We start from the raw sequence: 56,551 nt of genomic DNA, 5'->3' as shown, positions 1-56,551 counted from the left end.
TGACCGCCGCCGGCTTCGAACTCGACTGGGGCGACGACGGATCCGGACTCTTCATGAAGTATCTGCGCCGCGGATCCGGCTACTACATCGACGTCGGAGCGTGCGATCTGGTCGCCGACGGCAGGATCAAACTGGCGCATGGCCAAGTCGACCGGTTGACCGAAGATTCGGTCGTGCTCGCCGACGGTACGGAACTGCCCGCAGACCTGGTGGTCTATGCGACAGGGTACGGCTCGATGAACGGCTGGGCGGCCGACCTGATCGGACAGGACGTCGCCGACAAGGTCGGCAAGGTGTGGGGCCTTGGCAGCAACACCACCAAAGATCCCGGCCCGTGGGAAGGCGAGCAGCGCAACATGTGGAAGCCGACCCAGCAGGACAACCTGTGGTTTCACGGCGGCAACCTGCACCAGTCGCGGCACTACTCGCTGTACCTGGCGCTGCAACTCAAAGCCCGCCACGAGGGGATCCCGACGCCGGTGTACGGCCTGCAGGAGGTGCACCACCTGAGCTGATCGGGCCGCCCGGCAAGATGGGAGCGTGGAAGACGACCCGTATCTGTGGCTCGAGGACATCACCGGCGACGATGCGCTTGCCTGGGTGCGCAGGCACAACGAGCCGACCGTTGCGGAGCTGACCAGCGAGCGGTTCGAGCAGATGCGCGCCGAGGCGCTGGAGATCCTCGACACCGACACCCGTATCCCGTACGTGCGGCGCCGCGGCGAGTACCTGTACAACTTCTGGCGCGATGCGCGCAACACGCGTGGGCTGTGGCGGCGCACGACGCTGGAGAGCTACCGCACCGAACAGCCGGACTGGGACGTCATCCTCGACATCGACGAACTCGCGCGCGCCGACGGCGAGAACTGGGTGTGGGCGGGCGCCGAGGTCATCGAGCCCGACTACACGCTGGCGCTGATCGAGCTGTCGCGTGGCGGCGCCGACGCCACCGTCGTGCGCGAATTCGACATGGTGAAACGGGAATTCGTGTCCGACGGCTTCCAGCTGCCCGAGGCCAAGTCCGGGCTGTCGTGGGAAGACGAGGACACCGTGCTGGTGGGCACCGACTTCGGTGAGGGCTCGCTGACCGAATCCGGCTATCCGCGCATCGTCAAGCGCTGGCGGCGCGGTCAGCCGCTCGAGGAGGCGCAGACCCTGTTCACCGGTGACCCGTCGGATGTCAGCGTCGGCGGCGGGTACGACCGGACTCCGGGCTTCGAACGGCTGCTGATCACCCGGTCCCTCGACTTCTTCAACCGCGAGCGCTACGAGTTGCGTGGCAACGAGTTGATCCGCATCGGCGTCCCCACCGACGCCAACATCTCGCTGCACCGCGAGTGGTTGCTGATCCGGCCGCGCACCGAGTGGGCGGTGGGCACCACGATCTACCCGGCCGGATGCCTGCTGGCGGCCAACTACGAGGAATTCCTCGCGGGCACAGCAGAATTGAGCGTGGTATTCGAACCCGACGAGCATTCCAGCCTGGAGAACTACGCGTGGACGCGCGACCACCTGATACTGGTCAGCCTGGTCGACGTGGCCAGCAAGGTCGAACTGGTCACCCCTGGGTCGTGGCAGGCCGAACCGATCCCGGGCATCCCGCCGAACACCCACACCGTGCTGGTCGACGTCGACGAGTACGGCGACGAGATGTTTCTCGACTCGAGCGGCTTCGATCTGCCGTCGCGGCTGCTGTGGGGCCACGCGGGCGGCGAGGTGACGGAAATCAAGAGCGCGCCTACGTTCTTCGATGCGTCGGACATCGAGGTGACGCAGAACTTCGTCGCGTCGGCCGACGGCACGATGATCCCGTATTTTGTGGTGGGACACCGCGATTCGACCGGGCCGGGCAAGACGCTGCTGAACGGGTACGGCGGCTTCGAGAGTTCGAGCACGCCGGGCTACGCCGGAGTGCTCGGCCGCCTGTGGCTGTCACGCGGCGGCACCTACGTGCTGGCCAATATCCGCGGCGGCGGCGAGTACGGACCGCGTTGGCACACCCAGGCGATGCGTGAGGGCAGGCACCTGGTGCACGAGGACTTCGCCGCGGTGGCAGCCGATCTGGTGCGGCGCGGCATCACCACCGTCGGGCAATTGGGCGCGCAGGGCGGAAGCAACGGCGGCCTGCTGATGGGCATCATGCTGACCAAGTACCCCGAACTGTTCGGCGCTCTGGTGTGCAGTGTGCCGCTGCTCGACATGCGTCGCTTCCACTTGCTGCTGGCCGGCGCATCGTGGGTGGCCGAGTACGGCGATCCCGACAACCCGGACGACTGGGAGTTCATCTCCAAATACTCGCCGTATCAGAACATTTCGTCGGAGCGACGCTATCCGCCTGTGTTGATCACGACGTCGACGCGCGACGACCGGGTACATCCCGGACACGCCAGGAAAATGACCGCGGCACTCGAGGCGGCGGGCCAGCCGGTGCGGTACTACGAGAACATCGAGGGCGGGCACGCGGGCGCCGCGGACAACTCACAGATCGCGTTCCGGTCGGCGTTGATCTACGAGTTCCTGCATCGGATGCTGAGCGATCAACCCCGCTCACCAGAAACGGCGCTCACGCCGTCGGGATAAATCATCTGCGACGGCGGGCGGGCGGTTCTTCTCGCCCAAAAGTAGTACAGGGCGGCGGTTCCCAGTAAACCGACGATCCAGGAGATGTCGGCGCCTCCGAGGTCGTCCACCAGTGGACCGGTATAGAGCGATTGGGACAAGAACGGCAGTTGTATCAGGATGCCGATCACGTAACTCACCAACGCGGTGAAGTTCATCCGGCCATAACGCCCGTTCGGATCGTACAGAGCGGGGATGTCGACCCGTTCCTTCGAGATCAGGTAGTAGTCAACCAGGTTGACCGCGCTCCACGGGGTGAAGGCCATCAGTATCAACAGCACGAAGTTCCGGAAGTTGTCGAGGAAGTCTTTCGTGGCGATCAGCGCGGTGATCACGGAGATCACAATGAACGCCGCCACGCACGCCGTTCGGATCCATTGGGGCACACGGGCAGTCCTGGTGAAAGCCGTCGCCGTGGTCAGGATGGTCATCAGGCCGCCGTATGCGTTCAGACAGTTGACCGCGAGCTTGCCGGTGACGATCACGACGTATATCGCCGTTGCGACCACCACGCCGCCTGCCAGGTCTCCGATGAAGGTGACCTGGGACGCCAGGAACTCATCGCCGGCCCCCGCGGCAACGATCGCGCCGAGCGTCATCGACCACTGCGACCCGATCACCGAACCGAGGAAAGTGCTCCAGAACGTACTCGATTCGGGCGTCGATCGGGGCAGATAGCGAGAGTAATCCGCAACGTAGGGGCCGAAGGTCAGCTGCCATCCCGCGCCGAGCGACACCGCCAACAAGAACGTAGCGACGTCGAACGGCTTGGCCCCGAGCAATGCGGGCACGTCGTATTCCATCAGCATCCGGATGCCGATGTAGGTGAATCCGACGGCGCAGACGACGGTGGCCAACCGACCCAACCGATGAATCATGCGGTAGCCGATGACGGCGACGATCAGTGTCAGCAATCCGAAGATGACGATGCCTACCGATGGCGCGTCGATGCCGAGGATCTCGTTGATCGCCTGACCAGAGAGCACCGTGCCGGTGGCGGCGAAGCCCAGATACATGAGCACCACCAACACCAACGGAAGACACGCTCCCCACACCCCGAATTGGGCCCGGCTGGAGATCATCTGCGGGATACCCATTTTCGGGCCCTGCGCCGAGTGCAAAGCCATCACGACACCGCCGCAGACGTTGCCGATCAGCAAGCCGATGATTGCCCACAGCGGGTCGGCGCCGAACACCACGGCCAGCGCACCGTCGACGATCGCGGTGATCTGCATGTTGGCGCCGAACCACAGCGTGAACTGGTCGCGTGGCTTCCCGTGCCGCTCGTTGTCGGGAACCACGTCGATGGTTCGGCGTTCCACCTCAACTGCCATGGGAATCCTCGTGGGTTGACCGCCTGGATGCGGTTACAGCCTGCCACTTACTGCAGTCGTTCTGTTGACTTACGAGGTGTGTCGCACAGCGCGACGCCGGCGGGTTCAGACCGCGGATCTGTGCGGCAACGACTTGACGGCGAAGTCGAGCGTCAACTGGTTCAACGTCATCGGCAGAGGCTGGTCCGGCACCAGCCGCGGGTTCGAGGTCAGCTCGAAAGTCAGGGCACGCAGCAGATGCGCGAGCAGGGTGCTGGTCACGAACAGCACGAGATTTCGGCCTGGGCACTCGGCGGGACCCGCGGAGAACGGCACCAACTGCGGATATCGCTGCGCTGTCCCGTCGAGCCAGATGTCGGGGGCGAACGTGTGCGCGAACGGCAGCAGTTGATCATCGCGATGGAACGCCGGCACGACGATCATCAAACCGGCACCCTTGGCGATGCTGCCGTTGCGCCACTGCGTGTCCTCGGTGGTATCGCGCAGGATCGTCGGCGTCGTCGGCCAGAGCCGCACGGATTCGAGTACCACGCTTCGTAAATGGGGCCGCAGCGAAGCCTGTTCCGGGTCGCCGACGTCGTCGAGCGCCATGGACAGCCGATCGGGATGGGTAGCGAGCAGCGCCAGGGCGCGCAGCGACGCCATTCCGGCCGCGTCAAAAGCGAAGAGCCACTGGGGTATCTGGCCCACCGGATCGACCGCCCCGCTGGCCGGCGCGTCGGCCACCGCGGCCGCCAGTGTGCCCGGCTGCGGGTCCTCCAGGTAGGTGTAGAGATGTTCGAAAAACCTCGCACGTGCCCGGTAGTGCGGCATCGACAGAAACGACCAGTTGCCCGCCTTGCGCAGCCGCAACAGCTTGTCGGTGATCGCATCATCGTCACATGCCCGGTCGCCCAACGTGATTCGGCGCACCAGCGACCACCAGGCCCGCATGAAGGTGGCCGAGTCGAGATGGCCCTGCGCCGCCGCACCGGCCACTAGCTCGCGCGCCTCGTCACCGATGACGCCGACGAACGCGCCCGCCAGGCTGTGCAACTCCCAACCCGACTCCAACGCCACATCGTTGAACGCGCGGCGCTGCCGGCGGATCGGGCCTTGGGATATCAACACGCCGTGCGGTTGGAACCATTCGAGCGCCTTGCGCTTCTCGCGATTCGCGGGATGGAACGGCACGGGCGCCTCCGCCAGCACGCGCCCGACGTCCTCGGGGTCGAGCACCACCACCATCCGCCTGCCCGGCACCATTACCTCGACGGGCCCGCGGCCGAACTCGTCGCGCAGTCGTTTCATCCGACTGATCGCCCTGTCGTCGGCCTGCATCTTCTCCAGCGCCCGCACGACCGGACGCCGCCGCGCCAGCACTCCCGCGGCGATCGAAGCGAATCCCAGGTCGGTCAACGTTGTGACGGCCCTGGTTCCGGTGAGGCGATCGGTCATGGTCGCCGAGTTCCCGCAGCCACCTCTGCCAAACTTCACCCATGCCGACACAGTTCGAGACGCTGCTCTACAAAACCGACGGCGCCATCGCCACCATCACGCTGAACCGACCCGAGCACCTCAACACCATCGTTCCGCCGATGCCTGACGAGATCGAGAGCGCGGTCGGACTGGCCGAGCGCGATCCGGCCGTCAAGGTGATCGTGCTGCGCGGTGCGGGCCGAGCCTTCTCCGGCGGGTATGACTTCGGTGGCGGCTTCCAGCACTGGGGCGAGGCGATGAACACGGATGGACGCTGGGATCCCGGCAAGGACTTCGCGATGGTCAGTGCCCGTGAGACGGGCCCGACGCAGAAGTTCATGGCGATCTGGCGCGCGTCGAAACCGGTGATCGCCCAGGTGCATGGCTGGTGTGTCGGTGGCGCGAGCGACTACGCGTTGTGCGCCGACATCGTGATCGCCAGCGACGACGCCGTCATCGGCACGCCGTATGCCCGGATGTGGGGCGCGTATCTGACCGGTATGTGGCTCTACCGGCTGTCACTGGCCAAGGTGAAATGGCACTCGCTGACCGGTGAGCCGCTGACTGGAACCCAAGCTGCCGCAGTCGAACTCATCAACGAGTCGGTGCCGTTCGAGAACCTCGAGGCCCGTGTAGCCGAGATCGCCGCGAAGCTCGCGGGCATCCCGCTGTCCCAACTGCAGGCGCAGAAACTGATCGTCAACCAGGCCTACGAGAACATGGGACTGGCGTCGACGCAGACGCTGGGCGGCATCCTCGACGGGTTGATGCGCAACACCCCGGATGCGCTCGAGTTCATTGACACGGCAGCGAATCAGGGTGTGCGCGCCGCGATCGAACGCCGAGACGGTCCGTGGGGCGACTACAGCCAGGCGCCGCCGGAGCGCAGGCCCGACCCGTCGCACGTCATCGAGCCCTAGTCGCGTCGGCGCAACCCGCCCAGCATCGAGGTCAGCACGCCGAACACCACCAGCGCACCGCCCGCGGCCAGCGTCAGGTTCAGCCACTGATGCATGCTGTCCTCGGCGTGGCTGACCATCGCTTCGGCGACCTGACGAATGTCGCCTGTGGTGCGGTCCAGCGCGCGGTCGACGAATCGGCGCGCCACCTCCAGTCCCGCCCACCCGGCCGCGCCTACGATCAGCGCCGAAACACCCAGCGCGGCAAGGGTTTTGCCGCGCGACCTGGCGGCCGCCAGCGTCAGCAGCGCGAACACCCCGGTCAGCACCGTCGTGCCGATGCTGACCCACGGGCCCCACGTCGACAACGGCCGCAACTGACCCGGCCGCAACCCCGACGATTCAGGCACGGTGATGGGCACGGTGAGCGTGGTGGGCACGTTGAGGTTCAGATTGCCGAGCGTCTCTTTCAGCGACGGGTCGGACAGCATCGGGGCGACGTCGATCAGCCAGCGATCGTCGGTGCCCTCCTGTCGGCGGATCTCGTCGGTGAACATCCAGGTGTGCACGATCCGGTTCGCCTGCGCGAACTGACCGGGAAACCCGGCGTTCTGGGTGTACTGGGTGGTGACTCCGCGGACCAGGCCCGGGTTGAGGTCATAACCCTCTTTCGAACCCAGCGACACGATCTGGGTGGTCAACTCCGAGGCCATCGCCTGCTGCAGGTTCGGATCCTTGGCCGCCGACCGAGCAAACGACGCGTAACCGTTGGCGTCGACGATGTTCTTCTGCGCCCACATGGCGGGCAACGCCGCCGCCAGCGCGACCGTCGTGACGAGCCACAGGAACACGGTCGCCACGAACCGCACGCGTCCTCCTTCTGCGGGGCGGGACGCGGGCGAACTCAGTCAGCCAGGGCGCGTCCCACGATGAGGGGGTCCGGCCTGCCGACCACCTCATGGTCCTTGTTGTCGTAGTCGAACTTACTCAACACGTAGCGCATGGCGTTGACCCGCGCGCGCTTCTTGTCGTTGCTCTTGACCACGGTCCACGGCGCGATTTCGGTGTCCGTCCATGCGAACATGTCCTCCTTCGCGGCGGTGTAGTCGTCCCACTTGTCCAGCGACGCCAGGTCCGTCGGCGAGAGTTTCCACTGCCGTACCGGATCGACCTGCCGGATGGTGAAGCGGGTGCGCTGCTCGGACGGCGACACCGAGAACCACAGCTTGGTCAGGCTGATGCCGTCGTTGACCAGCATCTGTTCGAACAGCGGCACCTGCCGGATGAACTCGGCGTGCTGCTTGGGCGTGCAGAAGCCCATCACCCGTTCGACGCCCGCCCGGTTGTACCAGGACCGGTCGAACAACACGATCTCCCCGTGTGCGGGCAGATGGTGGACATAGCGCTGGAAGTACCACTGGGTGCGCTCGCGGTCGGTCGGCTTCTCCAGTGCGACGACGCGGGCGCCGCGCGGGTTGAGGTGCTCCATGAAGCGCTTGATGGTGCCGCCCTTGCCTGCGGCGTCGCGACCCTCGAACACGATGACGTGGCGATGCCCGTTGGTCTGGCTCCACTTCTGCAGCTTCAGCAGTTCGATCTGCAGTAGCCGCTTCTGCTGCTCGTACTCGTCGCGCGACATGCGCTCGTCATACGGGTAGTTCTCCCGCCACGTGTCGACGGGGATGCCGTGGTCGTCGAGCAGCACCGGGTCGTCATCGTCGTCGTCGTGCACGCGGTAGCTGGCTGAATCCAGGGTCACCGGCAGAAGCTATCGAGGTGGGCGGACGCCCGGGTGACGCGCGAGTGAACGGGTGGTGCTACTTGGCGATGCGGCGAGGGGTAATCAGCGCAAGCTTCGTCATCAGTTTGTTCATCCGCTTCAGCGCCTTCTGCGAATTGTTGTAGTAGTTGCCGCCCGCGCCGACGTTGGTGCGGGGCGCCACCACGGCCTCCTGGCGGCAGAACTTGCGCAACCCCTCGCCACCGCCGAAGCGCGCCCCGATTCCCGAGGTCTTCCAACCACCCATCGGGGCCGTCGTGCACATCAGGTTGGAGATCACGTCGTTGATGTTGACGGCGCCGCAATCGAGTTGCACCGCAACGGCTTTGGCGCGGTCGATGTCTTTGGAGAACACCGAGGCCGACAACCCGTACGGGCTGTCGTTGGCCAACCGGATGGCCTCCTCGACGCTGGCCACCTTCATGATGGGCAGCGTCGGGCCGAACGTCTCCTCGGTCATGCACAGCATCGAGTGATCGACGTCGACCAGCACCGTCGGCGGGTAGAAGCTGCCGAGACCGTCGGGCCGCTTGCCGCCGGTGAGCACCCTGGCGCCCTTGGCTTTGGCGTCGGCGACGTGGCGGTCGGTGACGGCGACCTGGCTGTCGTCGATCTGCGCGCCGAAGTCGTAGCCTTCACCCGCGCCCATCTTCAGGTTGTTGACGTCGCGCACGACCGCCTTGACGAACTGGTCGTTTGCGGATTCGAGCACGTACACCCGCTCGACCGACACACACGTCTGCCCGGCGTTGAAGAATGCGCCCCACACGGCGGCGTGCGCGGCGAGGTCGATATCGGCGTCCTCCAGCACGATCATCGGATCCTTGCCGCCGAGTTCCAGGCTGACCGGGGTGAGCCGACGCGCGGCACGCTCCATCACCTTGGCGCCGGTCGCGCTCGACCCGGTGAACTGGATGTAGTCGGAGTTGTCGACCACCGCTTCGACGGCTTCGCGTGCGCCCTGCACGATGGCCATCACTTCGGGTGCGCCGCAGTCGAGCCAGCCACGCAGCAGCAACTCAGCGGTCAGCGGGGTGCGCTCCGAGGGCTTGAGCAGCACCGCGCATCCGGCGGCCAGGGCAGCGATGCCGTCCATCAGCAGGTTGGCGACGGGGTAGTTCCACGGCGCGATGATGCCGACCACCGGGCGGGGCCGGTAGTGCACCTCGACCTTCTTGATCGCCAGGAACGGCAGCGATGCAGGCCGTGGTTCCGGCGCCAGCGTCTTTTCCATGGTCTTGACGTAGTACGAGGCGATCATGATCAGCAGCGGCACCTCTTGGGCGGCGTCGGTGGCCGACTTGCCGGTCTCCTTGATGAGCAATGCCTCGATCTCGTCGCGGTGCTCGCCCATCCAGACTGCGTAGCGGGCGAGCACCTTGGCGCGGCTCTTGGCGCCGCGCGCTTCCCACTGCCGCTGCGCCTCGCGCAGACCCGCCGCGATGCGTGGCACGTCCGCGGGGTCGGTCCAGCGCACCTTTCCTGCCACCGCGCCGGTTGCGGGGTTGCGGATGGTGCTGGTGTCGGGCACGTCAACGTCAGGAGTCGCCGTCATGGCCTCATGGTAACCATCGGCTGTGACCCAGATCGCAGCGGGGTTGACAGGTGTCAAGTTGGCTGGGCGCGACGTCCCAGGATCAGGGCGGCGGTGCACACGATCGCGGTGCCGAGCAACGCACCGCCGACGGTGTCAGTGAAGTAGTGAAACGTCGCGCCCACCCCCACGACGGCGAGCACTGAATACGTGACAGCCAGCAGCACCGCCCACCACGTGACGGCGGCCACCAGCACGACCACGCCCATCACCGCGACAACCGTCGCCGCGTGCCCGCTCGGGTACGCGTAGGCCGGGCCGCGTTCGCGGCCGAACAGGGGCTTGAGTAGACGGGCCAGCGCCATCGCCAGGAGCGGACACGCCACCGTCGCCGCGGCCAGCCGCCACCGATGGCGGTAGTTCGTGACCGCCAGGGTGGCGAGCACGATCAGCACCAGTAGCCGCTGGTCGGCCAGGTAACGCAAATGGCGTACCGGGCCACTGCCCACGTCGTGAAACCAATCGTCCAACTGCGTAGAGCCGCTGCCCACCGCGAGGCCGAGGAACACCATGGCCACCAGGGCTACTGGTGGCCATGCGCGAACTGCGGTGTGCAGGCTCAGGCGATCCCCCGCACGTACGCCGCCTGGCCGAGGTGCTGTGCTGAGTCGTCGACGATGCTGACCAGGCGGACGCTCGCGGTGACGGGCGGATTCCAGTTGGTGTCGACGACGCGGTTCAACTCTTCCGCGGTCACTGAGGCGATGTATGCGAGCGTCATCTTGTGCACCGCGTGGTAGTAGCCGGCCAGCAGGTCGGCCGACGCGCGCACCTTGCCCACTTCCTCGGGGGTGTGACCGTATCCGTGCGCATCCCGCGGGAGGTCGAGACCGAACCGGTCCACCCAGCCGTCGCGCGTCCACACCTGCTCGATGCCGGCGATATCGCTGAGTTGAGCGTCGTGCTGGCGGGCGCTGTGCCAGAGGAGCCAGGCGATGCTGTTCGCAGTGCCGGTCGGGCGGAAGAACGCGACCTCGTCGGTAAGACCGTCGGTGAGGTCCTCGACGTGCTCGATGAGTCGGGTGAACGCGTCGCGCAGCAGTTCTCGGACCGCGGCCAGATCGGAATCAACCATGCCTCGACGCTACTTGACAGCTCGTATTCCTTGACAGTTATATGAATTAGTGGTGATATTACGCCGTGGATGCTTTCGCGGTGATCGCCGACCCGACCCGCCGCCGCATCCTGGACACGCTGCGCGACGGCGCCGCCGATGTCAGCACTCTCGTTGCGCGGCTTGACATTTCGCAGCCGCTGGCCTCGAAGCACCTCGGGGTGCTGCGTGATGCTGGAGCCGTCGACGTGACGGTCGAGGGCAAGCGCCGCATCTACCGCCTGGCCGAGGACCCGCTGCCGGCGGTGCTGGCCTGGGTGACGCCCTACCACCGCAAATGGTCCGCCGGCTTCGACCGGCTTTCCCAACTCGTCGAACAGGAGCAGAAATGACTCAGCCGTTGGAGGGAACCCTGGAAAACCGCGATGGCGCTTGGGTGTTGACGCTGGTTCGAGATTTCAGTCAGCCGGTCGAGAAGCTCTGGCCGTGGCTCACCGATCCCGACCGGCTGCGCCAGTGGTCACCGGTGGTGCCGGATATGCCCATGGACACCGTTGGACCGCGGGAGGTCCGCGAGAACCCGGACGACGAGCCCGTCGCGGGCGACGTGGTCAGCGTCGATCCGCCACACGAGTTGGTGCACCGGTGGGGCGAGGACTTGGTGCGGTGGCGGCTGTCACCGACCGCGACGGGCTGCCGGTTGACGCTCGAACAGACCATGAGCAGTCGAGACCCCGCTGCGATGAACGCTGCGGGCTGGCACCTCTGCCTGGATGTGCTGGATGACGTGGCAGCCGGCGTCGACCGACCGCGTGTGGTCGGTGAAGACGCCGCCGCCCACGGGTGGGAAGCGTTGCGCGACAAGTACTCCGCCGCGCTGGGAAGCTAGGTTTGCGGCGGCGCGCCGTGGAACACCGCCTCGACGTTGTTGCCGTCGGGATCGCGTACGAACGCGCCGAAATAGCCCGGGTGATACTCCGGCCAGAGCCGCGGTGCGTGTAGCGATTCGGCTCCCAGTTCGAGCGCCGCGTCATAGAAAGCCTTGACCGCATCGGTGTCTGCGGCCTGGAAGGCGACATGATTCTCCCGATTGGGCCCGGACGCGTCGCCCGCACTCATATCGGCGATCCAGAAGTCTGGCTTGCCGTCCTTGCCGTATCCGATGGCGACCTGGAAATCCAGCTGCCGGGTGTAACCCAGCACGCCAAGCACCTTGTCGTAGAACGTCTTCGACTTCTCCCAGTCCGCACAGTTGATTCCAAGGTGGTCGATCATCGGCCCATCCTGACATGGATGACCGTCAGCCGGGATCCCCTTCTTCCTGACGGCCGAGGTGGTAGCCAAGACGCATCTCGTAATCACCGGCCTGGTTCCGTCCCGCAGCCAGCGCGGCCGGGAGTCGTCGCTGCGAACCGGGCCAGCCGAAGGATTCGAAGTAGATGTCGGAGGAGGACTTGATGTCGTCGGCCGACGGCAGCGTGTACCGGTTGATCTGTTGTTTGACGGCCGCGATGGACTCCTTGTCGAAGGACGCGATCCGCCCTGCCAACGTGTCCACCAATCCGTCGAGTTCACCGTCCTCGACGGTGCGGTTGACCCATCCGTAGCGCTCGGCCAGCTCACCGGAGTAGTCGTCGCTGGACAGCGCCACCTCCAGGGCCCGTGCCCGGCCGAGCAGGAGGGGCAGATGCTCGAGGCCACCGCCGCCGGGCAGATTCCCGTTCGCGGTTTCCGGCTGGCCGAACAACGCGAGCCGGCTGGCGAAGCGCATGTCCATCGCCTGGGTGAACTCGTTGCCCACGCCGCGCAGCCTGCCCCGGATCTTGGCGATCGACACCACCGGCATCCGGGACAGGCGCACGTTGATGTCGATGACCAACGGATACCCCGTCACGCCAAGGTCTTTGGGCGTCTCGGCCACCCGTGACGTGTCGTAGTGGTTCAAGAAGTAGTCCGGATTCGCGGACTCGAAGACGACCGCCCGCAATTCGGGCGCCGCCTCCATCCGGTCGATCAGCGCAGGCAAATCGACGAGCATCTCGGGAGTGACCAGATTGATCGGCGGGTTGTCGAACACGACCCGCCACAGTCGATCGCTTTCTTCGACTACCGAGAAATGTGTCCAGTGGCTCACAGCTTATCCTTCCCTCCGCATCCTGGCACGGGGCGCTGTGTGAGTCGTACATTCAGCTCATGGCGTACGACTTCGGAGCCGCGCCGGCGGCGATATACGACCTCTGCATCCGCAACGGCACCATCGTCGACGGCCTCGGCGGGCAACCGTACGTCGGTGATGTGGCGATCTCGGATGGCGTGATAGCGGCGGTCGGCACCGTCGAAGGCGCCGGGACGCGCGAGATCGACGCGACCGGACTGCTGGTCACCCCCGGCTTCGTCGATCTGCACACCCACTACGACGGGCAGGCCATCTGGTCGGACCGCATGACACCGTCGTCGGCGCACGGGGTGACGACGGCGGTGATGGGCAACTGCGGCGTCGGGTTCGCGCCGTGTCGCCGCGAGGACCACGAGGTGCTGGTGGACGTGATGGCCGGCGTCGAAGACATCCCGGGTGTGGTGATGGTCGACGGGCTGCCGTGGGACTGGGAGACGTTCCCGGAGTATCTCGACGCGCTGGATTCGCGCGCCCGCGATATCGACGTCGCGGCGTATCTGCCGCATTCCCCGCTGCGGGTGTATGTGATGGGTCAGCGCGGCGCCGCCCGCGAACCGGCGACCGACGACGACCTCAAACAGATGCGGCTGCTGGCCAAGGAAGCCGTCGAGGTCGGTGCGCTTGGCTTCGCGTCGTCGCGGTTCTCGTTCCACAAGACCGCCAGCGGTGAGCTGATTCCGACCTACAACGCCGCGCAGGCCGAGATCGACGCGATCGCATCGGGCGTGGCCGAGGGTGGTGGCGGGCTGATCCAGTTCGTGCCCGATATCGCGGCCGGTGGTTATGCCAATGTGTTGCAACAGGTTTTCGAGGCCGCGCAGGACAACGGGTTGCCGGTGACGTTCACGCTGGCCACCGGAAACTCGGGAGACCCGATCTGGCCCGACGCGATCACCCTCGTCGAGAAGTACAACTCGGTCGGCGACCCCGAGACCGCGATCACCGCGCAAATGTTCCCGCGCCCAATCGGTTTGGTCATCGGGCTGGAGCTGACCGGCAATCCGTTCGTGTTCTATCCGAGCTACCAGGAGATCGCGGATCTGCCACTGGCGGAGCGCGTCGCCGAGATGCGCAAGCCCGAGGTGCGGGCGCGCATCCTCGCCGACGAGCCCGCGGACGGCGGACATCCGCTGCTGTACCTGGCGCAGGCGTGGAATTGGATCTTCCCGCTGACCGACGACCCGAATTACGAGCCGGATGCGTCGACGTCCATCGCAGCGCGCGCGCAGGTTCGCGGCGTCAGCCCGATGGAGGAGGCGTACGACCGGCTGCTCGACGATGACGGCCACGCGATGCTGTTGGTGGCGATGGCCAATTTCGAGAACAACTCGCTGGACACCGTCGGGGAGTTGATCCGTCGCGATGACGTCGTGCTCGGCCTCGGCGACGGCGGTGCGCACTACGGAATGATCTGCGACGCAAGCTATCCCACGTTTGTACTCGCGCACTGGGCGCGCGACAGAGCGAAGGGCAGGCTGGACGTCGCCGACGCAGTCCGGATGATGACGTCGGTTCCGGCTCGAGTCGCGGGACTGGCCGATCGCGGTCGAATTGCGTTGGGCTACAAGGCGGATCTCAACGTGATCGACCATGCGGCGCTGCGGTTGCACAAGCCGGTGATCACCCACGACCTGCCCGCAGGCGGGCGACGGCTGGACCAGACCGCCGACGGTTATGTCGCGACAGTCGTTTCCGGTCAGGTGATCGCGGAGAACGGCGTGCCGACCGAGGCCCGGCCCGGCCGACTGGTGCGGGGTCGTCAGGCTGCGCCGGCGCGATGAGCGTCAAGGTCGACGTCGATCAGCTGGCTGATGCGCTGGCCGACTACACGTTCGCGTATTTGATCACGGTCGGCGACGATTTCCGCGCACACACCGTCGCAGTGCAACCGCGGCTGGTGGACGGCGTCCTCGACGTCGGCTCTATCGGCAACAGCACACGCAAGAACGTCGGAAGGCACGACGGCGTGACGCTCGTCTGGCCACCAAGTGAGCCGGGCGGCTACACGCTGATTGTCGACGGCCAGGGCCAGCCGGCCGAGGACGCACTGCACGTCGTACCGACCCGCGCGGTGTTGCATCGGCCCGCCACCCCGGACACTCCCGCGACGAACCCTGGCTGCCTACACGATTGCGTGCCACTCGACGGGTGAGCACAGGTCCCCTCGGTGGTCGAACGGGTGCCAACCACCAAGGGGCCCTGCCTCATCAGTGACTTATCGGGCAGTTCTAGTGCCCTTTACCGTGGTGCGAGTGGTCTGGCCCACGACCGTTGCCGTTGTTGGGATGGTTTGAGCCCTGGCCGTGGTTGCCTTGGTCCGATCCCTGACCGTTGCCGCCCTGGTTCGAGCCCTGGCCGTGGTTGCCGTGATCCGATCCCTGACCGTTGCCCGGTTGGGTGGGTTCCGACGGAGGTACCACCGGACCAGGCGCGTGGGGGCCCGTCACAACCGGGCCCGTCGTCGGCGGCACCGGCACGTCAGAACCCGCCGGAATCACCGGACCAGGCGCGTGAGGACCCGTCACAACCGGGCCCGTCGTCGGCGGCACCGGCACGTCAGAACCCGCCGGAATCACCGGACCAGGCGCCTGCGGACCCGTCAAAACCGGCCCCGTCGTCGGCGACCCCACCGGAATCACTGGCCCCGGCGCCTGCGGCCCCGTCACAACCGGCCCCGTCGTCGGCGGCACCGGCACGTCAGAACCCGCCGGAATCACCGGACCGGGCGCCTGCAGTCCGACCGTCTGCGGCCCAGTCACCTGTGGCACGTACGACCCCGGCGGAATCGCAGGCCCGGGTGCCTGCAGTCCGACCGTCTGCGGCCCGGTCACCTGTGGCACCTGCGGCGCAGACGGAATCTCCGGCCCGGGTGCTTGTGGCCCAGTCACTTGTGGGCCGGTCACCTGCGGCACGTCGCTGCCCGGCTCATCAGCGTGAGCGATGGCAGAGAAGCCAAGAGCGGCGGCAACCGAAGCTGCACCAGTGAATCCCCATAAAACAGCGTGTTTCATATGTCTCCAGATTCCTTCATTTAAACTGTGGATGTGCGTAGGGCTGACTGCACACTCCCTGTCTGCCGACCGCGCACACTGTCTTGGCCGACATGTTGTGTTAACTACTGCCACAACGGATTTCGGCCGCTCTGAGTAAAAGGTCACAAAAGGCGGTCAACAGGTTTAGAAACGAAAAAGGCTTGCGCGCAAACAGATTCGTCACGAGGGTGGTGCCGCCGCAGCAAATGACTTACTAAATCCACTTGGTTCAATTGTCTAGATGCCGCATGCTGGGGTCATGATCGACGCGCAGTACTCGACGGGCGTATCGCGGCAGGGCATCGAGCAAGCGCTCATCACCGCTGGGTTGCGCCTCGACGAGCTCAAGCCTGCTGACCTCGCGCCGCTCGAGGACTTCCACACCATGGGCCGCATCGCCACCCATCAACTGGTAGATCTCCTGGAACTGAACAGCGACCATCATGTGCTCGATGCCGGCAGCGGCGTCGGTGGCACGGCACGCTTCGTCGCCGACACACGCGATGCCCGGGTCACCGCAGTCGATTTGACTGACGAATACTGCGAAATAGCCCGTTGGCTCAATCATCTCGTCGGGTTGGACGATCGTATTTCCGTGCGGCAGGCCGACGTGACGGCGTTGCCCTTCACCGATGCCTCGTTCGACGCCATCTTCAGCCAGCACGTGCAGATGAACATCGCCGACAAGCCCCGACTCTATGCCGAGGCGCGACGGGTCCTGCGTGAAGATGGCCGACTTGCTTTGTGGGACATCACCTCTGGTGACCGCGATGAACTCGACTTCCCGCTGCCCTGGGCGGATCATCCCGCACAAAGCCACCTCGCCCCACCCGACCAGTTGCGCATCTTCATCGAATCTGCGGGCTTCGCGGTCGACCACTGGACAGACCTCACCGAACAGGCTGCCGATTTGATGCAGGCGATCGTGGCGGCACCGCACCATCCGCTCGGCCTGCACGCATTCGTTGCGAACTTCGAAACCAAGGCAGCCAACCTGACAGCCGCCCTCGCCGACGGCCGGCTGCGCGCGATCCAGGGCGTGGCCCGCCGAGTGTGAGGTTGTGCCACGCGAATTACGAAAATGCGTGCGGGTAACCCACGTTCGCCGCAAACGAAAAGGCCCGGGGTGCCGAAGCACACCCGGGCCTTCTCGTGAAGGACTTAGAAGTCCATGCCGCCCATGCCACCGGTCGGGTCGGCCGCACCAGCCGGAGCCTTCTCCGGCTTGTCGGCGACGACCGCCTCGGTGGTCAGGAACAGCGCCGCGATGGACGCCGCGTTCTGCAGCGCCGAACGCGTCACCTTGACCGGGTCAGCGACGCCCGCCTTGAGCAGGTCCTCGTACTCACCGGTGGCGGCGTTCAGGCCGGTGCCGGCAGGCGAGTTCTGCACCTTCTCGGCGACAACGCCGGGCTCGAGCCCACCGTTGAAGGCGATCTGCTTCAGCGGAGCCGACAGCGCGACGCGAACGATGTTCGCACCGGTGGCCTCGTCGCCGGTGAGCTTGAGCTCGTCCAGCGCAGGGGCGGCCTGCAGCAGCGCCACACCACCACCGCTGACGATGCCCTCCTCGACGGCGGCCTTGGCGTTGCGCACCGCGTCCTCGATGCGGTGCTTGCGCTCCTTGAGCTCCACCTCGGTGGCGGCGCCGGCCTTGATCACCGCGACACCGCCGGCCAGCTTGGCCAGGCGCTCCTGCAGCTTCTCGCGGTCGTAGTCGGAATCGCTGTTCTCGATCTCGGCGCGGATCTGCGCAACGCGGCCTGCGATGGCCTCGCTGTCACCGGCACCCTCGACGATGGTCGTCTCGTCCTTGGTGACGACGACCTTGCGGGCGCGGCCCAGCAGCGAGACGTCGGCGTTCTCGAGCGAGAGGCCGACCTCTTCGCTGATGACCTGACCACCGGTGAGGATGGCCATGTCCTGCAGCATCGCCTTACGGCGGTCACCGAAGCCCGGAGCCTTGACGGCGACGGACTTGAAGGTGCCGCGGATCTTGTTGACGACGAGCGTGGACAGGGCCTCGCCCTCGACGTCCTCGGCGATGATCAGCAGCGGCTTGCCCGACTGGATGACCTTCTCCAGCAGCGGAAGCAGATCCTTGACCGTCGACACCTTCGAGCTGACCAGCAGGATGTACGGATCCTCGAGGACCGCTTCCTGACGCTCGGCGTCGGTGACGAAGTAGCCCGAGATGTAGCCCTTGTCGAAGCGCATGCCCTCGGTCAGCTCCAGCTGCAGGCCGAAGGTGTTGCTCTCCTCGACGGTGATGACGCCCTCGTTGCCGACCTTGTCCATGGCCTCGGCGATCAGCTCGCCGATCTGGGTGTCAGCGGCGGAGATGGCGGCGGTCGCAGCGATCTGCTCCTTGGTCTCGACCTCCTTGGCCGACTTCAGCAGCGTCTCGGTGACCTTCTCGACGGCCTTCTCGATGCCGCGCTTGAGCGCCATCGGGTTGGCACCGGCCGCGACGTTGCGCAGACCCTCACGCACGAGCGCTTGGGCCAGCACGGTGGCGGTGGTGGTGCCGTCGCCTGCGACGTCGTCGGTCTTCTTGGCGACTTCCTTGACCAGCTCAGCGCCGATCTTCTCGTACGGGTCCTCCAGCTCGATCTCCTTGGCGATGGACACACCATCGTTGGTGATCGTGGGGGCGCCCCACTTCTTCTCCAGGACGACGTTGCGACCCTTGGGTCCCAACGTCACCTTTACGGCGTCGGCGAGGCTGTTCAGGCCCCGCTCGAGGCCCCGACGGGCCTCTTCGTCATACGCAATTGTCTTGGCCATTGCGAAGTGTTTCCTCCGGATTGGGGATGCACGTCTTGTTGGTCGGGCGCAGTGCCCGCGACGGACGGCTGGGGATGTGCCCCGCATGCGCGGCCCCGGCCTCACCGTCCCGACCTAGCACTCACCGGTCGCGAGTGCCAACTGCATTCTTAGCACTCGACCAGGGCGAGTGCAAGGTCACTCTGGCTGTTCGGAGGACCCACTCGTCGATTCAGCGCTCACCGGATCCCTGCGCCGTTCGGCACGCCGGTCCGTGCTCCTCGTCGTCGGCTGGTGCAGGCGGCGATCTTCCCGGTCGCGCACACGCTTTCGCCGCTTCGGAGCGTCGGCCGCCTTCTTCGAGACAGACGCTGCCGCGCCGTCGCGGGCCTGCTGCTGGGCCTGCACATTGCGATGGATTCCGCCGTTGGCGAGATATGGCCGGGTGTCCCCCGGTTTGTCGTGGCGACGATATCCGGCGTCGACGATCGGACGAAGGATTCGATCGGCCTGGTCGACGATCTTGTCCGGGACACCGATGAGGCGGAATACCTGGGTCAGCGGCAGCTTCGGGGTCGGGACGAAGTGCGTCACCACCGTCCCGCCCGCGCTGTTCGTCGTGGTCGTCGTGTTCGCCTTTGGCACGTTCGCCGGATCGGCGGCCGCGATCGGCGGCCCGTGCACGAAGGCCATGCCCATCACCGCATTGGCGAGGGAGATCAGGTTCCACGGCCGATCGGGCGGATCGGCCCAGAAGTCGTATTCACCGATCACGATCGTCGTGTGATACGGCGACTCAGGAACCCGGCTGACCCGGTAGTTCAACAGCGGGATGAAGGTGCCGACCTTGAACCACTTGGCGACGCCCGCCTCGGGCGGAGCGATCAACACGAACCTGATGTCGTCCTTCGACGGCGGCTCGGCGCTGTTCGCGAGCGTTCTCGCGAGTCTGGACGCGACCATGCTGCCCATCGATTCGCCGATCACGACCACGGGGCCGTCGATCTCGTCGACGACGCGTGCTGCCCGCGCGACCCCGTTACGCAGTGCGCGGTCCGAGGCCAGCGCATTCTGCGAGTAGTCGACCAATTGCGGGTGGTCGTCGTCGTGGAAGTTGATGCCGATGATCGGATACGTCTGCGCGATCAAGGGGTACAGCGGGTTGATCTCCTTGAAGACGGTCGCACCCGGGATCAGCACCGCTTCCTCGGCGTGGCCGACGGCGCCCGATGCGGTGACACCACCCAGCGCGAGAAACGCAACGGCGACCGCGGAGAGTATCCGCTTCATCCAACTGGCCATGTCGACCCTCCAGTGACGCCAGCGTCAATATGAAGGGCAACCCCGCCGGTTCCCCTTGCGCGGCGTTACGCCCGCAAGCCGTCCAGGACCACTTCGGTCAGCCGCTCGGCCACCTCGGCGTTGTAGCTTTGGATCGCCTGCGCGCCCACCATCAGCGCCTTCACATCGCGTGCGTCGAGATCACCCCGCACGGTGCCCGCCTTCTGCCCGGCCCGCAGCAAATCTCCGAGCAGTTCGAGAAAGGCTTCTTCCGCATCGGGCACCGCAGATTTCACGTCGACGCCGAGTCCGGCGAGCGCCTCGGCGAGGCCGCGGTCGGTCGCCCCCCACTGCAGCACCATCGACCGAAGGAAGGCGTACAGCGCCTCGCCGGGGTCCGAGGACACCAGCAGCTCACGCCCGTCGGCAACGATGCGTACGATACGGTCCTCGATCACCGCCCGGTACAGGTCCTCCTTGGTCGGAAAGTGCCGGTAGACGGTGCCCGCGCCGACGCCGGCACGACGCGCGATCTCGTCGATCGGCACGCCGAGCCCCTCGGCGGCGAAGGTGTCGTAGGCGACCTGGAGCACGCGCGCGCGGTTGCGTGCCGCGTCGGCGCGCATCGGGCGGGCGGTTTCAGTCATGTCACCTCGGGAATAGATAAGCGGGGCGTGCGTTCCGTATATTCGACATCAAACGGAGCCAGCGCCCCGTTTGCCTACATTTTAGGAGATCGCCATGAGCAAGTGGACCACTAACGACATTCCCGACCAGACGGGCCGCGTCGCCGTCGTCACCGGCGCCAACACCGGGCTAGGGTACGAGACCGCGACCGCGCTCGCCGCCAAGGGTGCGCACGTGGTGATCGCCGTCCGCAATCTCGAGAAGGGCAAGGCCGCCGCCGACCTGATCGCGCGGGCCAACCCCGGAGCCAGCGTCGCCATCCAGGAACTCGACCTGTCCTCTCTCGACTCAGTGCGCTCGGCCGCTGACCAACTGCGCGCGGACCACTCGTCGATCGATCTGCTGATCAACAATGCCGGGGTGATGATGCCGCCGAAGTCGACCACCAAGGACGGCTTCGAATTGCAGTTCGGCACCAACCATCTGGGCCACTTCGCGCTGACCAATCTGCTGCTCGATCGCCTGATCAGCACGCCTGGCTCGCGCGTGGTGACCGTCAGCAGCGTCGGGCACCGCTTCGCCGGGACCGGTATCGACTTCGACGATCTGCAATCCGACCGCGAGTACAGCCGGACGCGCGCCTACGGTCAGTCCAAGCTGGCCAATCTGATGTTCACCTACGAACTGCAGCGGCGCCTGCAGGGCACCAACACCATTGCCGTCGCGGCGCATCCGGGCGGCTCGAGAACGGAACTGGTCCGCAACCTGCCGCCGCTCGTTGCGGCGGCCACCAGGCTCCTCGAGCCGGTGATGCAGGGCGCCGACATGGGTGCGCTGCCGACGCTGCGTGCAGCGACCGACCCCGGGGTGATCGGGGGTCAGTACTTCGGACCGGACGGTTTCTTGGAGCAGCGCGGTTACCCGAAGGTCGTGGCGTCCAGCAGGGTGTCGCACGACACCGATGCGCAGCGCAGGCTGTGGACGGTGTCGGAAGAACTCACCTCGGTGGTGGCGCCGGTCGGCTGAGCTGGACTGAGACACAGCCGATTCCCAGCCCGGCGCGCCACAGTGAGGCGGTGAGCGTTCCGGGATTGGGTCCGTTGCCGCTGTCGGGTTTCGACGACCCGGCGTGGCTACTGCTTCTGCTCGCTCCCGCGGCGCTCCTGGGACTGTATGTCGCCACCCAGGCGCGCCGCAGGCGGCGCCTGCGCCGGTTCGCCACGGCGGGCGCCACCGCGCCGTCGTCGCCGTGGCGACACCTGCCGATGGCTGTGTTGCTGCTCGCGCTCGTCCCGCTGAGTGTCGCACTGGCACAGCCCACCCACGATGTCCGCGTGCCACGCGATCGCGCCGTCATCATGCTCGTCATCGACGTGTCGCGGTCGATGATGGCCACGGATGTGGCGCCGACGCGGTTGGTGGCCGCCGAGCACGCCGCACAACAGTTCGCCAAGCAGGTCACACCGGGGGTGAATCTGGGCCTGATCGCGTTCGCCGGAACCCCCAACGTGCTGGTGGCGCCAAGCCCCGATCATCAGCTCACCATCGACGCCCTCGACAAGCTGCAGCCCGCCGACAGCACCGCCACCGGTGAAGCGATTTTCTCTGCGCTGCAGTCGATCACGACGGTCAACGCGGTGCTCAAGGGGCCCGACGACAAACCGGCGCCTGCCACCATCGTGCTGCTGTCCGACGGCAAGGAGAACAAGCCCGACAATCCCAACAACCCCGAAGGCGCCTACACCGCGGCGCGCGCCGCCAGCCAGCAGGGCGTCCCGATCTCCACGATCGCGTTCGGCACGCAGACCGGGCATGTGGAGCTCGAGAACGACACTGTGGACGTGCCGGTCGATGACGACATGATGAAGATGATCGCCCACCTCTCGGGCGGCCAGAACTCTTCTGCCGCAACGATCGACCAGCTCAACTCCAGGTTCCGCGCCGCCGAGGACCAACTCGGCTACCAGATCGAGCGCGGACCGGCCACCGCCGGATGGCTGCGACTGGCGGTCGTCCTGCTCAGCATCGGCACGGTCCTCGGCCTCGTGCTCAACCGCAGGCTGCCGACCTGACCGGACTTCAGTCGGGCAGGCGCCTGTTGAGCAGCGCGGCCGCAGCCAACGCCGCGATCAACAGCAACGCGCCCAGTCGAATCCACCCGGCACTCGCATCGCCTGCGACCACCTGATAGCCGATGATCTGCTGCAGCGACGAGTAGACGCTGTTCAGCTTGTCCAGGCTGTCGGCGTGAAACGTCTCACCGCCTGAGATCTCGCTGATCTTCTGCAGCGTCGAGTCGTCGACCGGCACCGGAATGTCCTGGTCATCGAGTTTGACTGTGCCATCGGGTGTTCCGAAGGAGATGGTCGAGATGCCGACGCCCTGTTCCTTGGCGGCGTGCGCGGCCGTGAACGCCCCGCGGGGCGCGTCGGGCTCACTCGGCACGGTCTCCTTGCCGTCGGACTCCAGCACGATGCGTGCCGGAGGCGGACCGTCGCCGCCGCCGAGCACCGCCGAGGTGGCCGCGATCGCCTGCAGCGCAGTGAAAATGCCCTCCCCCGTCGCGGTGCGTTCGGCGGCCTTGAGCGTGTCGATGGCGGCCTTGACCGCAGCGCGGTCCGTCGTCGGCGCCATCAAAAGCGTTGCGGTACCCGCATACTCGACAAGCCCGAGATTGATGCCTGGTGTCAGCTCATCGGCGAACCGCTTGCCCGCCTCTTTGGCTGCGGTCAACCGGTCGGGTGCGACGTCGGTGGCGACCATCGACTCGGAGACGTCGATGACGAGCATCACCACCGCGCGGTTGCGCGGGACGCGGATGTCGTGCGTCGGCCCCGCCATCGCGGTGGTCAGCAGGGCCAGCGAAGCCACCAGCAGCGCGGCGGGCAGATGCCGCCACCGACGCTGCCGCCGCGGCGCCACCGACTGCAGCAACTCGAGGTTGGCGAACCGCAGCACACGCCGGCGCCGCACCCTTTGTGCCACAAGGTATCCCACGACCAGAGCGGCGATCACGACGAAGAACAACAGGAACCACTCGTTGGCAAATCCTGACACCGCCAGCGTGCCAAGCAGCGGCACGGTCATGCCCGCCCCAGCCGGTCGCGCAGTTGGGGATCGTTCTGCCACCACAGGCCCGACGGCTCGTCGGCGATCTCGAGTTGCGCGTCGACTTCCGCATCGACGATGGCCGCCCGCTTCTCCTCGTCCGCCGAGAAGAATCGCATCAACACGATGATGAACACGACTCCGAGCGCGTCACCGACGAGCCAGAGAATGCCCGCGCCGATCGACTGATCGACGTGGGTGCTCGGCCCCCACTGCCGCTGCGCGTAATAGTTTGCGGCGACCACCGGGCCCAACCACAGCACGATCCCGAGCAGGCCGTCGCCGATCGACTCCACGATGCTGATCACCAGCGAGATCAGCTGAGAGTACCTGCGCGGCACCGGATCGGTCTGCAACCGCGTGTAGTAATAGCCAAAACCGACCAGCACCAACAACACTCGGGTGGCCGCGGCGAGCACCTGGTTGTGCAGCGTGGCCGGATACCACCGGGTCAGATACAGCAGCCACGGCGTGGCCAGCATCGCCACCGACGTGGTCGCGGGATGAAAGACCACACGTGCCGCGGGCGTCGCGACCGCTCGGTCCAACCGCCACACCGTGACCGGCCTGCCCATCGCCACGAAGAACGGCACGACGAACAGCAACAGCAATACCTGCAGCGCCCGCACCCAGAACAGCGTGCGGTCGTAGACGCCGATGAAGCTCATCGTGGCCACTGCGATCAGCACCAGGCCGACGGCGAAACACCACGCACTCCTGGCAGGCACCGCGGTGCGACGCCGCGCCCACCCGTAACCGACACCTGCCGCGGCGATCAGCACCACCGCACCGCTGTCCCATTGCCAACTGGTCAGGGCCGAGGACCACGTCAACGGCGCCGGTTCCATAGCACGCCACTATGCGTGTGCGACCTGTATGACTGCTGTGTCGGTGGTGCGCAGTTGCCGAAAGCGCTCGCTAGTGTGGACGGCGATGTCTCTGATCGTGCCGCCGTACCCGCCAGCGCGCTACACCAAAGACCGACCTGAAGTCAGTGCGTGGCTGCGTAGAGCGGATGAACCGCCCGACTACGAGTCCTTCGGGCTGGTGAAGTACCACTATCTGGCCAACCAGCAGGCGACCGACGGAGACTATGGGCTGTACCGGGTGGACATCGCGCCCAACGGCGGCGGACCGGGCCCGCACTTCCACCGCGCGATGTCCGAGGCGTTCTTCGTGCTGTCGGGGACGGTCCGGCTGTACGACGGCCGCGACTGGACCGACGGGCGTACCAACGATTTCCTCTATGTTCCGCCCGGCGGTATCCATGGCTTCCGCAACGAGGCCGACGAGCCGACGTCGCTGCTGATGCTGTTTGCTCCCGGCGCGCCGCGTGAGCACTACTTCGAAGGGATCGCCCAGCTCGGCGAGATGTCCGACGAAGAGCGCCGGGAGTGGTTCATCGCCAACGACAACTTCTTCGTCGAGTGACACGCCGACGACACGCTACCGAACGTGCGCGGCCGTAAACCCCTGCGCTAGGCTGCTGTCCGATCAGTGAGGAGTCTTGGGTGCGGGCATACGCTGCGCCCGACACCCAGGCTTTGCGGGGCTGGCAGCGTCGGGCATTGGTGCGCTATCTGGGCGCCAGGCCGCGCGATTTCCTCGCCGTCGCCACGCCTGGCGCGGGCAAGACGACGTTTGCCTTGCGGATCGCCGGCGAGCTGCTGGCCGACGGCACCGTCGAGCGGGTCACCGTCGTCGTACCCACCGAACATCTCAAGACGCAGTGGGCCCAGGCCGCCGCGAGGGTCGGCATCGCGCTCGACCCGAAGTTCTCCAACTCGTCGGCCCAGACGTCGTCGGAGTATCACGGTGTCGTCGTCACCTACGCACAGGTGGCCAGCCACCCGACCCGGCACCGGGTCCGCACTGAGAACTACCGCACGCTCGTGATCTTCGACGAGATCCACCACGGCGGGGATGCGAAGAGTTGGGGCGACGCCATCCGCGAGGCCTACGCCGACGCGACCCGCCGCCTTGCGCTGACCGGGACGCCGTTCCGCAGCGACGACAGCCCCATCCCGTTCGTCACCTATGAACCCGACGGCGACGGCCTGATGCGCTCGCGCGCCGACCACACCTACGGCTACGCCGAGGCGCTTGCCGACGGGGTGGTCCGGCCGGTCGTGTTCCTGGCGTACTCGGGTGAGGCGCGGTGGCGCGACAGCGCGGGCGAGGAGCACGCCGCGCGCCTCGGCGAACCGCTGACCGCCGAGCAGACCGCGCGGGCATGGCGGACGGCGCTGAATCCGGCCGGCGAATGGATCCCCGCGGTGCTGCAGGCCGCCAACACCCGGCTGACGCAGCTCCGTGAGGGCGGCATGCCCGACGCGGGCGCGATGGTGATCGCCTCGGATCAGACGGCTGCCCGCGCGTACGCGGCGGCGCTGACGAAGCTGACGAGCCAGACGCCGACCGTGGTGCTATCCGACGATCCCGGGTCGTCCGCGCGCATCGCGGAGTATTCGGCCGGAACCAGCCCGTGGCTGGTGGCCGTGCGAATGGTGTCCGAGGGTGTCGACGTGCCCCGGCTGGCCGTCGGGGTATATGCCACCAGCGCGTCGACGCCGCTGTTCTTCGCCCAGGCGATCGGCCGGTTCGTCCGGTCGCGGCGGCCCGGCGAGACAGCCAGCATCTTCCTGCCGTCGGTACCCAACCTGCTGCTGCTGGCCAGTGAGATGGAGGCCCAGCGCAACCACGTGCTGGGCAAGCCGCACCGCGAGTCCGAAGGCGACGAAGAGTACGTCGAGCGGCGCAAGTCCGAGCCGAGCGAACTGGACAACGGTTTCGAATCGTTGGGCGCCGACGCCGAACTGGATCAGGTGATCTTCGATGGCTCGTCGTTCGGCACCGCCACCCCGGCGGGCAGTGAGGAGGAGGCCGACTATCTCGGCATCCCCGGGCTACTCGATGCCGACCAGATGCGGGATCTGTTGCGGCGCAGGCAAGATGAGCAACTGTCGAAGCGCACCGCAACGGGCGAGGTGCCGCGTCCGTCGACGCACGGGCAGCTGCGTGAGTTGCGGCGCGAACTCAACACGCTGGTGTCCATCGCGCATCACCGCACCGGCAAGCCGCACGGCTGGATCCACAACGAGCTGCGCCGACTGTGCGGCGGCCCACCGATCGCGGCCGCGACGACCGATCAGCTCAAGGCGCGCATCGAGGCGGTGCGCACACTGCAGGCCTAGAAGAAGCTGTCGTCGGTGCTTACTTCGCCGCCTGCGCCTCCGCCGACCTCTCCCGTAGCGCCAGGGCCATAGTCCGGTGCTGCCGGACCGTCCTCTCCTACCGGATTCAGCGAGTAATTGGGGTCGGCACCGGGACCGTACGCGCTGACCCCGGATCCCGCCGCCTCTTCTGCGGCCGAACCGCCGTAATCCGATGTGCCCCAATATCCATCGGCACCGGCGTACTGCGCCTGTTCCCCGGCTGTCTGGTCAGGCTCCTCTTCTTGCGCCGGACCGATGTCGACGACGATCGGATTCGGGTTCTCGATCTGCGCCGGACCGATGTCGACCTGGTAGTCGTCTTGCATCGAGTTCTCGCCGAGGCTGTAGGTTTCCGGCCCGGTCACCTCGCCGAGCGTCCCGGCATCATTGAAGACGTCTGCGGAAGTACCGTCGCCGTACTCGCCACCCGCGCCGTAGCCTTCCGCCTGCTCACCCGCCGTCGGCGCTATCCCGTCGGCGAATGGATCGGGATGAATGATGCCCGACGATGGCGAATCCATGCTCGGCTGCGGTTGCTCCGTGGGACCGTTGGTGTCCCAGTTCTCCTTGTCGTCCAAGATGATTCCGGCAGCCGACTTGAGGTCGGGCCCGGCGACACCGTGTTCGCTGGCGTAGGAGCCGAGGTCGAAGTTGGGGTCCGTGAAATCGCCTGCCGCCCCGCTATCGGGATGGGAGGCGACGGTCTCGATGATGGACCCATCGGGGTTCACCGTGCTGGTGCTGCCGTCGGCGAACGTCGTGGTCCTGGTGCCGTCCGCGAAGACGGCGCTGCTGCTGCCATCGGCGAATTCGGTGGCACGCGAACCGTCGTCGTACATCGTGTCGGTGTGTCCGTCGGGGAAGGTCTGCCTCACCGAGTTCGCGTCCGGCATGGTCGGACTGACCACCGACTGCGCCATGTCGTTCAGCGTCTCCTTTGCCTCGTGCACGGTTTCCCGCACGCTGTCCGGGGCCAAATCGGCCATGGCCTTGCCCGCCGCGCCGAACGGATCGTTGATGAAATCACCTATGGACATTCGCGCTCTCCTCTCACGATGGTTATGTCAGTCATCCGACGGCCACCACCGCGGGTGCTGCTTGGGGTGATGCCGGGCTCTTGGCCGCGGCACCGGGCGACAACTTCGATATGTGCTCGGAAACGGCGCGGAGAATCTTGAGTTGTCGCTCGAGTTCCTTTACCCGCGTGTTGCTTTCGACCTCTTTCAACCGGGCCGAGGCGATGGTCGCCTGCAGCGATTCGTTCAACGACCGGTTGGCCTGGTTGGCGATCTCGCGGTAGTGGTCACGTAGCTGACGCTGGACCACCTTCAGTCGGTCGCGCGACTCCTTGTTCACCACGAACGAGACGTCATCGATGAATCTGCGCATGTTCACCTTCGCCTCGCCGCGGGCCCGGTTCAGCCGGTTCTCCTGGTCCTCCTTGTAGGCCTTCCGGCCGAGCAGCAAGCCGGCCCCGACCGCAAGCGGGTTCATCATCGGCAGCCCTGCGAGCGATGTCAGCATGCCGAACATCATCATTCCGCCGTACGAGCCTCGGACGCCGGTGATCACCTTGTGTCCCTTGCCAATGGGCTTGGCTTCGAGCTTGCCGACCGCCTTCACACCCCCGAAGCTCGCGCCGATGTCGCCGGCGTTGATCAAGGGCGCGTCCACCGACTCGATGCCCGCCTCGGCGAACGTCACGCCGACTTCGTCGGCCAGTGCCTGTGCGCGCTGGTATGCCCAGACGAAGTTGTCACCGACCGCGGTGGCGACCGCGTCTTCCAGTTCTGTCGCGAGTTGAACCCAGCAGACGGTCGGATCGCAACCGTCGATGACTTTCTCCGTGTGCTGGGTGATGGCGCGGAAGCGGCTTCTCAGATCATGGTCGACATCGCCGGTGAGGTCGGCGATTCCGTCGTTGAGCACCTGCTGCCACAACGCGGTCTGCGTCAAGGCGTCCTGCGCTTCTCGCTTACGCCGTTCGAGATCTTCGGTCAACTTCTGGCGCGCCTCCGGATCGTTGATCGCCTCGAGCTCCGGGCTCAACGACAACGTGAGATGCTCTGCGGTCGCGGATATTTCGGCAAGAACCTGGTCGCGAATACGGTCATTCTGCCGGGACAGCACGGAATCGGCGAGGAACCGAACGATGGCAGGGAAGTTCGACTCCTCGTTCAACTCGTTGTCGTTGGTCGCGCAGGCGTGTGACCGCAGGATCGACGAAACCGGAATCAGCGGGGTGGCGATGCGGGCCCGCTGCAGATGTGTGGTGTTGGCGTAGACGATGTCGCGCCAGTGTGGATAGATGTCGGTCTTCGTCGCGATGATGGCTGCGACAGGACACATCTCGAAGGCCTGGCGCATGAACGTCATCTCGGGCTCGGTGAACTCCTGGCTCAGGTCGCTGACCATCAGCACGGCGTCGGCGTCGGGCAGCAGACCCAGGGTTGCCGCCAGATGCGGCTGCCCGTATCCGCCGACCCCGGGAGTGTCGACGAGAGCCAACCCGCTCTTCAACATCGGGCTCGGCGCACCCACCTCGACCCGGATCACCTCTCGGCCACCCGCCTGGGGCGCGCGGCGGAGATCGCTGCCGAGCTCGTTGGTCGGAATTTCGATGATCTCCGGTTCGGCTCCGTCCGGTTGCGCCACAACCAAACGTGCCCAGGGCTTTTCGGAATAGCCGACCACGGTCGCAACCGCCGTGGACTCGTCATCACCGACCTTGCAAACATTGAGATTCAGCAAGGAGTTGACCAGCTGGCTCTTACCCTGTTTGAGCTGTCCGGCGACGATCACCCGGATTCGCGGATCGCTGATCCGGGCCCGCGCCCTGGCGAGGCGTTCGGAGAGATCGCCGCGATCGTTGAGGTCGGCGATCTTCGTGGTGTGGTCGATGAGCTCAACGATCAGCTTGACGTTGCGCGGATCGCTCGCCTGCTGGGTCATCGGCGTGTTGTCAGGTCCACCGGCCGATCAGATGAGGCCGACATCCGCTTCGACTGTGGTCGACACGTTGGGATTGTGCTGGCTGTTGTCGTCGTGGCTATCGACGTTGTGTCCGGTGGAGTAGTCGTTTTCGCTGTTGTCGACCGAGTTGTTGTCGTGGTGGCTGGTGTCCAGATCGCCACCGATGGAACCGATGTCGCCGCCGATCGACGTGTTGTTCTCGTCGCCGTAAACGGTGTGGCTGTTGTCGAGACCGAGGCTGCCGCCGCCGGTGTCCACCCCGTTGAGGACGGGTCCGTCGTTGCCGGTGATCATGTCGCCGCCGGCCTTCATCGATGTGGCGTCGGTGTCATTGCCGTCGCCGAACGTGATGGGCGAGCCGTCGCCCGCGTCGATGTTGCCGTTGACGACCGTGTTGCCGTCACCGAGTACCGCACCGTCGCCGCTGACGATGCTGCCAGAGTTGTCGCCGCTCATCGCCACGGCGCCGTCGCCTGACGCGACGTTCTTGTCGCCGAGGGTGACGTCGCCGACGTCCACACCGAGGTTGAAGCCGCTGCCGCTCTGCTGCACGCCGTCCATGGTCGGGCTCATGTAATCGCCCATGCTGTTGTGGCTGTCGATGTTGGTTTCGTGGTTCGACAAGTCGTTGGCCTGAGGCGCGTACGTGGTGTGCGTGACGTCACCCTGGCTGGATCCGGACAGCCCCGACGGGCCGGAGGTATGCGTGATCGGCGCGGCGACGTTGCCCTGCTGCGTGTGCTCGACGGTCTGCGGGGCGGGCGCGGGCATGCCGTGATGGCTGGCGACCGCTTGTTGGAGGCCGCTCATGCCCTGACCGGTGGGCATGGCAGCACCTGCCGGTGCGGCCATCGCGGCGACGGCCTGGATCTGCTCGGGTGTGACATTGCCGAGGCCGATCGAGGCCAACGCTGCCTGAGGGTTGTCGACAAAGGATTCCGCTTTGCCCGGGTCCTTGAACAGATCCATGATGTAGTCGACGAGATTGGCCATGATGACGCCTTTCATCGGATAGCGAAATTGCGCGCCGGCGCTACCCGGCCCCCTTCTGCGCACGCTATGACCGCGAACGGCACCGAAGAAATAAGGTATTTACCTTCAATTCTGGCTACGCCATCCCCTTTGAGCTGCCGCGGGTGCACACTTGGCGCCGCCAGCGGGTGCGGCAAGGGGGGTTCGATGAGCAATTCGTTGGGATTGTCGGTCGGCATGACGAATCTGGCGGCGGTGCCATCGGCCGGGCCACCCGTGCTGCGGCGCTCGATTCTCACCCTTTTTCACGGCCGCCCACCGGAAGTCGGGGCGCCCGACCAGAGGGCTTCCGGCGAACATGGCATGGTGCTCGCGGGCTTCGTGGAGCGGGTGGGCGACCCGATTCCGTTGGTGGCCGCCGACGGTTCGACGCATCGCCCCGGCCGCCTGCTGGTCGAGGCGCTCAACAGCCTGGCCCATCTCACCGGCAACGGCCGCCCTCCTGAGAACGTCGCGATTTCCGTTCCCGCACATTGGGATTCGCGGGTGACGTCAGCGTTTTACGCCGATGTGTCCACGAACGGCCGGCTCTGCGAGGCCGGCGCCTCGGCACAGCTGATCTCCGACGCGACTGCCGCGCTGTCGGCGGTCCACGACAATCCAGGGTTGCCGTCGCGAGGCGTCGTCGCGCTGCTCGATCTGGGCGGCACCGGAACGAACATCACGCTTTCCGACGCCGCATCGGGCTGGGCGCCGATCGTCGCTACCGTCCGTGACACCGATTTCGCCGGGCAGCAGATCGACCAGGCCGTGCTCGCGCGAGTGCTCGCCGGCGTCACAGAGGCGGCGAACATCGATCCTGACAGCACCGGCGCGGTGCTGTCGCTGAGCCGGCTACGCGATCAGTGCCGCAACGCGAAGGAGACGTTGTCGGCGCAGACCGTCGCCACGCTGACCGCAGAACTGCCGGGCTTCCGATCCAACGTCAGGCTGACCCGCACCGAACTCGAAGATGTGCTTGCAGAGCCGCTCCGCGGCCTGCTCACGGCACTGGAAGATACGTTGGACCGCAACAGGATTCCGGTGGCCGAGATGGTTGCCATCGCAACCGTGGGCGGCGGCGCCAATATCCCACTGGTCACCCAGCGCCTATCGCAGCACTTCCGGATCCCGGTGGTGACATGTCCGCGCCCGGAACTCGCCGCGGCGGCGGGTGCGGCGCTGATCACCGCTCGCGGACCGGCCGCTCCTGCGACCACGTTGACACCGGCCGCGGCACTGGCGGCCGCGAGTGCGGCCACAGACGACAAGAACCCTGCGAGCCAAACCTTCCGAGCGCTGGCCTGGTCGGAGGACGTCAGGCCGGACGACGGCGCGCCGTATGCGGGTCAAGCCGACGACGGCGCTGGTGACGACCCACGACCTCAACTCAAGTACCTCCGCGACGAGGACAGCGCCGCAGAGGAAACCCCGCTCGCGTGGTACCGGCGGCCGACGTTGCTGTTCGGGGCGGCCGCCGCGGCGGTGTTGCTTGCCGGCGGGGGCCTGACGTACACGTTGACGAGCAGCAGCGGCCAGACCAGCCCTGCGCCCGCACCCGCGCCCGCGACATCTGTAGTGCCCGTTGCGGTCCCGCCCCAGGCGCCGCCCGCAGCACCCGCCCCCGGCGTGGTGCAGGGGCCCGCGCCGGTGATCGTCCGCCAAGCACCAGCACCGCCGCGGCGGGTGCAGCAGCGACCCGCGGCTCCCCAGGCACCGAAGCCTGCGGTGCAGCCACCACCACCGGAGGCGACGAGCACAGCCGCGCCCACCGCCACGTCGACCGCGACCACCACGAGCGCGACGCCGACCACTACCGAACCGACGTCCTCGCAACCGCCCACCTCGTCGGCGCCGGTGAGCACGGAGCAGACGCCGGTGAGCACGCCGGCCGAGGTGGCGACGCCGGAACCGACCGAGCAGCCATCCACGGCCGTCGAAGCCCCGACCAACACTCAGGCGCCTGTCGACACCCCGCAGATCACCATCCCGCAGTTCACCCTGCCGCCGCTGCCCGGCGTCTAGCCGCGGGCCAGGTCCGAAAGGTGCTTCAACGAGTTGTCCAGATGCGACATCTCGAACGGCGGAAAGCCGATGTGCTCGCGGGTGGCGGCTGGCACCGTGGACCAGTCGTAGGTCAGCGTGACCTTCGTTTGGTCGGGACCGACCGGCTCGAGGTCGTAGCGCCAGATCCATCCGCCGAACTCGAGGTCGGCGTCGTCGTCACCTTGGCCGGGCAGCCAGGCGATCGCGCGTGGCGGCTCGTACACCTCGACCCGATTCGCCATCTCGTAGTGCATGCCCCCGTAATTCTGGTGGTACATCGCCATCCGGAAGACCTGCCCGACCTCGGTCAGCGGCTTACCATCCAGCGATTCGCGCACCCATCCGGTGCCGTCGATCGCCTGATGCATGGTCGGGTCGGCCAGCACGTCGAACACCGTCTCTACCGGTGCCTCAATTGTCACGGTTGCTTTCATGTTCTCGGTCATGTGGATACAGACCCTCGCCGACGTGATAAGTAATCGGCATGCCAGCTGATGCTCCCACCATCCTCGCGACGAGCGGAGGATTCCGGAAGCGACGCAACCGCTATGAGCTCAGCGAGTTGACCGAATTCGCGGTCGAGTTGGCCGGGGTGACGGGCCGGTCGCCGCGCGTGTGCTTCGTGGCCACCGCGCTCGGCGACAACCCACTGGCAGTGCATCGGTTAATCGCCGCCGCGCAGAGGCGCGGTCTGGTCGCGTCACATCTGGCCTTGTTCCCGATGCCGAACGTCGACGACATCACCGCTCATCTGCTCGACCATGACGTGGTGTGGGTGTTCGGAGGCAGCGCGGCGGGCCTGCTGGCGATGTGGCGGCTACACGGCGTCGATGCCGCGATGCGCACGGCATGGCAGAAAGGTGTTGTGTTGACGGGCATTTCAGCAGGCTCGATCTGCTGGCACGTCGGCGGCACCACCGACTCGTTCGGCCCGCAGCTTCGGCCGATCACAAACGGTCTGGCCCTGGTGCCGTTCTCCAACGGCGTGCACTACGACTCCGAACCGCAGCGCCGCCCGTTGTTTCAACGTCTGATCAGCGACGGCACGCTGCCCGCCGGATACGCCACCGACGACGGCGCCGGGGTGCTCTACCGCGGCACGGAATTCGTCGAGGCAGTCAGCGAACGGGCCAGCGCTGCAGCGTATTTCGTCGACAAGGACGGTGAAGTGCGTCTACCAACCCGTCTGTTATAGCCCCAGCAGTTCGGGTAGATCGGCAACCGAGTCGATCACGTGATTCGGTTGCATCGCGAATTCGTCTGCGGCCCAACGATCCAACGTGTCCTGGCGGAACTTGCCGGTGCGCACCAGCACACCGGTCATGCCCACCACCTGCGCGGCCAGCACGTCGTTGTTGAGGTCGTCGCCGACCATGTACATCTCGTCGGGGTCGACACCCAGGCGGCTGGCCGCCGCGAGGAACCCTTCTGGCGCCGGCTTGCCGACCGCGGTGGCCTTGCGACCCGACGTCTCCTCCATCCCGATCAGGTACATGCCGGTGTCGATACGCAACCCCTCGGTGGTGGTCCACGCGGTGCTGCGATGCATGGCCACCACCGGCACGCCCTGCGCCATCCAGTCGTAGACCCACGACAGGGTCAGGTGGCTGTATTCCGGTCCCGCGCCGCCGAGGAGCACCACATCGGGGGTGTCGGGCGCGCGGGGGCCGCTGAACTCGCTTGAGTACACGATGTCGATCCCGGGCATGTCCTCGGCGATCTGCCCGCTGTTGACCAGGAAGCAGCGGGCGTCCGGATAGCGGTTACGGACGTACTCCGCGGTCAGCACGGCCGCGGTGATCACCTCGTCGGCGCGCACGGCCATCCCGGCGTCGGTGAGCAGTTCGGCGATCTGCACCCTGGTCCGCGTCGTGGTGTTGGTCAGATATGAGCACGCGACCTGTTGCTCGGCCAGTGTCCGCAAAGTGTCCGAGGCGCCGTCGATCGGCTTCCACGACGTCACCAGGACGCCGTCGATATCGAACAGCACGCCACCAATCGCCATGGGCCCCGACAGTAAACGGCAAACGAATCAGCGCAAATCGTGGTCGGCCCCCCACGGCGCCGAAACATGAGTATCCGACTACGCTATCGGCCCGCCGCCTACCCCATGAAACTGGTCTCACCAGGCCTTATCGAGAGCAAGGGGGAGACATGCCGGTGCTGGGTGAGCGGGCAATAGTTCTTGGCGCAAGCATGGGCGGACTGCTGGCGGCCAGGGTTCTCTCGGAGAGCTACCGCACCGTCACGGTGGTGGAACGCGACGTGCTGCCCACCGGTCCGGTGTGCCGCCGCGGAGTTCCGCAGGGCCGGCTCATACACGCGCTGCTGGCGCGTGGCGCGCAGATCCTCGACGAGTTGCTGCCCGGAGTGCTCGACGACCTGGTCGCCAACGGGGCGACGAAGTGGGACGGCGACTACGCCAACCTGTGTTTCTCGATCAGCGGGCACGAGTTCCTGCGGGTGGGCCGGACCCCCCCGGACTCGATGCCCTTCTACTTCCAGAGCAGGCCGCTGCTCGAATGGCAAGTGCTGCAGCGAATGCGGGACTTCGGCAATGTGTCCATCCTCGAGCAACACGACGTGGTGGCACTGACGTCGACGACCGACCGCAGTCGCGTGACAGGGGTCGAGGTGGTCGACCGCGACAACGAACAGCGGACGACGCTGAGCGGCGACCTCGTCGTCGACGCCACCGGCCGCGGTTCGCGCACCCCGGTCTTCCTCGAGCAACTGGGATATGACCGGCCCGAAGAGGACGAGGTGACCGTCCACCTCGCGTACGCCTGTCAACCGGTGCGCATTGCACCAGGCGCCGTCAAGGAGAACTTCATCGCCGTCATGCCGGAGCCGGGCAGGACCAAGATGTTCGCTGCCGCCCGCTATGAAAACGATACGGCGATGTTCGCAGTGGGCGCCATGGCGGGGCTCGAGCCACCGCGCACATCGGACGAAATGCTGGCCTTCGCAGATGGTTTGGCGCCCACCGGCGTGCTGGCGGCGTTCGCGGACGCGGAACCCGTTGGCGAGGTCACCAACTACCGTGTGCCGTCCAACCGATGGCGACGCTACGACAAGATGCGGCGACTGCCTGCCGGCCTGATCGTGCTCGGTGACGCGGTCTGCAGCTTCAACCCGATCTACGGACAAGGCATGACGGTCGCGGCGATCGAAGCGCTTGTGCTGCGAGAGTGTTTGCAGCGCGGCGACAACGGCCTGCCGCGACGGTACTTCCGCGCCAGCGCCAAGAAGATAAGGATCGCGTGGCAGACCGCTGTCGGTTCTGATCTCGCGCTTCCCGAGGTCAACGGACGGGCACCGCTGTCGATCCGACTCAGTAACCGCTATCTGGACCGGGTGATGGCCGCAGCCGAACGCGATCCCGTCGTGACGCTGCGGTTTCTGCGGGTGATGGGCATGATGGACTCGCCGATGCAATTATTGTTGCCGCACTTCATGTTCCGAGTGTTCCGGGCTGGTAGAGGCCGTCAGCGTTGCGCCCAGCTGCTCTCCGCGACCCACGGCGACGCGGAGCCCGCGATCGCCCAGGCCAGCTCGGCGGGCACGTCGATCACCTGATACCTCTTCACCCCCGCTGCGGTGGCCGCCACCAACGTCGCCACCCCCGCGCGGCGCTGCAGCAGCGTCTGCCGCACCGTCCACCCGATGATGCCCGCGGCGGCGATGCAGTCCCGGCGCCGGTCCAGACTGCCTGCCCGCGCCACCAGCCAGTCGGCGTCCACCCGATGGCCGAGCGCCCGCGAGCGGTCGACCGCCAGCAGCACACAACAGACCGTGAGCGCCGCCCAGAGTGGCCACAGCCAGCCCGGCGTCGGCAACAGCGCCATCGCGACGAGCAGCACCGCTGGCAGCGCCAGTGTCCGCGTCCACCTCCTGCGGGTCGCCGCGGGCCCGTGTGCACGCAGTTCGCCGGTGACCACGTCGGGCCGCTCGATCAATCCCGACAGCACCGACTCAGCGGTCGCCCGCGGGCATGGCGGCAGCAGCACCGACGCCTCCCCCGCGCCGCCGACACCAGTCATCACCGCGTCCAACCGCGCCCCGCCGAACATGCGCACCAACAGCGGCTCGCGCAGTGTGCCGCCCCGCAACCGGCGCATGTCGAAGGTGTGCTCGCGCAGCCTCAGTAGGCCGTGCTGCAGATGCAGCACATCGGCATCGCGGAACAGCACCAGGTTTCCGTACGTCACCAACGAGCGCAGCACCGACAGCACCACCGACACGAGCAGTATCGCCACGGCGGCCACCGCAAGGCTGGCGGCGACGCCGAACCGCTGTGCAGCGTCCAAACCCGACCGGGCCAACCGCGAATCTTGCAGTGCGGCACCGACTCCCGCTTGATAGACCACGCCTGCCGCCGCGACGATCATCGCCAGCCCGGTGAAGCTCAGCGGGCTGTAGCGCAGCCAGGACGGCTGCCAGCGCGCCAACTCACGGCCCTCGGCTTCCTGAACCGACGCCAACGAGTCGGCCAGCAGAATGGCCCTCAACCGCGGCACCTGGCTTGCGTCGACGGCATCGAGTGCGAACGCGGTGTCACCGCTGGCTTCCTGACCCGTGCTCAACCGCAGCACCGTCAACCCGAGCAGCCGGTGCAGCAACCGCGCGTCGGTTGACACCGACCGAATCCTGTTGCGCGGCACCGCAAGAACCTTGCGCTGCAGCACGCCCGTGCGCAGCTGCACCTCCTCGGCGTCGATCCGGTAGCTGGTGGTGAACCACCTGGCCACGCCATAGCCGACGATCAGCGCAAGGCCGAACAGCGTCCACAGCGGATTGCCCGTCGCCGAGCCCAGCACCACCGACCCGATCAACAGCGGTATCTGACGCAGCACCTCATGCACCGGATGCACCAGCAGCATGCGCGGGCTCAGCCGCTGCCACGCGGGCGCGGTCACGTCGCGTCCTCACCGCCGAGCGCCGCGATGTCGGTCAGTTGTGCCACCACGCGCTCGGCCACGTCGGAATCCAGTGCCACGATGCGCACCGCCCCCGCCGACGACGCCGTCGTCACCGTCACGTTCGCCAGCCCGAACAACTGGTCGAGCGGACCGCGTTCGGTGTCGACGGTCTGCACCCTGGAGATCGGTGCGATGCGGCGCTCCTGCACCAGCCAGCCTGTCCGGGTGTACACCGCTTTGGCGTCGATGTCCCAGCGGTGCACCCGATATCGCCACAGCGGGACCACCACCACGAAGACGACGATGGCGAGCGCGGTCGCAACGGCCGCCAGCACGTGCACCCACAGCGGTCGAGGGCGCAGGACGAACCACACCGCCTGGCCCGCCGCCAACAGCAGCCAGGGGATCGCCGCACCAATCGCCCACACCAGTGGCGCCTTGCGGCTTGGCGGGTTGGCAGGCTCGATCAGGTTCATGGCTTTTCGAGATGCAGGAACTGTCCAACGCCGAACAGCCGCAACATCCGCATCGTCCGCTTCGGAATCTGGTCCGCGACATCCGCGGTGGCCACGACCGTCGGCCGGGCGACGTTGATGCGCCTGCCCTGCATCACGACGGTGGCCGACCCGGCGGCCTGCACATTGCGCAGCCAATCGGCGCGGGTGCCGTACGGCAGCGCGATCAGAAGACCTGTCGGCGTTTCGATGACGTCGACAGGCGTCTGATAACTGCGGCCCGAGTTGCGCCCGACGTGTTCGATGACCGACGTCTGGGTCTGCGGGGTGCCCGCGGTGCGCATCACCCGCGGGTTGGTCACCGACCGGTTCATCCGCCGGATCGCGTCCACGGCCGGTCCGACCTGCCACCGCAGCCCGGCCAGCAGCACCGAGAGGAACACCACGACGGCGCCGACCACGGTGCCGACCACCACCGCGACCGCTCGCATCCCCACGACAACGAAACTAACCGCTGGGGCCTGAGTATGTTGAGCGCATGAGCAGCAAGTGGACCGCAGCCGACGTGCCGGATCAGTCCGACCGGGTTGCCATCGTGACGGGGGCGAACACCGGTATCGGTTATGCCGCCGCCGCCGTACTCGCAGGCAAGGGCGCGCACACCGTGCTGGCCGTGCGCAACCTCGACAAGGGCAACGACGCGGCCAACCGGATCCGCGCGGCGCACCCCAACGCCGTGGTCACCGTGGCTGAACTCGACCTGACGTCGCTGGACAGCATCCGCAAGGCCGCCGACCAGTTGCGCGCCGACTTTCCGCGCATCGACCTGCTGATCAACAACGCAGGGGTGATGTACACCGAGAAGGCCACCACTAAGGACGGCTTCGAATTGCAGTTCGGGACCAACCACCTGGGCCACTTCGCGTTCACCGGTCAACTGCTCGACAACCTGCTGCCGGTCGAGGGTTCCCGCGTGGTGACGGTCAGCAGCGTCGGACACCGCATCCGCGCCAAGATCCACTTCGACGACCTCAACCTGGACCGCAACTACAACCGCGTCGTCGCATACGGCCAGTCCAAACTCGCCAATCTGTTGTTCACCTACGAGCTGGCCCGGCGGCTGACCGCCAAGGGCACGCCGACCGTCGCGCTCGCGGCCCATCCCGGCGCCGCCGATACCGACCTGCTGCGCAACATGCCCACCGGCATCAGGCAGGTCAGCCAGTTCTTCTGGTCCAACTTCATCGCCCAGGGTCCGGAGATGGGCGCCGAGCCCACGCTGCGCGCCGCCACCGATCCGAGCGCGCGCAACGGCCAGTACTACGGACCGGGCGGCTTCGGCGAGCAGAGGGGCCACCCAAAAGTCGTTGCCTCCAGCGCACAGTCGCACGACGAGGACGTCCAGCGGCGGCTGTGGACGGTGTCCGAAGAACTCACCGGCGTCACCTTCGGAGTCTGATGCGCACCGTCGACGAACACCGGCGCGTGGTCGCCGGACTGATCACCGCGAAGCCCGCCGTCGCCCTGCCGCTCGCCGAGACGCTCGGCATGGTGTTGGCGTCCGACGTGGTCGCGCCGCTGTCGCTGCCAGGATTCGACAACTCGGCGATGGACGGCTACGCCGTGCTGGCCGACGACGTCGCAGGCGCATCGCAGGAGCAGCCGGTGCTGCTTCCGGTCGCCGAGGATATCCCGGCCGGGCGTACCGACCCGCTGACGCTGAAACCCGGTACCGCACACCGCATCATGACCGGTGCGCCGCTGCCTGCCGGCGCCACCGCGGTGGTGCCGGTCGAGGCCACCGACGGCGCCGTCGACACCGTGTCCATCCGCGCAAGCGCCAGGGCGGGCCAACACATCCGTCGCGCCGGTGAGGACGTCACGGCGGGCACCACGGTGCTGCGGGCCGGTCAGGTGCTCACCCCGGCGGCGCTCGGCTTGGCGGCTGCGCTGGGGCTGTGCGAGCTGGAAGTCATTCCGCGACAACGGGTTCTGGTGATGTCGACCGGCACCGAGCTGGTAGCGCCCGGCACGCCGTTGCAGCCCGGCCAGATCTACGAATCCAACGCGGTGATGCTCGCGGCGGCCGTGCGCGATGCAGGCGCAGTGGTGGTCGCCGTGCCGATGGTCGGCGACGACGTGGCCGCGTTTCGTGAGGCGTTGACCGCGCACAGCCACGACGCCGACTTGATCATCACCACCGGCGGCGTGAGCGCGGGCGCGTACGAGGTCGTCAAGGACTCCCTTGGCGGTGAGGTCGACTTCGTGAAGGTGGCGATGCAGCCCGGCATGCCGCAGGGCGCGGGCTCGGTGAACGGCAGGCCGATCATCACGCTGCCCGGCAACCCGGTCAGCGCACTGGTGTCGTTCGAGGTGTTCGTCCGGGCACCGCTGCGCACCGCGATGGGGTTGCCGCACCCGGACCGGCCACGCCGCACCGCGGTGCTGGCCGAGGACCTGACCTCACCTCGCGGTAAGCGTCAGTTCCGGCGTGGCGTGCTGGACCGCGACGCTGGCACGGTCACCAGTTACGGTCCGCCTGCCTCACACCATCTGCGCTGGCTGGCGTCGGCGGACTGCCTGCTGGAGATCGACGAGGACGTCGCCGAGTTGACCGCGGGTTCGCCGGTGCGCGTATGGGACTTGGCCTAAGGCCGATCGGCAAAACGGCACGCCCGTAGAATCGGCGCACGATGGCCAGACGCCCCGACCTCAGATCCGGCCCCGAGCGGCTTGCGGCGCTGGTGCGTACCACTGTTCCGCCGATGCACTCGGCGGGCCTGCCGTTCGTCGGCGCCAGCTTGGCGCTCGCCGCGCTCGGCCGTAACCGACCATGGCTGCGCCGCGCCGGCCTGGCGTCGGCCGCGGCCAATGCAGCGTTCTTCCGACATCCGCCTCGGGTGCCACCGACGCGCCCCGGCTTGATCGTCGCGCCCGCGGACGGCTTGATCTGTCTGATCGAGGAGGCGGCGCCGCCCGCCGAACTCGGCCTGCCCCCAACGCCGTTGCCGCGCATAAGCATTTTCCTTTCGATCTTCGACGCGCACGTGCAGCGGGCACCGATCAGCGGTGAGGTGATGTCGGTCGTGCACCGGCCGGGGGCGTTCGGGTCCGCGGAGTTGGAGGCCGCCAGCGAGGACAACGAACGAAACAGCCTGCTGATCCGAACGCCGGAAGGCGTGGAGGTGATTGCGGTGCAGATCGCCGGACTGGTGGCGCGGCGCATCGTGTGCGATGCCAAGCCGGGTGACAAGCTCACCATTGGCGACACCTACGGCTTGATCCGCTACGGGTCGCGGCTGGACACCTACCTGCCTGCGGACGCCAACATCATCGTGTCCACCGGGCAGCGCGCGCTGGCAGGCGAAACCGTATTGGCCGAGTTGCCGTGAAACCTCGCATCAAGGCGCCCGTCGTCAGCCTGAAGATCCTGCCGAGCGCCATGACTGTGGCGGCAATCTGCCTCGGGTTGACGTCGGTGAAGATGGCGCTCGACAACCGCCCCACCGAGGCGATGGCGTTTCTGGCGGTGGCCGCGATCCTCGATGCGCTCGACGGCCGCATCGCCCGCATCTTGAAGGCCACGTCGCGGATGGGCGAGGAGATCGACTCGCTGGCCGACGCGGTGAATTTCGGTGTGGCGCCTGCGTTCATCGTGTACGGGACGCTGCTCTCGCACTCGCGCGTCGGGTGGATCGTCGTGCTGGTGTACTCCGTGTGCATCGTGCTGCGGCTGGCCCGGTTCAACGCGATGCTCGACGTCGACAAACCCGCCTACGAGAAGGAGTACTTCGTCGGCATGCCCGCTCCGGCGGGCGCGATCGGTGCCATCGGTCCGCTGGCCGCCAAGATGCAGTTCGGCGACGGTTGGTGGACGTCGGAGGCGGCGGTGGTGATCTGGACCATCGGCGTCTCGCTGCTGGTCGTCAGCACCCTGCCGATGCGCAAGATCCACACCTTCTCGGTGTCGCCCAACATGGTTCCGCTGCTGCTGCTCGGCGTGGTGGTCCTGGTCGCGGCGTCGATCTTCTACGGCTACCTGACGATCCTGGCGATCATCGCGGCCTACGTCATCCACATCCCGTTCGCGATTCGCACCAGACGCTTCCTGGCCGAACATCCGGAGATATGGGACGACAAGCCACGACAACAGCGCGCCGCGCGGCGGGCGATCCGGCGGGCGACAGGACCGCAGCGCCGCCGGTCCAATCTGAGACTCGGCCTGCGCAGGCCCGGCCGCTGAGATGACTCAGACCGAGGCCGCGGCCGGGGATCCGCCGCTGAGCCATCTTCGGCTGACCGCCAGACTGAACACGTCGGCGCTGGACTCTCGACGCGGTGTGGTCCGGCTGCATCCGGAAGCCATTGCGGCCCTTGGTATCCGGGAGTGGGATGCGGTCTCGTTGACCGGTTCACGCACCACCGCCGCGGTGGCCGGGGTGGCGCCAGCCGGCACGCCGGCGGGCACCGCACTGCTCGACGACGTGACGCTGTCCAATGCGGGCCTGCGTGAGGACACCACGGTGATCGTCTCGGCCGTCACCGTCTATGGCGCCAGGTCGGTGACGGTCAGCGGCTCTAAGCTTGCCACTCAGTCCATTTCGCCTGCGACGCTGCGCCAGGCCCTGCTCGGCAAGGTGATGACGGTCGGCGACACGGTCTCGCTGCTGCCGCGTGACCTCGGCCCCGACATTCCGACATCCACGGCCACCGCCGCGTTGGCGTCGTCGGTCGGCATCACGTGGACCTCCGAACTGTTGACGGTCACCGGTGTGGACCCCGCGGGTCCGGTGAGCGTGCAACCGAATTCGGTGGTCAGTTGGGGCGACGGGGTGGCGCCGCGCGGACCCGCGACCGCGGGCCAGCACACGGTGTCGACGCCGAAGAAGTCGGCAGCCGTCAACATCGACGACCTGAAGGGCTCACACGCACAGGCGTCGCGCCTGACGGAATGGCTGAAGCTCGCGCTCGACCAACCCGAGCTGCTCGAAACCCTCGGCGCGACGGCCAATCTCGGCGTGCTGGTGTCGGGACCCGCCGGCGTCGGCAAGGCAGCGCTGGTGCGCGCCGTGTGCGCGGACCGCAGGCTCGTCGAACTCGACGGTCCCGAAGTGGGCGCGCTGCGCGCAGAAGACCGACTCAAGAGCGTGTCGTCGGCGGTGGCCACCGTCCGGGACGGCGGCGGGGTGCTGCTGATCACCGATATCGACGCGCTGCTGCCGTCTGTCGCCGACCCGGTGTCCACCCTGATCCTGACCGAACTGCGCAACGCCGTCGCCACCAGGGGTGTGGCGTTCGTCGCCACCACGCAGCAACCCGACGGTGTCGACCCGCGACTGCGTGCCCCCGATCTGTGCGACCGTGAACTCGGACTGACCCTGCCCGACGGCGCGGTCCGCAAGCAGTTGCTCGAGGTGCTGCTGCGCGACGTGCCGTCGAAGGACCTCACCCTCGACGAAGTCGCCGAGCGCACACCGGGTTTCGTCGTCGCGGATCTGTCAGCGCTGGTGCGCGAGGCGGCGCTGCGGGCGGCGTCGCGGGCCAGCGCCGACGGTGCGCCCCCCGAATTGACGCAAGACGACCTGATCGGCGCGACAACGGTCATCAGGCCGCTGTCGCGTTCGGCCACCGAAGAGGTGTCTGTCGGGTCGGTGACACTGGACGACGTCGGCGACATGGCGGCCACCAAGCAGGCGCTCACCGAGGCGGTGCTGTGGCCGTTGCAGCATCCCGAGACCTTCCAGCGACTCGGCGTCGCCCCGCCGCGCGGCGTGCTGCTCTACGGCCCGCCAGGTTGCGGTAAGACGTTCGTGGTGCGCGCGCTGGCCAGTTCCGGGCGGCTGTCGGTGCACGCCGTCAAGGGCGCCGAGTTGATGGACAAATGGGTCGGCTCGTCGGAAAAGGCGGTGCGCGAACTGTTTCAGCGTGCCCGCGACTCCGCGCCGTCGCTGGTTTTCCTCGACGAGATCGACGCGCTCGCACCGCGGCGCGGGCAGAGCTTCGACTCCGGCGTCACCGACCGTGTGGTCGCGGCGCTGCTGACCGAACTCGACGGCATCGAACCGCTGCGCGACGTCGTGGTGCTCGGCGCGACCAACCGGCCCGACCTCATCGACCCGGCGCTGCTGCGACCGGGCCGACTGGAGAAGCTGGTGTTCGTCGAGCCGCCCGATGCCGAGGCTCGACGCGAAATCCTGCGCACCGCAGGCAAATCCATTCCACTGGCCGACGACGTCGACCTCGACACCCTGGCGGGCGAACTGGAGGGCTACAGCGCGGCCGACTGCGTGGCGCTGCTGCGCGAGGCCGCACTGACCGCGATGCGCCGGTCGATCGACGCCGCCGACGTGACCGCCGCCGACGTGGGAAAGGCACGCGAAACCGTCCGACCCTCACTGGATCCGGCCCAGGTCGAGTCGCTGCGGGCGTTCTCGGCCGCCCGCTAACTCCGCTCGGCCAGCGCCGCCAACCGCTCGATCGACGCCAATAGCCGGTCGGCGGTCGTGGCCCGCGCCCGGGGTAACCGCTTCTCGTCTGTCAGTCCCGACCAGTCGTAGGTGTGGATCACCAGCGTGTGCGACCCGTCCAGCGGTTCCAGCCGCCACCGCCACAGGTGGCCGGGCGGTGGCTTACCGGGTTCCGACGGCAGCCACGCGATCAGCCTGCCCTCCTCGAATTCGATGACGTGGTTGGTGCGGTCGCTGCCCTCGGTCAGCCTCATGGTGAACACGTCACCGACTGTCCGGACCCGTTGGCCGGTCGGCGCTTCCGCCAGGTTCTCGTTGCCGTCCCACTGCGGCTGCAGTGCCGGGTCGGCGATGAGTTCGAAGATCTTGTCCGCGGGCGCCGAGATCTCGCGGCTCGCAGTGACGACGGTGGAGGTCACATTCAGATTCAACAACATCTTGACAGTGACAAGTTCGAGAGGCATAGTCGAGCCCGAGAACTTGTCACTGCCTAGATCGGAGGGCCCCGATGACCGCACCGGCCGTCACATCCGTTCGCGCCGGCGACCGCGACCGCGAAAGGACCGCCAAGCAGTTGGGCCTGGCGCTGACCCAGGGCTACCTCGCACTCGACGAGTACGACCACCGATTGCAGGCCACCTTCGCCGCGCACAGCACCGCTGAACTGCGTCAACTCGTCGCCGATCTACCGCTCGCACAACTGCACCGCAACGACCCCCAGCGAAAGGCCGCGCGGCAGCGGGCCGCCCGCCTCGGCGTGCGCATCCATCTGGGCGCCTATCTGGCGATGGTCGTCGTCGTGCTGACCGTGTGGTTGGCGGTCGGCCTGACCGTTGGGACGTGGTACTTCTGGCCGATCTGGCCGATTCTCGGCGCGGGCATCGGCGTGGCCGGCCACGCGCTACCGATTCGATACACGGTGCTGGCGCCGTGCCGGCGTCACGGCTCGATCAGCCCCGCCCGGATCGCATAGCGGGTCAACTCGAGACGGTCCCGGAGGCCGAGCAACGGAACGAAGTCATGCAAGCACACGAGATTGCGGTGACCCACCGACGGTCCGGATGGACGACCCGGTTTTCAAGGCCGTGCAACTGATGGTGGTCAACCGCCTGCCGGGTCTGGTGCGCACGGTCGACGAAATCCATGCCGATCTGTTCTGGCACGGGCCAGGCAAGCTCACCGTCGGCGACTGCCTGCCCGAGCCCGCGGCCAAGCCCACCACGGTGGCGCCGGAAGCCACGCTGCTGGAGGTCGCCACGGTGATGGCGAACAAGCGCAGCCCGTTGATCGCCGTGGTCGATCGCAGCGGACGACTCACCGGTGCGGTCACCCTCGAGCGGTTGCTCACCAGCTTGGCAGTAGCCGGCCCCAACGACTGAGTCGCCGGCGCCGTGCTGGCCCCGGTACTCGCCCTCACGATATTCGTCTGGTTCATCGCGACCGAACGGGCGCCCAAGGTCAAGACAGTCCTCGTCGCGGCGGGGCTGATGACCATCCTCGGGTTGACCCCCGGCTCGAAAGTCTTTTACTCCGAGCACGAGGGCATCGACTGGAACGTCATCTTGCTGCTGCTGGGCATGATGATCCTCGTCGGCGTGGTCAAACAGACCGGCCTGTTCGATTTCCTCGCGATCTGGGCCGCCAAGCGTTCGCGGGGAAAACCGTTCCGGCTGATGGTGATCACCGCGATCGCCTCGCCCATCCTCGACAACGTCACGATCATCATGCTGGTCGCGCCGGTGACATTGGTGATCTGCGACCGCCTGCGCATCGCGGCGCAGCCGTTTCTCATCGCCGAGGTGCTGGCGTCCAACATCGGCGGTGCCGCGACCCTGATCGGCGACCCACCGAACATCATCATCGCTAGCCGAGCGGGACTGACGTTCAACGACTTTCTGGTCAACATGGCGCCTGCAGTGGCGGTGATCTTTGCGTTGTTCGTGGTGTTGACGAAGGTTTTGTTCCGAAAAGACTTGCGCGCCAATCATATCTGGAAGAGGTGATGGCACTTCAGGAGCGGCGGGCAATCAAGGACCCGCGGCTGCTGGTGCGTTCGCTGGCCGTCCCCTCCGCGGTGATCGTCGGGTTCGGTCTGCACTCGGTGCTGCACGTGGCCCCCTCGATTGTCGCGCTGCTCGGCGCAGGCGCCATGCTGCTGGTGACGAACATCGATGTCGGGGAAGTGCTTCCGGAGGTGGAGTGGTCGACGTTGGTGTTCTTCATGGGGTTGTTCGCGATGGTTGCCGGTCTGGTGCACACCGGGGTGATCAGGTGGTTGGGCGATGCCGCGATCACGCTGTTCGGCGTGAATTTTTTTCCCTGGCCGCCACCGGATTGTTGTTCGGCTCAGCGGTGCTCGGCGCGTTCGTCGACAACATCCTTACACGGCGACCATGACACCGGTGGTCGAAGGGATGGCGGCACAGGCCCCGGACGTCGAAACCGGCAAGGCGCTGTGGTGGGCATTCGCGTTTGGCGCGTGCTTCTCCGGCAACGGAACCGCGATCGCGGCCAGCGCCAACGTCGTCGCCGTCGGCATCGCGCAGCGGGCAGGCCACCCGATCAGCTTCTGGCGGTTCACCCGCTACGGCATCATCGTGACGCTGCTCAGCACCGCCCATCCACGCGCCGCGACTGCCCCGGTGGGGCCTCTCCCTCGTCGCGGAGAGGCCCCCACCGGGTTCTAACGTCAGTCGTCAGCGCCGCCGCCTGCGCTCGAACCGGCGTTGTCAGCGCTGCCGCCGGAGTCCTGCGAACCGCTCTGGGTGGCTGTGGTCGACCCGCTCGTCGAGGCGTCCGACGTCGCCGTGCCCTCACTCGAAGCCGATGTCGACTGCTGTTGAGTCTCAGAGGCATTCGTCGACTTGTCACTGACGCCCACGGTCACTTCTCCCGGGATCGCAACCAGGCCGGTGCGGACGGCGGGAGTCTTCGGCGCCTCGGCCTCGACCTTCTCGGTTACCGCCGACTCCTCGGAGTCCTTCTCCACCTCCCGCGCCGTCGGCTCACCGCTCTCCGGCTTTGCCGATTCGTCTGCGGCCGTGTTCGTTTCGGGTGCAACCTTCCCCTCGGTAGGGGTGTCGACTGGACCCGTGGACAGTGTCACCGTCGTCGCCCCCGCGGCGACCGCGGTGGCATTGATCGCGCCCACGGCGGTCGCCGGGGCGGGTGAGACCAACGCTTGGATGATCATCTTGCCCGCTTCGATGACTGCTGCGATCAGGCCCCGGTCATACCCGTAGGGCGGGGTGCCGGGGTTGAGCACCCGGTCGAGTACCGCGGAGACGATGTCTGCGACGCCGTTCGTCACACCGTTGACGAAGGCCGTCGGGTCCCCTGCTTTGGCTGCGGCTATCAGCGTCTCAGCGGTGCCGCCGACCGCAGTGTTCAGAGCGTAGATCGACTGCAGGGGACCGAGCCCGACGGTGAGTAGGAAATCCGGATCCGCCAGCAACTCAACAACATTCGATACGCCAGGGACGAACCTGAGCGATTGCGAAAGCACGTCGACCAAATCGACGAGGGGTCCGCTACCGGTGAAGATCGCTTCGAGAATCGGGCCGGAGACCGGCGTGAGGACGATCTCGGCAAGTGTGTTCAGCGCTGCGGTTATCTGCCCGGCGGAGATCTGGCCGATCGCATGTTGCAGCATTGCCGGCGCATCACCCAGGGCGGTGGCGAACTGCTCGCCGAAGACCCCGGCGATCCTGATGAGCTCCGATACAGTGCTCAGCTGCCCCGTGATGATCTGCTGTGCCACCGTCGCCGGGGCATGGAGCAGTTCCTGCCCGAGCGCACCCGCATTGTGGAACGCCTGCTGGAAGATCGGCGTCAGCACCGCGATCGGGTTGACCAGCCCAGTGAGCTCCACCGAGTGACCCGCGGGGCCGCGCATGTCGGGGACATCGGGCATCGGGGGTGCCACCGGGGACGCGACGAGGACACTGGCTCCGACGATCGCAACGCCGGTAGCGATCGATGCCCGGGCAGCAGCTAATTGCATGTGAGACCTTTCTGAACCTGGAACTGCTCTGTGCCGCGATAACTTACCTACTAGTAAGTTTTGGTCAAGCCCCGATTTCGACGCTTGTCACTTGTTGCCAGCGGACCATGACTGAGGAAGAAGTAGCTGTTAGAGCTGGTTTCCATGTGTGTCAGCAAACGGACACCGGCCGCCTCGACATAACTGGGCTTACGCCGGCCGACGGATGTCAACTTACCGGTGGGTCAGTTCAAGGACGCTTTGGTGCAGCAAACGATGCTGGTCACAACGCAATTTCGCAACGCCGCGTCGCGGTATTTCGCGTGGCGGACATGCCGCGTTGCGACCGGAACAGTAACCGACCGAGCAACGATGCTCACCGAGTTCACAGCTGGCGTTCAGGTTCGCCGAAGGAGACGTGGCTCACGTTCTGCCGCGGCTCGGCTGCGTATCACATTGTGAGATCGGATGGTATGAGAGACCGGACGAGGCTTACTCCGCCTCGCCGTACTCATCGAACCAATAGGCGAGCTTTCCGCGACGGCTGACCGCGCGCAGCCGCCGTTCGGCGTTCTCGCGCGTCTTGGTGGTGGTGACGATCAGGATCTCGTCGCCGGTCCGCAGGTGCGTGTCCGGTTGCGGCACGAACGAATGTCCGCCCCGGATGATCAGCGTGATGACGCTGGGGTCGGGTAGGCGCAACTCCAGCACGGTGACGTTGTGCAGCCGCGACTCGGGAAGCACCGTCATGGTGAGCAATTCGGCGCCGAGCACGTCGAGCGGCGCGGCCTCGACCTGGATCTCGCGGGCGGTGTCGCGGCGGACCAACCGCAACCGTTCCGCCACCAGAAGCAGGCTGGGCGCCTGCACCAAGGTGAACACCACAACGAGGATGAACACGATGGAGAGCAAGCGGTCGCTGCCGGGCACTCCTGCCACGATCGGGTAGGTGCAGAGCACGATCGGAACGGCACCGCGCAGCCCGGCCCAGGACAAGAACGCCTGTTCGCGCCACGGCACCCGAAAGCCGATCAGAGACACCACAACTGAGAGCGGCCGCCCGAGAAGCAGCAGAACCAGGCCGATGACGACGGCGGGGATCACCTGCTCGGCGAGCTCGCTCGGCGACACCAGCAGGCCGAGCAACACGAACAGTCCGATCTGCGCCAGCCAACCCGCGCCCTCCGCGAACGACCTGGTCGCCGAGCGGTGCGGCAACCCCGAGTTCGCGAGGACCAGCCCCGCCAGATACGCCGCGATGAAACCACTGGCGTGCGCAGAGCCAGCGGCGGCGAACGCGACCATGCCCAACCCGAAGATCGCGATCGGGTAGAGCCCCGAAGCGGGCAACGCGATGCGGCGCAGCGCGACCGCCCCGAGGAAGCCGAACCCGATGCCGATCACTGCGCCAATCGTCAACTCGTACAGCAGCGTTGCCGCGATTGTCCCGAGTTCCAGCTGAAACGGGATCGCGGCGAACAGCAGGACCAGGATGACGGCGGGAGCGTCGTTGAAACCCGACTCCGCTTCCAGCAGACCTGCCAGCCGCCTCGGCAGCGGAACCACCCGAAGCACCGAAAAGACTGCGGCGGCATCGGTACTGGACACGATCGCGCCAAGCAGCAGCGCCAACTGCCAGTCGATGCCAAGAAGGTAATGCGTTCCCACCGCGGTCACCGCGGTGCTGACGAGAACGCCGACGACCGCGAGAATGGTCGCGGGCGCAAGCACTTTGCGGATGTCGCCGAACCGAGTCGTCAGACCGCCCTCGACCAGAATCACTCCCAGCGCTGCCGTGCCCAGATCCTGGGCCAGTTGCGCGTTGTCGAACTGGATGCCCAGCACGCTTTCCCCGAGCACGACGCCGACCGCGAGGAACAGCAACAGGCTGGGAAAGCCGACTCTGGTCGCCAGCCGGGTCGCGATGATGCTGGCCAGCAGGACCAAGCCACCGGCGAGCAGGGCCAGATACAGCTGGTGCAGGGTGATGGCAACCTCCTCGAACTTCCCAGCGGCCACTGCGTCTGGACTTGTGTAGGTGCTAGTTAATCAGTACGAACGACTATGAGCGCGGTGCTCGGAGGGGACGGGGTCATGCGGATCGCGATCGGCGGAGCGGGTGCGGTCGGTCGGTCCGTCGCCCAGGAACTGGTCGAAAACGGGCACAAAGTGCTGTTGATCGAGCAGAAGTGGGCGCGCTACGAACCGTCCGCGGTGCCCGGCGCCGAGTGGTTTCTCGCCGACGCGTGCGAGTTGACGTCCCTGGAAGAGGCCGGTCTGCAGTTGTGCGACGTGGTGATCGCCGCAACCGGCGACGACAAGTCGAACATCACGATGTCGCTGCTGGCCAAGACCGAGTTCGGGGTCGCTAGGGTGGTCGCCCGCGTCAACGACTTCCGTAACGAGTGGCTGTTCACCGACGCGTGGGGCATCGACGTCGCGGTGTCCACGCCGGTCGCGATGGTCGCCGCGGTGGAGGGCGCCATCGACGTCGGCCACGTGGTCCGGCTGATGGGCCTGCGGAAGGGCGCCGCGAACCTGGCGCAGCTGACGCTGCCTGCCGACAACCCGCTGGTCGGTACCCGCGTCGGCGACCTCGCGGACCCCGCGAACAGCGCGCTCGTCACGGTGGTGCGCGGCGATCGCGTCATCCTTCCCACGCCCGAGGATGTCCTCGAAGAGGGCGATGAGATGTTGTTCGTCGCGAACGACGAGGTCGAAGCCAAGATAAGGGCGATCGTGCACGGCCCGTAGACTGGGACCAATCCAAAGTCAGTAAAACCAAGGCTGACACCCCGACAGAATTCGGAGTGCCATGCTCGCCGTCCTCTTCGCCCACGCGGTTGCGACCGGCTTGGCACCGCTGCTCGTCTACCGATGGGGTCGGCTCGCGTTCTATCCCCTGGCTCTGGTGCCGCTGGGTTCCCTGTTCTGGGTGGTGGCGAACTGGCCCACCCCCGGCGGAACGACGGTCAACGTCTCATGGCTGCCCGAGTTGTCGATGGACATCACCCTTCGCTTCGATTCGCTCGCCGCGATCATGAGCGTGCTGGTGCTCGGGATCGGCGCGCTGGTGCTCTTCTACTGCACCGACTACTTCCATCACCATGACGGGCACACCGAGAAGCGGTTGCCCAGCTTCGCCGCCGAACTCGTCGCGTTCTCGGGCGCCATGTTCGGGCTGGTCTGCAGCGACAACATGCTGGTGCTCTACGTGTTCTGGGAACTCACCACGGTGTTGTCGTTCCTGCTCGTCGGCCACTACGCCGAACGCGCCACCAGTCGAAGGGCCGCTACCCAAGCCCTTTTGGTGACCACGTTCGGCGGACTGGCGATGCTCGTCGGCATCGTCGTGCTCGGTAATGCGTCCGGCACCTACCTGTTGTCCGAACTGCTCGCCGCACCGCCGACAGGTGTCGCGGCGTCGATCGGCATAGTGCTGGTTTTGGTCGGCGCGCTGTCGAAGTCCGCGATCGTCCCGATGCACTTCTGGCTGCCCGGCGCGATGGCCGCGCCGACACCGGTCAGCGCGTACCTGCACGCCGCCGCGATGGTCAAGGCCGGCGTTTACCTGGTGGCGCGGATGAGCCCCGGTTTCGCCGACTCGCCGCCGTGGCGGCCGACCGTGGTAACGCTCGGTGTGCTCACCATGCTGCTCGCCGGTTGGCGTGCGGTCCGCGAATACGACCTGAAGCTGATTCTGGCGTTCGGTACGGTCAGCCAGCTGGGCTTGATCACCGTGATGGTCGGTGCGGGCGGCGGGGATCTGATGTTGGCCGGATTGGCCATGCTGTGCGCGCACGCCATGTTCAAGGCGGCGCTGTTCATGGTCGTCGGCATCATCGACCACGCCACCGGCACCCGCGACATCCGCAGGCTCGCGTGGCTCGGTCAGCGCAGTCCCCAGCTGCTGATCATCGCCGTTGGCGCGACCGCGAGCATGGCCGCGCTTCCGCCGTTCCTCGGCTTCGTCGCCAAGGAGGCCGACTTCGAAACCGTCGCGCACGCGCCGTCGCTGGGTGGCGCGGCGCCGTACGTCCTTGCGGGCATCGTGCTTGGCTCGGTGTTCACCACCATCTACAGCCTTCGGTTCCTGATGGGTGCGTTCGCCAGAAAGGGTCGGGCAGAACCCAGCAGGCTGGTCGCCGAAATGCACCGTCCCGCAACGACCTTCCTGATATCTCCGGCCATCCTGGCCGCTGCTGGATTGGTGTTCGGGGTGTGGCCCGCCGGCCTGGACCGCGTTCTGGACACCTACGCCGACACCGTTCCCGGCAGCGACCGGTACAGCCTCGCGCTGTGGCACGGCTTCGGCATGCCTGTGCTGTTGTCCGTGTTGGTGCTGGTGGCCGGCACCGCCGCGTACTTCGGCCGGGCCAGGTTGCGGCGGCTTCGCACGATCAAGAAACCGCTCGGCAACGCCGACCACATCTACGACGCCGCGCTTCGCCTGCTGGATCTGGGGTCGGTGCGGCTCACCGGCTTCATCCAGCGGGGTTCGATACCGACCATCCAGTCGACGATCCTGTGCACGCTGGTGGTGGTGCCGGTGGTCGCGCTCGCTGTCGGCGCCCGCGACCGGCCCGAGTTCGCGTTGTGGGACTCGCCGCTGCAGGTTGTGGTGGGGCTGCTGATGCTGTCGGCGGCGTTGGGTGCGACCGTGATGCGCAACCGGTTGGCTTCCGTGCTGCTGGTCGGTGTCACCGGCTACGGCTGCGGCGTGATCTTCGCCTTCCACGGCGCGCCAGATCTGGCGCTCACCCAATTCCTGGTCGAGACACTGACTTTGGTGATCTTCGTGCTGGTGCTTCGCACGCTGCCCGCTGAGGCAGACAGGGAGAACATCAAGCGGTTACGGCTACCGCGCGCAGTGCTCGCGCTTGCGGTGGGCGCCACCGTCACCTCGCTGGCCGCGTACGCGATGGCCGCGCGCACCGGCACCCCGATCGCCTCCTTGCTGCCCGACGCGGCGTACTTCCGCGGACACGGCGCCAACACGGTCAACGTGCTGTTGGTCGACATCCGGGCCTGGGACACCCTTGGCGAGGTGTCGGTGCTGCTGGTCGCGGCCACCGGTGTTGCGTCACTGGTGTTCCGGCACAGGCGTTTCGGCGCTCCCCCACGCGTTTCGGATGCGGGTCAGCCCGACATCGGCCAGCTACCGGAGTTCGCGATCAGCCCGGCTGCGGGCGATGTCACCTGGCTGCGTGGCAGCGAGTTGCGCGATCCGCGGCACCGGTCGCTGGTGCTCGAGGTCGCCACCCGGATCATCTTCCCGCTCATCATGGTGTTGTCCGCATACTTCTTCTTCGCCGGGCACAACACCCCCGGCGGTGGCTTCGCGGGCGGGCTGACTGCGGGCCTCGCGCTGGTACTGCGCTACCTGGCGGGCGGACGTTACGAACTCGGCGAGACGCTTCCGTTGGATGCGGGCAAGATCCTCGGCGTCGGCCTCGGCCTGTCGGCCGGCACCGCGGTGGCCTCGTTGCTCGTCGGCGCGCCCGCGTTGTCGTCGGCCCTGATCCAGATCGACGTGCCGGTGCTTGGCACCGTCAAGTTCGTCACGGCGTTGTTCTTCGACCTGGGCGTGTACATGATCGTCGTCGGACTGGTGCTCGACGTGCTGCGCAGCCTTGGTGCGCGGGTCGACGTGGAAATCAGCGAGCGTGCCGCGGCGGTGGCGTCCCGATGATCACATATCTGGTGCCCCTCGTCCTGATCGGCGGACTCACCAGCGTCGGGGTCTACCTGCTTCTGGAGCGGACCCTGACTCGAATGTTGTTGGGACTGCTGCTGATCGGCAACGCCATCAACCTGTTGATCCTGAGCGTCGGCGGTGCCTCAGGCAATCCGCCTATCAGAGGCCGCGTCAGTGACGGCGAGACGACCACCGCGGATCCGTTGGCGCAGGGCATGATCCTGACAGCCATCGTGATTTCGATGGGCATCGCCGCCTTCGTGCTGGCCCTGAGCTACCGCTCCTATCGGTTGAACACGGTCGAGGAAGTCGACGTCGATCCGGAAGATGCGCGGGTTTCGCAACTCGCCGAGTCGGACGGGGCGCCGCTTGCCGACGACCGCCCCGAGCCCGACCGCGCCATCGATACCGACGCGCCCGACGAACTCGACGCGTTGCCGGGACACGAGGGGTCGCGATGACCGCCGCCGCGCTGATGCCGCTTCCGGTGCTGATCCCGATGGTTGGCGCGGCGGCGACGCTTTTCGCGGGGCGCAGGCCGCGTCTGCAGCGACTGATCACCCTTGTCGCGCTGTGCGTGGTGACGGTGGTATGTGCGATGCTGCTGCACCTCGCCGATCGCGACGGAACGCTGGTGCTGCACATCGGAGGCTGGGGCCCGACGGAGGCCGGGTTGGGCCCGCTGGGGATCAGCCTGGTGGTCGACCGGTTGTCGGCGCTGATGCTGGTGGTGTCGTCGATCGTGTTGCTCGCCGTGGTGTTCTACGCCATCGGGCAGGGCATCCGTGACGGCGATGACCGGCAACCGGTTTCGATCTTTCTGCCCACCTATCTGGTGCTGTCGGCGGGCGTGTGCACCGCATTCCTGGCGGGCGACCTGTTCAATCTGTTCGTCGGCTTCGAAGTGCTGCTGTCCGCGAGCTTCGTGCTGTTGACCATCGGCGCGAGCAAGGACCGCGTCCGGGCGGGCATCGCGTACGTGATGGTGTCGATGGTGTCGTCGCTGGTGTTCCTGTTCGGCATCGCACTCGTCTACGCCGCGACCGGGACGCTGAACCTGGCCGAGCTGGCGGTCCGGCTCGACGGAGTGGCGGCGGGCACCAGGACAGCGTTGTTCGCGGTGCTGCTCGTCGCGTTCGGCATCAAGGCCGCGGTGTTTCCGCTGTCGAGCTGGCTGCCGGACTCCTACCCCACTGCACCCGCACCAGTCACCGCGGTGTTCGCCGGCCTGCTGACGAAAGTCGGTGTATACGCGATCATCCGGGCGCACTCGCTGCTGTTCCCCAGCGGCGGGCTCGATCCGTTGCTGTTGGTGGCCGCGCTGCTCACCATGGTGGTCGGCATCCTGGGTGCGATCGCGCAGAGCGACATCAAACGTCTGCTGTCCTTCACGCTCATCAGCCACATCGGCTACATGGTGTTCGGCATCGCGCTGTCCAGTCAGCTCGGCATGTCAGGTGCCATCTACTACGTGGCGCACCACATCGTGGTGCAGACGACGCTGTTCCTGGTGGTCGGCCTGATCGAGCGGCAGGCGGGCGCGTCGACGATGCAGCGGCTCGGCGGGCTGGCTGCCGTCAGCCCGCTGCTGGCGTTCCTGTTCGTCGTTCCTGCACTGAATCTCGGTGGCATTCCCCCGTTTTCCGGGTTCATCGGCAAGGTGGCGCTGCTGGAGGCGGGCGCGCAGAGCGGCTCCGTGCTCGCCTGGGTCCTGGTGGGCGGCAGCGTCGTGACGAGCTTGTTGACGTTGTATGTGGTGGCCCGGGTGTGGACCAAGGCATTTTGGCGATCACGTGAAGACGCGCCGGAGGGTCAGCTGTCCGCGGCGTCGCCTTCGGTGCTCCTCGACGAACCGGAGGACATCGAGTTCGTCGACCGCGATCACGTCGGCCGGATGCCGGTCGGCATGGTGTTGCCGACCGGGGCGCTGATCGCCGTCGGTCTGACACTCACAGTGCTTGCCGGGCCGATCTTCTCCTACAGCGGCCGCGCCGCCGGCGAGGTGCTCGATCGCGATCACTACATCAGCGCGGTGCTGAGGAGCGCAGAATGAG

At 66.7% G+C, this 56,551-nt stretch carries 53 protein-coding genes and 1 pseudogene (2 of these 54 cut by a window edge); 28 read left to right on the top strand and 26 right to left on the bottom strand.

The genetic code is table 11. The annotated features are described in order from the left end of the window. Together A5724_RS19445 and A5724_RS19440 are read left to right on the top strand one after the other, a co-directional pair. On the top strand, positions 1-515 hold the final stretch of the coding sequence (locus A5724_RS19445) for an NAD(P)/FAD-dependent oxidoreductase (protein WP_067805553.1). 1,300 nt of this gene lie to the left of the window's left edge; the window shows 515 of its 1,815 coding nt (coding positions 1,301-1,815); the start codon falls outside the window, past its left edge; its stop codon occupies positions 513-515. Between the two features lie 25 nt (positions 516-540). Then, positions 541-2,580, top strand: a complete 2,040-nt coding sequence (locus A5724_RS19440) for a prolyl oligopeptidase family protein (RefSeq protein ID WP_067805549.1) — start codon at positions 541-543, stop codon at positions 2,578-2,580. Here A5724_RS19440 and A5724_RS19435 read toward each other — a convergent pair. Both A5724_RS19435 and A5724_RS19430 read right to left on the bottom strand, forming a co-directional pair. Beyond that, positions 2,538-3,953, bottom strand: coding sequence for a cytosine permease (locus A5724_RS19435; protein ID WP_067805546.1), 1,416 nt, complete (start codon positions 3,951-3,953; stop codon positions 2,538-2,540). The two genes, A5724_RS19440 and A5724_RS19435, sit on opposite strands and share 43 nt — an antisense overlap. Before the next feature lie 105 nt (positions 3,954-4,058). After that, entirely contained in the window at positions 4,059-5,390 is a 1,332-nt protein-coding gene (locus tag A5724_RS19430; RefSeq protein WP_067805544.1) for a cytochrome P450, read from the bottom strand. Positions 5,391-5,431: 41 nt separating this feature from the next. Here A5724_RS19430 and A5724_RS19425 point away from each other — a divergent pair, with 41 nt between their 5' ends. Continuing rightward, on the top strand, positions 5,432-6,331 hold the full coding sequence (locus tag A5724_RS19425) for a crotonase/enoyl-CoA hydratase family protein (protein WP_067805541.1): 900 nt from the start codon (positions 5,432-5,434) through the stop codon (positions 6,329-6,331). Here A5724_RS19425 and A5724_RS19420 read toward each other — a convergent pair. Genes A5724_RS19420 through A5724_RS19400 form a run of 5 tightly spaced genes read right to left on the bottom strand, consistent with a single transcriptional unit; the run spans position 6,328 to position 10,759 of the window. Next, positions 6,328-7,179, bottom strand: a complete 852-nt coding sequence (locus A5724_RS19420; RefSeq protein ID WP_067805538.1) for a hypothetical protein — start codon at positions 7,177-7,179, stop codon at positions 6,328-6,330. The genes A5724_RS19425 and A5724_RS19420 overlap by 4 nt on opposite strands. A gap of 35 nt (positions 7,180-7,214) precedes the next feature. After that, positions 7,215-8,069, bottom strand: coding sequence for a polyphosphate kinase 2 (ppk2, locus tag A5724_RS19415; protein ID WP_067805535.1), 855 nt, complete (start codon positions 8,067-8,069; stop codon positions 7,215-7,217). A gap of 58 nt (positions 8,070-8,127) precedes the next feature. Continuing rightward, positions 8,128-9,645 carry an aldehyde dehydrogenase family protein gene (locus tag A5724_RS19410; protein ID WP_067805533.1) on the bottom strand — a complete coding sequence of 506 codons (1,518 nt, stop codon included), beginning with the start codon at positions 9,643-9,645 and terminating at the stop codon, positions 8,128-8,130. Positions 9,646-9,698: 53 nt separating this feature from the next. Further along, positions 9,699-10,196, bottom strand: a complete 498-nt coding sequence (locus A5724_RS19405; RefSeq protein ID WP_067805530.1) for a phosphatase PAP2 family protein — start codon at positions 10,194-10,196, stop codon at positions 9,699-9,701. Positions 10,197-10,243: 47 nt separating this feature from the next. Then, the gene (locus A5724_RS19400) at positions 10,244-10,759 is read right to left on the bottom strand and encodes a mycothiol transferase (RefSeq protein ID WP_067805527.1); all 516 of its coding nucleotides are present in this window, start codon (positions 10,757-10,759) and stop codon (positions 10,244-10,246) included. Positions 10,760-10,824: 65 nt separating this feature from the next. On the opposite strand from A5724_RS19400, the gene A5724_RS19395 reads away from it, so the two are divergent. Together A5724_RS19395 and A5724_RS19390 are read left to right on the top strand one after the other, a co-directional pair. Continuing rightward, the gene (locus A5724_RS19395) at positions 10,825-11,130 is read left to right on the top strand and encodes a helix-turn-helix transcriptional regulator (protein WP_067805524.1); all 306 of its coding nucleotides are present in this window, start codon (positions 10,825-10,827) and stop codon (positions 11,128-11,130) included. Continuing rightward, positions 11,127-11,627, top strand: a complete 501-nt coding sequence (locus A5724_RS19390) for an SRPBCC family protein (RefSeq protein ID WP_067805521.1) — start codon at positions 11,127-11,129, stop codon at positions 11,625-11,627. Before A5724_RS19395 ends, A5724_RS19390 begins: the two co-directional genes overlap by 4 nt. On the opposite strand, the gene A5724_RS19385 is transcribed toward A5724_RS19390, so the two are convergent. Beyond that, a complete protein-coding gene (locus A5724_RS19385; RefSeq protein ID WP_067805518.1) occupies positions 11,624-12,013 on the bottom strand; it encodes a VOC family protein in 390 nt (129 codons plus the stop codon). The genes A5724_RS19390 and A5724_RS19385 overlap by 4 nt on opposite strands. Before the next feature lie 25 nt (positions 12,014-12,038). Continuing rightward, positions 12,039-12,872, bottom strand: coding sequence for an enoyl-CoA hydratase/isomerase family protein (locus A5724_RS19380; protein ID WP_067805515.1), 834 nt, complete (start codon positions 12,870-12,872; stop codon positions 12,039-12,041). Positions 12,873-12,931: 59 nt separating this feature from the next. On the opposite strand from A5724_RS19380, the gene A5724_RS19375 reads away from it, so the two are divergent. Further along, entirely contained in the window at positions 12,932-14,695 is a 1,764-nt protein-coding gene (locus A5724_RS19375) for an amidohydrolase family protein (protein ID WP_067805512.1), read from the top strand. Then, on the top strand, positions 14,692-15,066 hold the full coding sequence (locus A5724_RS19370; RefSeq protein WP_067805509.1) for a hypothetical protein: 375 nt from the start codon (positions 14,692-14,694) through the stop codon (positions 15,064-15,066). Before A5724_RS19375 ends, A5724_RS19370 begins: the two co-directional genes overlap by 4 nt. A 76-nt stretch (positions 15,067-15,142) precedes the next feature. Here the strand turns inward: A5724_RS19370 and A5724_RS19365 are convergent, their stop codons facing one another. After that, positions 15,143-15,745, bottom strand: coding sequence for a hypothetical protein (locus A5724_RS19365; RefSeq protein ID WP_067805508.1), 603 nt, complete (start codon positions 15,743-15,745; stop codon positions 15,143-15,145). A gap of 460 nt (positions 15,746-16,205) precedes the next feature. Between A5724_RS19365 and A5724_RS19360 the strand changes: the two genes are divergently transcribed. Next, the gene (locus A5724_RS19360; RefSeq protein WP_067805503.1) at positions 16,206-17,003 is read left to right on the top strand and encodes a class I SAM-dependent methyltransferase; all 798 of its coding nucleotides are present in this window, start codon (positions 16,206-16,208) and stop codon (positions 17,001-17,003) included. Between the two features lie 104 nt (positions 17,004-17,107). On the opposite strand, the gene groL is transcribed toward A5724_RS19360, so the two are convergent. The 3 genes from groL to A5724_RS19345 form a co-directional block, all read right to left on the bottom strand. After that, positions 17,108-18,733, bottom strand: coding sequence for a chaperonin GroEL (gene groL, locus A5724_RS19355; protein ID WP_067805501.1), 1,626 nt, complete (start codon positions 18,731-18,733; stop codon positions 17,108-17,110). Between the two features lie 177 nt (positions 18,734-18,910). Continuing rightward, positions 18,911-20,014: a PE-PPE domain-containing protein gene (locus tag A5724_RS19350; RefSeq protein WP_067805498.1), complete on the bottom strand. Its 1,104-nt coding sequence runs from the start codon at positions 20,012-20,014 to the stop codon at positions 18,911-18,913. A 65-nt stretch (positions 20,015-20,079) separates the two neighbouring features. Further along, positions 20,080-20,640 (bottom strand): TetR/AcrR family transcriptional regulator, encoded by a 561-nt coding sequence (locus A5724_RS19345; protein WP_067805495.1) that lies wholly within the window; start codon positions 20,638-20,640, stop codon positions 20,080-20,082. 94 nt (positions 20,641-20,734) lie between these two features. Here A5724_RS19345 and A5724_RS19340 point away from each other — a divergent pair, with 94 nt between their 5' ends. Together A5724_RS19340 and A5724_RS19335 are read left to right on the top strand one after the other, a co-directional pair. After that, complete coding sequence (locus A5724_RS19340) at positions 20,735-21,646, top strand: SDR family NAD(P)-dependent oxidoreductase (RefSeq protein WP_067805492.1); 912 nt, start codon at positions 20,735-20,737, stop codon at positions 21,644-21,646. 50 nt (positions 21,647-21,696) lie between these two features. Beyond that, a complete protein-coding gene (locus tag A5724_RS19335; RefSeq protein ID WP_067805491.1) occupies positions 21,697-22,692 on the top strand; it encodes a VWA domain-containing protein in 996 nt (331 codons plus the stop codon). Positions 22,693-22,699: 7 nt separating this feature from the next. Here A5724_RS19335 and A5724_RS19330 read toward each other — a convergent pair whose 3' ends face one another. Further along, positions 22,700-23,707, bottom strand: a complete 1,008-nt coding sequence (locus A5724_RS19330) for a VWA domain-containing protein (RefSeq protein ID WP_067805488.1) — start codon at positions 23,705-23,707, stop codon at positions 22,700-22,702. Beyond that, entirely contained in the window at positions 23,704-24,576 is an 873-nt protein-coding gene (locus A5724_RS19325) for a cytochrome c oxidase assembly protein (protein WP_067805485.1), read from the bottom strand. Before A5724_RS19325 ends, A5724_RS19330 begins: the two co-directional genes overlap by 4 nt. A gap of 85 nt (positions 24,577-24,661) precedes the next feature. Here A5724_RS19325 and A5724_RS19320 point away from each other — a divergent pair, with 85 nt between their 5' ends. Together A5724_RS19320 and A5724_RS19315 are read left to right on the top strand one after the other, a co-directional pair. Further along, positions 24,662-25,159: a cupin domain-containing protein gene (locus A5724_RS19320; protein ID WP_067805670.1), complete on the top strand. Its 498-nt coding sequence runs from the start codon at positions 24,662-24,664 to the stop codon at positions 25,157-25,159. Between the two features lie 80 nt (positions 25,160-25,239). Beyond that, on the top strand, positions 25,240-26,922 hold the full coding sequence (locus A5724_RS19315) for a DEAD/DEAH box helicase (RefSeq protein ID WP_067805482.1): 1,683 nt from the start codon (positions 25,240-25,242) through the stop codon (positions 26,920-26,922). Here the strand turns inward: A5724_RS19315 and A5724_RS19310 are convergent. From A5724_RS19310 to A5724_RS19300, 3 genes are read right to left on the bottom strand one after another with little or no spacing between them, the layout of a single operon-like run. Next, positions 26,919-27,980, bottom strand: a complete 1,062-nt coding sequence (locus tag A5724_RS19310) for a hypothetical protein (protein ID WP_067805478.1) — start codon at positions 27,978-27,980, stop codon at positions 26,919-26,921. The two genes, A5724_RS19315 and A5724_RS19310, sit on opposite strands and share 4 nt — an antisense overlap. A gap of 31 nt (positions 27,981-28,011) precedes the next feature. Next, a complete protein-coding gene (locus A5724_RS19305) occupies positions 28,012-29,895 on the bottom strand; it encodes a dynamin-like GTPase family protein (RefSeq protein ID WP_067805475.1) in 1,884 nt (627 codons plus the stop codon). Between the two features lie 27 nt (positions 29,896-29,922). Continuing rightward, on the bottom strand, positions 29,923-30,909 hold the full coding sequence (locus A5724_RS19300) for an IniB N-terminal domain-containing protein (protein ID WP_156752363.1): 987 nt from the start codon (positions 30,907-30,909) through the stop codon (positions 29,923-29,925). A 186-nt stretch (positions 30,910-31,095) separates the two neighbouring features. Between A5724_RS19300 and A5724_RS19295 the strand changes: the two genes are divergently transcribed. Next, on the top strand, positions 31,096-32,952 hold the full coding sequence (locus tag A5724_RS19295) for an Hsp70 family protein (protein ID WP_067805469.1): 1,857 nt from the start codon (positions 31,096-31,098) through the stop codon (positions 32,950-32,952). On the opposite strand, the gene A5724_RS19290 is transcribed toward A5724_RS19295, so the two are convergent. Then, positions 32,949-33,419, bottom strand: coding sequence for an SRPBCC family protein (locus A5724_RS19290; protein WP_067805466.1), 471 nt, complete (start codon positions 33,417-33,419; stop codon positions 32,949-32,951). The genes A5724_RS19295 and A5724_RS19290 overlap by 4 nt on opposite strands. A gap of 38 nt (positions 33,420-33,457) precedes the next feature. Between A5724_RS19290 and A5724_RS19285 the strand changes: the two genes are divergently transcribed. After that, positions 33,458-34,168 carry a peptidase E gene (locus A5724_RS19285; RefSeq protein WP_067805463.1) on the top strand — a complete coding sequence of 237 codons (711 nt, stop codon included), beginning with the start codon at positions 33,458-33,460 and terminating at the stop codon, positions 34,166-34,168. Here A5724_RS19285 and A5724_RS19280 read toward each other — a convergent pair. Then, entirely contained in the window at positions 34,163-34,978 is an 816-nt protein-coding gene (locus A5724_RS19280) for an HAD-IIA family hydrolase (protein ID WP_067805460.1), read from the bottom strand. The genes A5724_RS19285 and A5724_RS19280 overlap by 6 nt on opposite strands. 149 nt (positions 34,979-35,127) lie before the next feature. Between A5724_RS19280 and A5724_RS19275 the strand changes: the two genes are divergently transcribed. Continuing rightward, entirely contained in the window at positions 35,128-36,552 is a 1,425-nt protein-coding gene (locus tag A5724_RS19275; RefSeq protein WP_156752362.1) for an NAD(P)/FAD-dependent oxidoreductase, read from the top strand. Here A5724_RS19275 and A5724_RS19270 read toward each other — a convergent pair. Genes A5724_RS19270 through A5724_RS19260 form a run of 3 tightly spaced genes read right to left on the bottom strand, consistent with a single transcriptional unit; the run spans position 36,462 to position 38,841 of the window. Beyond that, on the bottom strand, positions 36,462-37,856 hold the full coding sequence (locus A5724_RS19270; RefSeq protein WP_156752366.1) for a PH domain-containing protein: 1,395 nt from the start codon (positions 37,854-37,856) through the stop codon (positions 36,462-36,464). The two genes, A5724_RS19275 and A5724_RS19270, sit on opposite strands and share 91 nt — an antisense overlap. A gap of 32 nt (positions 37,857-37,888) precedes the next feature. Next, on the bottom strand, positions 37,889-38,371 hold the full coding sequence (locus tag A5724_RS19265) for a PH domain-containing protein (protein ID WP_067805452.1): 483 nt from the start codon (positions 38,369-38,371) through the stop codon (positions 37,889-37,891). Then, positions 38,368-38,841 (bottom strand): nitroreductase family deazaflavin-dependent oxidoreductase, encoded by a 474-nt coding sequence (locus tag A5724_RS19260; RefSeq protein ID WP_067805450.1) that lies wholly within the window; start codon positions 38,839-38,841, stop codon positions 38,368-38,370. The genes A5724_RS19265 and A5724_RS19260 overlap by 4 nt, the downstream gene beginning before the upstream one ends. Before the next feature lie 47 nt (positions 38,842-38,888). Between A5724_RS19260 and A5724_RS19255 the strand changes: the two genes are divergently transcribed. Genes A5724_RS19255 through A5724_RS19235 form a run of 5 tightly spaced genes read left to right on the top strand, consistent with a single transcriptional unit; the run spans position 38,889 to position 44,796 of the window. Then, complete coding sequence (locus A5724_RS19255) at positions 38,889-39,809, top strand: SDR family NAD(P)-dependent oxidoreductase (RefSeq protein WP_067805446.1); 921 nt, start codon at positions 38,889-38,891, stop codon at positions 39,807-39,809. Next, positions 39,809-41,002 carry a gephyrin-like molybdotransferase Glp gene (gene glp, locus A5724_RS19250; RefSeq protein ID WP_067805443.1) on the top strand — a complete coding sequence of 398 codons (1,194 nt, stop codon included), beginning with the start codon at positions 39,809-39,811 and terminating at the stop codon, positions 41,000-41,002. The genes A5724_RS19255 and glp overlap by 1 nt, the downstream gene beginning before the upstream one ends. A gap of 41 nt (positions 41,003-41,043) precedes the next feature. Beyond that, entirely contained in the window at positions 41,044-41,742 is a 699-nt protein-coding gene (locus tag A5724_RS19245; RefSeq protein ID WP_067805440.1) for a phosphatidylserine decarboxylase, read from the top strand. Further along, positions 41,739-42,593, top strand: coding sequence for a CDP-diacylglycerol--serine O-phosphatidyltransferase (pssA, locus tag A5724_RS19240; RefSeq protein ID WP_067805437.1), 855 nt, complete (start codon positions 41,739-41,741; stop codon positions 42,591-42,593). Before A5724_RS19245 ends, pssA begins: the two co-directional genes overlap by 4 nt. A gap of 1 nt (position 42,594) precedes the next feature. Then, entirely contained in the window at positions 42,595-44,796 is a 2,202-nt protein-coding gene (locus A5724_RS19235; RefSeq protein WP_067805434.1) for an AAA family ATPase, read from the top strand. Here A5724_RS19235 and A5724_RS19230 read toward each other — a convergent pair. After that, complete coding sequence (locus A5724_RS19230) at positions 44,793-45,254, bottom strand: SRPBCC family protein (protein WP_067805669.1); 462 nt, start codon at positions 45,252-45,254, stop codon at positions 44,793-44,795. The two genes, A5724_RS19235 and A5724_RS19230, sit on opposite strands and share 4 nt — an antisense overlap. Before the next feature lie 71 nt (positions 45,255-45,325). On the opposite strand from A5724_RS19230, the gene A5724_RS19225 reads away from it, so the two are divergent. The 3 genes and pseudogenes from A5724_RS19225 (at position 45,326) to A5724_RS19215 (ending at position 47,504) form a co-directional block, all read left to right on the top strand. After that, on the top strand, positions 45,326-45,790 hold the full coding sequence (locus A5724_RS19225) for a DUF1707 domain-containing protein (RefSeq protein ID WP_067805431.1): 465 nt from the start codon (positions 45,326-45,328) through the stop codon (positions 45,788-45,790). Between the two features lie 88 nt (positions 45,791-45,878). After that, on the top strand, positions 45,879-46,196 hold the full coding sequence (locus A5724_RS19220) for a CBS domain-containing protein (RefSeq protein ID WP_067805428.1): 318 nt from the start codon (positions 45,879-45,881) through the stop codon (positions 46,194-46,196). Positions 46,197-46,208: 12 nt separating this feature from the next. Next, a pseudogene (locus tag A5724_RS19215) lies at positions 46,209-47,504 on the top strand (ArsB/NhaD family transporter). A gap of 2 nt (positions 47,505-47,506) precedes the next feature. Here A5724_RS19215 and A5724_RS19210 read toward each other — a convergent pair. After that, positions 47,507-48,820 (bottom strand): hypothetical protein, encoded by a 1,314-nt coding sequence (locus A5724_RS19210; RefSeq protein WP_156752361.1) that lies wholly within the window; start codon positions 48,818-48,820, stop codon positions 47,507-47,509. Between the two features lie 471 nt (positions 48,821-49,291). Then, positions 49,292-50,788 carry a potassium/proton antiporter gene (locus A5724_RS19205; protein ID WP_067805666.1) on the bottom strand — a complete coding sequence of 499 codons (1,497 nt, stop codon included), beginning with the start codon at positions 50,786-50,788 and terminating at the stop codon, positions 49,292-49,294. A gap of 105 nt (positions 50,789-50,893) precedes the next feature. On the opposite strand from A5724_RS19205, the gene A5724_RS19200 reads away from it, so the two are divergent. From A5724_RS19200 to A5724_RS19180, 5 genes are all read left to right on the top strand, one after another. Further along, positions 50,894-51,553, top strand: a complete 660-nt coding sequence (locus A5724_RS19200) for a TrkA family potassium uptake protein (protein ID WP_067805664.1) — start codon at positions 50,894-50,896, stop codon at positions 51,551-51,553. Between the two features lie 61 nt (positions 51,554-51,614). Next, positions 51,615-54,491 carry a Na+/H+ antiporter subunit A gene (locus A5724_RS19195; RefSeq protein WP_067805422.1) on the top strand — a complete coding sequence of 959 codons (2,877 nt, stop codon included), beginning with the start codon at positions 51,615-51,617 and terminating at the stop codon, positions 54,489-54,491. Next, positions 54,488-54,958, top strand: a complete 471-nt coding sequence (locus A5724_RS19190) for a Na(+)/H(+) antiporter subunit C (RefSeq protein WP_067805418.1) — start codon at positions 54,488-54,490, stop codon at positions 54,956-54,958. Before A5724_RS19195 ends, A5724_RS19190 begins: the two co-directional genes overlap by 4 nt. Next, entirely contained in the window at positions 54,955-56,550 is a 1,596-nt protein-coding gene (locus A5724_RS19185; protein WP_067805415.1) for a Na+/H+ antiporter subunit D, read from the top strand. The genes A5724_RS19190 and A5724_RS19185 overlap by 4 nt, the downstream gene beginning before the upstream one ends. Beyond that, a protein-coding gene (locus A5724_RS19180) for a Na+/H+ antiporter subunit E (RefSeq protein WP_067805412.1) crosses the window boundary here: on the top strand, positions 56,547-56,551 show its beginning. It continues 529 nt past the right edge of the window; 5 of the gene's 534 nt are visible here — the first part of the coding sequence; it begins with the start codon at positions 56,547-56,549; its stop codon lies off the right edge, out of view. Before A5724_RS19185 ends, A5724_RS19180 begins: the two co-directional genes overlap by 4 nt.

The organism is Mycobacterium sp. ACS1612 (genome assembly GCF_001667505.1).
Lineage (GTDB): Bacteria > Actinomycetota > Actinomycetes > Mycobacteriales > Mycobacteriaceae > Mycobacterium.
The sequence above is the reverse complement of the archived record's forward strand: the minus strand, read 5'-3'. Positions and strand labels throughout refer to the sequence as shown.

Bases quoted from the DNA above. Each gene is read 5' to 3' on its own strand.
- A5724_RS19405 (WP_067805530.1), bottom strand. From the start codon at position 10,196: ATGGTGTTCCTCGGCCTCGCGGTGGGCAGCGGCTCTACGCAGTTGGAC.
- A5724_RS19190 (WP_067805418.1), top strand. From the start codon at position 54,488: ATGATCACATATCTGGTGCCCCTCGTCCTGATCGGCGGACTCACCAGC.
- A5724_RS19295 (WP_067805469.1), top strand. From the start codon at position 31,096: ATGAGCAATTCGTTGGGATTGTCGGTCGGCATGACGAATCTGGCGGCG.
- A5724_RS19195 (WP_067805422.1), top strand. From the start codon at position 51,615: ATGCTCGCCGTCCTCTTCGCCCACGCGGTTGCGACCGGCTTGGCACCG.
- A5724_RS19220 (WP_067805428.1), top strand. From the start codon at position 45,879: ATGGACGACCCGGTTTTCAAGGCCGTGCAACTGATGGTGGTCAACCGC.
- A5724_RS19430 (WP_067805544.1), bottom strand. From the start codon at position 5,390: ATGACCGATCGCCTCACCGGAACCAGGGCCGTCACAACGTTGACCGAC.
- A5724_RS19400 (WP_067805527.1), bottom strand. From the start codon at position 10,759: ATGGTTGATTCCGATCTGGCCGCGGTCCGAGAACTGCTGCGCGACGCG.
- A5724_RS19245 (WP_067805440.1), top strand. From the start codon at position 41,044: ATGGCCAGACGCCCCGACCTCAGATCCGGCCCCGAGCGGCTTGCGGCG.
- A5724_RS19290 (WP_067805466.1), bottom strand. From the start codon at position 33,419: ATGACCGAGAACATGAAAGCAACCGTGACAATTGAGGCACCGGTAGAG.
- A5724_RS19255 (WP_067805446.1), top strand. From the start codon at position 38,889: ATGAGCAGCAAGTGGACCGCAGCCGACGTGCCGGATCAGTCCGACCGG.
- A5724_RS19265 (WP_067805452.1), bottom strand. From the start codon at position 38,371: ATGAACCTGATCGAGCCTGCCAACCCGCCAAGCCGCAAGGCGCCACTG.
- A5724_RS19410 (WP_067805533.1), bottom strand. From the start codon at position 9,645: ATGACGGCGACTCCTGACGTTGACGTGCCCGACACCAGCACCATCCGC.
- A5724_RS19260 (WP_067805450.1), bottom strand. From the start codon at position 38,841: ATGCGAGCGGTCGCGGTGGTGGTCGGCACCGTGGTCGGCGCCGTCGTG.
- A5724_RS19360 (WP_067805503.1), top strand. From the start codon at position 16,206: ATGATCGACGCGCAGTACTCGACGGGCGTATCGCGGCAGGGCATCGAG.
- A5724_RS19340 (WP_067805492.1), top strand. From the start codon at position 20,735: ATGAGCAAGTGGACCACTAACGACATTCCCGACCAGACGGGCCGCGTC.
- A5724_RS19310 (WP_067805478.1), bottom strand. From the start codon at position 27,980: ATGTCCATAGGTGATTTCATCAACGATCCGTTCGGCGCGGCGGGCAAG.
- A5724_RS19200 (WP_067805664.1), top strand. From the start codon at position 50,894: ATGCGGATCGCGATCGGCGGAGCGGGTGCGGTCGGTCGGTCCGTCGCC.
- A5724_RS19390 (WP_067805521.1), top strand. From the start codon at position 11,127: ATGACTCAGCCGTTGGAGGGAACCCTGGAAAACCGCGATGGCGCTTGG.
- groL (WP_067805501.1), bottom strand. From the start codon at position 18,733: ATGGCCAAGACAATTGCGTATGACGAAGAGGCCCGTCGGGGCCTCGAG.
- A5724_RS19235 (WP_067805434.1), top strand. From the start codon at position 42,595: ATGACTCAGACCGAGGCCGCGGCCGGGGATCCGCCGCTGAGCCATCTT.
- A5724_RS19435 (WP_067805546.1), bottom strand. From the start codon at position 3,953: ATGGCAGTTGAGGTGGAACGCCGAACCATCGACGTGGTTCCCGACAAC.
- glp (WP_067805443.1), top strand. From the start codon at position 39,809: ATGCGCACCGTCGACGAACACCGGCGCGTGGTCGCCGGACTGATCACC.
- A5724_RS19305 (WP_067805475.1), bottom strand. From the start codon at position 29,895: ATGACCCAGCAGGCGAGCGATCCGCGCAACGTCAAGCTGATCGTTGAG.
- A5724_RS19280 (WP_067805460.1), bottom strand. From the start codon at position 34,978: ATGGCGATTGGTGGCGTGCTGTTCGATATCGACGGCGTCCTGGTGACG.
- A5724_RS19330 (WP_067805488.1), bottom strand. From the start codon at position 23,707: ATGACCGTGCCGCTGCTTGGCACGCTGGCGGTGTCAGGATTTGCCAAC.
- A5724_RS19350 (WP_067805498.1), bottom strand. From the start codon at position 20,014: ATGGCCAGTTGGATGAAGCGGATACTCTCCGCGGTCGCCGTTGCGTTT.
- A5724_RS19270 (WP_156752366.1), bottom strand. From the start codon at position 37,856: ATGCTGCTGGTGCATCCGGTGCATGAGGTGCTGCGTCAGATACCGCTG.
- A5724_RS19230 (WP_067805669.1), bottom strand. From the start codon at position 45,254: ATGTTGTTGAATCTGAATGTGACCTCCACCGTCGTCACTGCGAGCCGC.
- A5724_RS19375 (WP_067805512.1), top strand. From the start codon at position 12,932: ATGGCGTACGACTTCGGAGCCGCGCCGGCGGCGATATACGACCTCTGC.
- A5724_RS19225 (WP_067805431.1), top strand. From the start codon at position 45,326: ATGACCGCACCGGCCGTCACATCCGTTCGCGCCGGCGACCGCGACCGC.
- A5724_RS19185 (WP_067805415.1), top strand. From the start codon at position 54,955: ATGACCGCCGCCGCGCTGATGCCGCTTCCGGTGCTGATCCCGATGGTT.
- A5724_RS19385 (WP_067805518.1), bottom strand. From the start codon at position 12,013: ATGATCGACCACCTTGGAATCAACTGTGCGGACTGGGAGAAGTCGAAG.
- A5724_RS19370 (WP_067805509.1), top strand. From the start codon at position 14,692: ATGAGCGTCAAGGTCGACGTCGATCAGCTGGCTGATGCGCTGGCCGAC.
- A5724_RS19425 (WP_067805541.1), top strand. From the start codon at position 5,432: ATGCCGACACAGTTCGAGACGCTGCTCTACAAAACCGACGGCGCCATC.
- A5724_RS19325 (WP_067805485.1), bottom strand. From the start codon at position 24,576: ATGGAACCGGCGCCGTTGACGTGGTCCTCGGCCCTGACCAGTTGGCAA.
- A5724_RS19275 (WP_156752362.1), top strand. From the start codon at position 35,128: ATGCCGGTGCTGGGTGAGCGGGCAATAGTTCTTGGCGCAAGCATGGGC.
- A5724_RS19210 (WP_156752361.1), bottom strand. From the start codon at position 48,820: ATGCAATTAGCTGCTGCCCGGGCATCGATCGCTACCGGCGTTGCGATC.
- A5724_RS19285 (WP_067805463.1), top strand. From the start codon at position 33,458: ATGCCAGCTGATGCTCCCACCATCCTCGCGACGAGCGGAGGATTCCGG.
- A5724_RS19345 (WP_067805495.1), bottom strand. From the start codon at position 20,640: ATGACTGAAACCGCCCGCCCGATGCGCGCCGACGCGGCACGCAACCGC.
- A5724_RS19320 (WP_067805670.1), top strand. From the start codon at position 24,662: ATGTCTCTGATCGTGCCGCCGTACCCGCCAGCGCGCTACACCAAAGAC.
- A5724_RS19300 (WP_156752363.1), bottom strand. From the start codon at position 30,909: ATGGCCAATCTCGTCGACTACATCATGGATCTGTTCAAGGACCCGGGC.